This window comes from Streptomyces sp. NPDC005492 (assembly GCF_040605995.1).
In the GTDB taxonomy this organism is placed as follows: domain Bacteria; phylum Actinomycetota; class Actinomycetes; order Streptomycetales; family Streptomycetaceae; genus Streptomyces.
Genome location: NZ_JBEXDX010000062.1, coordinates 1 through 44,769, shown reverse-complemented (window position 1 = coordinate 44,769; position 44,769 = coordinate 1). Strand labels below are relative to the sequence as shown.

General features: G+C 71.4%; 36 protein-coding genes, 1 tRNA gene, 1 pseudogene and 1 riboswitch. Of the genes and pseudogenes, 24 read left to right on the top strand and 14 right to left on the bottom strand.

What is annotated here, in order from left to right:
• A pseudogene (locus ABZT04_RS42065) lies at positions 1-183 on the top strand (MerR family transcriptional regulator); the annotation flags it as partial.
• A 97-nt stretch (positions 184-280) separates the two neighbouring features.
• On the opposite strand, the gene ABZT04_RS42060 reads toward ABZT04_RS42065, so the two are convergent.
• Positions 281-1,231 (bottom strand): LysR family transcriptional regulator, encoded by a 951-nt coding sequence (locus ABZT04_RS42060; RefSeq protein ID WP_356064872.1) that lies wholly within the window; start codon positions 1,229-1,231, stop codon positions 281-283.
• 82 nt (positions 1,232-1,313) lie between these two features.
• Here ABZT04_RS42060 and ABZT04_RS42055 point away from each other — a divergent pair, with 82 nt between their 5' ends.
• The 5 genes from ABZT04_RS42055 to ABZT04_RS42035 all read left to right on the top strand — a co-directional run bounded on the left by ABZT04_RS42055 (position 1,314) and on the right by ABZT04_RS42035 (position 5,343).
• On the top strand, positions 1,314-2,060 hold the full coding sequence (locus tag ABZT04_RS42055) for an amino acid ABC transporter ATP-binding protein (protein ID WP_356064869.1): 747 nt from the start codon (positions 1,314-1,316) through the stop codon (positions 2,058-2,060).
• A gap of 81 nt (positions 2,061-2,141) precedes the next feature.
• Positions 2,142-3,086, top strand: a complete 945-nt coding sequence (locus tag ABZT04_RS42050; protein WP_356064866.1) for a glutamate ABC transporter substrate-binding protein — start codon at positions 2,142-2,144, stop codon at positions 3,084-3,086.
• Positions 3,087-3,094: 8 nt separating this feature from the next.
• Positions 3,095-3,742: an amino acid ABC transporter permease gene (locus ABZT04_RS42045; protein WP_356064863.1), complete on the top strand. Its 648-nt coding sequence runs from the start codon at positions 3,095-3,097 to the stop codon at positions 3,740-3,742.
• A complete protein-coding gene (locus ABZT04_RS42040) occupies positions 3,739-4,545 on the top strand; it encodes an amino acid ABC transporter permease (RefSeq protein ID WP_356064860.1) in 807 nt (268 codons plus the stop codon). The genes ABZT04_RS42045 and ABZT04_RS42040 overlap by 4 nt, the downstream gene beginning before the upstream one ends.
• A 21-nt stretch (positions 4,546-4,566) precedes the next feature.
• Complete coding sequence (locus tag ABZT04_RS42035; RefSeq protein WP_356064858.1) at positions 4,567-5,343, top strand: class II glutamine amidotransferase; 777 nt, start codon at positions 4,567-4,569, stop codon at positions 5,341-5,343.
• Positions 5,344-5,347: 4 nt separating this feature from the next.
• Here ABZT04_RS42035 and arsM read toward each other — a convergent pair whose 3' ends face one another.
• Positions 5,348-6,109, bottom strand: a complete 762-nt coding sequence (gene arsM / locus ABZT04_RS42030; RefSeq protein WP_356064855.1) for an arsenite methyltransferase — start codon at positions 6,107-6,109, stop codon at positions 5,348-5,350.
• Positions 6,110-6,198: 89 nt separating this feature from the next.
• Between arsM and ABZT04_RS42025 the strand changes: the two genes are divergently transcribed.
• From ABZT04_RS42025 to ABZT04_RS42000, 6 genes are all read left to right on the top strand, one after another.
• Entirely contained in the window at positions 6,199-6,501 is a 303-nt protein-coding gene (locus tag ABZT04_RS42025; RefSeq protein WP_356064853.1) for a metalloregulator ArsR/SmtB family transcription factor, read from the top strand.
• Entirely contained in the window at positions 6,498-7,265 is a 768-nt protein-coding gene (locus ABZT04_RS42020) for an MIP/aquaporin family protein (protein ID WP_356064851.1), read from the top strand. Before ABZT04_RS42025 ends, ABZT04_RS42020 begins: the two co-directional genes overlap by 4 nt.
• The gene (locus ABZT04_RS42015) at positions 7,262-7,684 is read left to right on the top strand and encodes an arsenate reductase ArsC (protein WP_356064849.1); all 423 of its coding nucleotides are present in this window, start codon (positions 7,262-7,264) and stop codon (positions 7,682-7,684) included. Before ABZT04_RS42020 ends, ABZT04_RS42015 begins: the two co-directional genes overlap by 4 nt.
• A gap of 96 nt (positions 7,685-7,780) precedes the next feature.
• Positions 7,781-8,230 (top strand): NUDIX domain-containing protein, encoded by a 450-nt coding sequence (locus ABZT04_RS42010; protein ID WP_356064847.1) that lies wholly within the window; start codon positions 7,781-7,783, stop codon positions 8,228-8,230.
• Positions 8,231-8,285: 55 nt separating this feature from the next.
• On the top strand, positions 8,286-8,978 hold the full coding sequence (locus ABZT04_RS42005; RefSeq protein ID WP_356064845.1) for a maleylpyruvate isomerase family mycothiol-dependent enzyme: 693 nt from the start codon (positions 8,286-8,288) through the stop codon (positions 8,976-8,978).
• A 19-nt stretch (positions 8,979-8,997) separates the two neighbouring features.
• On the top strand, positions 8,998-9,546 hold the full coding sequence (locus tag ABZT04_RS42000) for an NADPH-dependent FMN reductase (RefSeq protein WP_356064842.1): 549 nt from the start codon (positions 8,998-9,000) through the stop codon (positions 9,544-9,546).
• A 31-nt stretch (positions 9,547-9,577) separates the two neighbouring features.
• On the opposite strand, the gene ABZT04_RS41995 is transcribed toward ABZT04_RS42000, so the two are convergent.
• The 5 genes from ABZT04_RS41995 to ABZT04_RS41975 form a co-directional block, all read right to left on the bottom strand.
• On the bottom strand, positions 9,578-11,251 hold the full coding sequence (locus ABZT04_RS41995) for a carboxylesterase family protein (protein ID WP_356064840.1): 1,674 nt from the start codon (positions 11,249-11,251) through the stop codon (positions 9,578-9,580).
• 157 nt (positions 11,252-11,408) lie between these two features.
• Positions 11,409-12,374, bottom strand: coding sequence for an SGNH/GDSL hydrolase family protein (locus ABZT04_RS41990; protein WP_356064838.1), 966 nt, complete (start codon positions 12,372-12,374; stop codon positions 11,409-11,411).
• A gap of 161 nt (positions 12,375-12,535) precedes the next feature.
• Positions 12,536-14,761, bottom strand: a complete 2,226-nt coding sequence (locus tag ABZT04_RS41985; protein WP_356064836.1) for an MMPL family transporter — start codon at positions 14,759-14,761, stop codon at positions 12,536-12,538.
• 145 nt (positions 14,762-14,906) lie between these two features.
• Entirely contained in the window at positions 14,907-15,548 is a 642-nt protein-coding gene (gene ribA / locus ABZT04_RS41980) for a GTP cyclohydrolase II (RefSeq protein ID WP_356064833.1), read from the bottom strand.
• 219 nt (positions 15,549-15,767) lie between these two features.
• Complete coding sequence (locus ABZT04_RS41975; protein WP_356064831.1) at positions 15,768-16,265, bottom strand: MarR family transcriptional regulator; 498 nt, start codon at positions 16,263-16,265, stop codon at positions 15,768-15,770.
• Between the two features lie 92 nt (positions 16,266-16,357).
• On the opposite strand from ABZT04_RS41975, the gene ABZT04_RS41970 reads away from it, so the two are divergent.
• The 7 genes from ABZT04_RS41970 (at position 16,358) to ABZT04_RS41940 (ending at position 23,540) form a co-directional block, all read left to right on the top strand.
• A complete protein-coding gene (locus tag ABZT04_RS41970; RefSeq protein ID WP_356064829.1) occupies positions 16,358-17,488 on the top strand; it encodes a dihydrofolate reductase family protein in 1,131 nt (376 codons plus the stop codon).
• 198 nt (positions 17,489-17,686) lie between these two features.
• On the top strand, positions 17,687-18,592 hold the full coding sequence (locus tag ABZT04_RS41965) for an alpha/beta hydrolase (RefSeq protein WP_356064878.1): 906 nt from the start codon (positions 17,687-17,689) through the stop codon (positions 18,590-18,592).
• Between the two features lie 101 nt (positions 18,593-18,693).
• On the top strand, positions 18,694-19,665 hold the full coding sequence (locus tag ABZT04_RS41960; protein WP_356064827.1) for an SDR family NAD(P)-dependent oxidoreductase: 972 nt from the start codon (positions 18,694-18,696) through the stop codon (positions 19,663-19,665).
• 117 nt (positions 19,666-19,782) lie between these two features.
• Positions 19,783-19,856, top strand: a tRNA-Met gene (locus ABZT04_RS41955).
• Positions 19,857-19,975: 119 nt separating this feature from the next.
• Positions 19,976-21,130 (top strand): PP2C family protein-serine/threonine phosphatase, encoded by a 1,155-nt coding sequence (locus tag ABZT04_RS41950; protein ID WP_356064825.1) that lies wholly within the window; start codon positions 19,976-19,978, stop codon positions 21,128-21,130.
• 233 nt (positions 21,131-21,363) lie between these two features.
• Positions 21,364-21,520: riboswitch (cyclic di-AMP (ydaO/yuaA leader) on the top strand.
• 11 nt (positions 21,521-21,531) lie between these two features.
• Positions 21,532-22,539, top strand: a complete 1,008-nt coding sequence (locus ABZT04_RS41945; RefSeq protein WP_356064823.1) for a M23 family metallopeptidase — start codon at positions 21,532-21,534, stop codon at positions 22,537-22,539.
• A 56-nt stretch (positions 22,540-22,595) separates the two neighbouring features.
• Positions 22,596-23,540, top strand: coding sequence for an aldo/keto reductase (locus tag ABZT04_RS41940; RefSeq protein WP_356064820.1), 945 nt, complete (start codon positions 22,596-22,598; stop codon positions 23,538-23,540).
• 762 nt (positions 23,541-24,302) lie between these two features.
• Here ABZT04_RS41940 and ABZT04_RS41935 read toward each other — a convergent pair.
• The 4 genes from ABZT04_RS41935 to ABZT04_RS41920 all read right to left on the bottom strand — a co-directional run bounded on the left by ABZT04_RS41935 (position 24,303) and on the right by ABZT04_RS41920 (position 29,310).
• On the bottom strand, positions 24,303-25,622 hold the full coding sequence (locus ABZT04_RS41935) for a PrsW family intramembrane metalloprotease (protein WP_356064818.1): 1,320 nt from the start codon (positions 25,620-25,622) through the stop codon (positions 24,303-24,305).
• A 62-nt stretch (positions 25,623-25,684) separates the two neighbouring features.
• Positions 25,685-26,506 carry a tRNA (guanosine(46)-N7)-methyltransferase TrmB gene (gene trmB, locus ABZT04_RS41930; protein ID WP_356064816.1) on the bottom strand — a complete coding sequence of 274 codons (822 nt, stop codon included), beginning with the start codon at positions 26,504-26,506 and terminating at the stop codon, positions 25,685-25,687.
• 52 nt (positions 26,507-26,558) lie between these two features.
• On the bottom strand, positions 26,559-27,818 hold the full coding sequence (gene lhgO, locus ABZT04_RS41925; RefSeq protein WP_356064814.1) for an L-2-hydroxyglutarate oxidase: 1,260 nt from the start codon (positions 27,816-27,818) through the stop codon (positions 26,559-26,561).
• Between the two features lie 67 nt (positions 27,819-27,885).
• Positions 27,886-29,310: an MFS transporter gene (locus ABZT04_RS41920; protein WP_355923652.1), complete on the bottom strand. Its 1,425-nt coding sequence runs from the start codon at positions 29,308-29,310 to the stop codon at positions 27,886-27,888.
• Positions 29,311-29,981: 671 nt separating this feature from the next.
• Between ABZT04_RS41920 and ABZT04_RS41915 the strand changes: the two genes are divergently transcribed.
• Complete coding sequence (locus ABZT04_RS41915) at positions 29,982-32,063, top strand: asparagine synthase-related protein (protein ID WP_356064811.1); 2,082 nt, start codon at positions 29,982-29,984, stop codon at positions 32,061-32,063.
• Positions 32,064-32,639: 576 nt separating this feature from the next.
• Positions 32,640-35,867, top strand: a complete 3,228-nt coding sequence (locus ABZT04_RS41910; protein ID WP_356064809.1) for a BTAD domain-containing putative transcriptional regulator — start codon at positions 32,640-32,642, stop codon at positions 35,865-35,867.
• A gap of 4 nt (positions 35,868-35,871) precedes the next feature.
• On the opposite strand, the gene ABZT04_RS41905 is transcribed toward ABZT04_RS41910, so the two are convergent.
• Positions 35,872-37,761, bottom strand: a complete 1,890-nt coding sequence (locus ABZT04_RS41905; protein ID WP_356064807.1) for a sigma-70 family RNA polymerase sigma factor — start codon at positions 37,759-37,761, stop codon at positions 35,872-35,874.
• A 296-nt stretch (positions 37,762-38,057) separates the two neighbouring features.
• Positions 38,058-38,828, bottom strand: a complete 771-nt coding sequence (locus tag ABZT04_RS41900) for a helix-turn-helix domain-containing protein (RefSeq protein WP_356064805.1) — start codon at positions 38,826-38,828, stop codon at positions 38,058-38,060.
• Between the two features lie 377 nt (positions 38,829-39,205).
• Here ABZT04_RS41900 and ABZT04_RS41895 point away from each other — a divergent pair, with 377 nt between their 5' ends.
• Together ABZT04_RS41895 and ABZT04_RS41890 are read left to right on the top strand one after the other, a co-directional pair.
• The gene (locus ABZT04_RS41895; protein ID WP_356064876.1) at positions 39,206-40,573 is read left to right on the top strand and encodes an NAD(P)/FAD-dependent oxidoreductase; all 1,368 of its coding nucleotides are present in this window, start codon (positions 39,206-39,208) and stop codon (positions 40,571-40,573) included.
• 214 nt (positions 40,574-40,787) lie between these two features.
• Positions 40,788-42,446, top strand: coding sequence for a SpoIIE family protein phosphatase (locus ABZT04_RS41890; RefSeq protein ID WP_356064802.1), 1,659 nt, complete (start codon positions 40,788-40,790; stop codon positions 42,444-42,446).
• A 7-nt stretch (positions 42,447-42,453) separates the two neighbouring features.
• Here the strand turns inward: ABZT04_RS41890 and ABZT04_RS41885 are convergent, their stop codons facing one another.
• Positions 42,454-43,713 carry an MFS transporter gene (locus ABZT04_RS41885; protein WP_356064874.1) on the bottom strand — a complete coding sequence of 420 codons (1,260 nt, stop codon included), beginning with the start codon at positions 43,711-43,713 and terminating at the stop codon, positions 42,454-42,456.
• A gap of 156 nt (positions 43,714-43,869) precedes the next feature.
• On the opposite strand from ABZT04_RS41885, the gene ABZT04_RS41880 reads away from it, so the two are divergent.
• On the top strand, positions 43,870-44,400 hold the full coding sequence (locus ABZT04_RS41880; protein ID WP_356064799.1) for a MarR family transcriptional regulator: 531 nt from the start codon (positions 43,870-43,872) through the stop codon (positions 44,398-44,400).
• Positions 44,401-44,769: the final 369 nt, after the last annotated feature.

Below are 44,769 nucleotides of genomic sequence, written 5' to 3'. Positions count from 1 at the left end.
CGCCGCTACTCCCGCTACCAGTTGCGCATCGCCGCCCGCGCCCGGGAACTCGTCGACCACGGGACCCCCATCGAGGCCGCCTGCCGCATCATCGTTCTCGAGGACCAGCTCGAAGAAGCCCAGCGCATCAACGCCGAACACCACCGCACCGCGGAATCGGCGAAGCCGACGAACACGGCCTGAGACGGGGGCCTGTCGATATTGGCGGGCATCGCCATTGGCGGGCATCGCCGGACAACCCAGTCCCAGTCCCGGTGCCGTTGACCCACCTTCGTGATCCTCAGCCGACCCGTAGCTCGGTCGTCGGCCCGGCCGTCTCGCGCAGAGCCCGCAGAAGTGCCGCCGCCGCGGTGATGCCCAGCGTGTCCGGCCACAGCAGGGCGAAGACGTCGCGGGTGGGCCAGTCGGTGAGGGGGCGGGCCACCACGCGGGGGTCGGTGTGGGCGGTGACGGCCAGTTCGTTCAGGACTGTGAGGCCGATGCGGTGGGCCACCAGGTGGTGCAGGGTGAGTTGGTCGTCGGCGGTGGCGGCGACGCGGGGGGTGAAACCGGCGTCGCGGCAGGCGGCGAGGAAGCGGGTACGGCCCGACTCCAGTACCCAGCGCTCGTCCGCCAGGTCGGCGAGGCGGACGCCGGCCCGGGCCGCGGCCGGATGGTCGGCGGGAAGCAGTACGCAGCGCCGGTCGGTGAGAAGGGGGATGCGGCGCAGGCGGGGGTCCAGGACGAGGGAGCCTTCTTCGGCCGCCGGTGCCCGTGGTGTCTCCGTCGGCTCCGTCCCCGCCACCTCGCACATCACCGCCAGTTCCACCTCCCCCTCCAGCAGCAGGCTGTGCGAGACGTGGCACTCGGACTGGGTGACCGTGACCTCCAGTTCCGGGTGGGTGCGGCGGAGGGCGCCGAGGGCGCGGGGGACCAGGGTGACGCAACTGCTCTGCATCGCCGCGAGGCGGATGCGGCCGCCCGCCGGGGAGGTCAGGACGGACAGTTCGGCCTCCGCCGTGCGCAGCGCGTCCAGGACGGTGGCCGCGTGCCGGGCCAGGGCGTGACCTGCCGGGGTGAGGCGGACGCCGCGGCCGCGGCGGGTGACCAGCGGGGCGCCGACGGTGCGTTCCAGCATGCGCATCTGGTAGCTGATCGCGGGCTGGGTGTATCCGAGGGACTCGGCGGCGGCCGTGTAGGTGCCGGTGCGGGCGACCTCGGCGAGGACCTGCAACTGTCGGGGGTCGTACATCCGGCAAGCATAAAGACCCTTTATTAATTCCCGGTGACATTCGAATTGGACCGCCGGGAGCGACGCCGACGATGCTTGTCGCGTGCCTACGGACAGCGTTCTCGTACGTCTCGAAAAAGTTAACAAGTACTTCGGGGACCACCATGTTCTACGTGATGTCGATCTCGATGTACGGAGCGGTGAGACCGTCGTCCTGATCGGGGCGTCGGGGTCGGGGAAGTCCACGCTGTGCCGTTGTGTGAACCGGCTGGAGGCGGTCGACTCCGGGCGGATCACGCTGGCAGGAGAGCCGCTGCCCGAGGAGGGGCGGGAGTTGGCCCGGCTGCGGGCGCGGGTCGGCATGGTCTTCCAGTCGTTCAATCTGTTCTCGCATCTCAGCGTGGTCGAGAACATCGCCCTCGCTCCGGTGAAGGTGCGCGGACAGTCGCGCTACGACGCCGCCGAGCGGGCCCGCGAACTGCTGGCCAGGGTCGGGCTCGCCGACAAGGCGGACGCGTACCCGGGGCAGTTGTCCGGCGGCCAGCAGCAACGCGTCGCTATCGCACGGGCGTTGGCCATGGATCCCGAGGTGCTGTTGTTCGACGAGCCCACGTCGGCGCTGGACCCCGAGATGGTCGGCGAGGTGCTGGACGTCATGACCTCGCTCGCGGCCGACGGGATGACCATGCTCGTCGTCACGCACGAGATGGGCTTCGCCCGTCGGGCGGCAGACCGCGTCGTCTTCCTCGACAACGGGAGGGTCGAGGAGACCGCGGCGCCCGACGAATTCTTCGACGGCCCGCGTTCCCCGAGGGCGCGTGAATTCCTGTCGAAGGTTCTCGCTCACTGAATCAGCACAACGATTCCCGAAAAAGCTTCTCGCAAAGAGCTTCCCGCAAGACTGAAAGAGCTTCCCGAAAGGCCATCCCCTATGAGAACGCGCCGTATTCTCACCGCCGCCTGCGCCCCCGCCGCGCTCGCCCTCACCCTGACCGCGTGCGGGGGCGGTTCCGCGGCCCTGCCGGCCGCCGCGTCGGGATCCGCGGCGGCCTCCGTCGACTCCTACCAACAGGTCCTCGACGCCGCCCCCGTCGCCTCCGCCGCCCAGATACCGGCCGGCAGCCTCATGGCCGCCATCAAGAAGCGCGGCACGCTCGTCGTCGGCGGCACCGACACCGCGGCGCTGTTCTCGCTCAAGGACCCGATCACCGGCAAGCTCACCGGCTTCGACGCCGGGCTCGCGGCGATGCTCGCGAAGTACATCACCGGCAGCGCGAGCAAGACCAAGCTCGTGCAGGTCGACGTCTCCACCCGTGAGCAACTGCTGCGGAACGGCGCCGTGGACACCGTCTTCGCGACGTACTCCATCACGCCCGAGCGGGCGAAGAAGGTGGACTTCGCGGGGCCGTACTACTCCTCCGGCAACGCGATCCTCGTCAAGAAGGGCGACACCGCCATCACGTCCGTCAAGGACCTGAACGGCAGACACGTCTGCGCGCAGAGCGGTTCCACGGCTGTCAGCAAACTCAAGGAGTTCGCCCCGAAGGCGACCGTCCTGCAGTTCGAGGGCAACAGCCAGTGCGTCGAGGCCGTCAAGCAGGGGCGCGCGGACGCCTACGTCAACGACCAGGCGCTGCTCGTCGGCGTCCAGTACCGCGACTCGTCCGTGCAGGTGGTCGGCAAGCCCTTCACCACCGACCCGTACGGCATCGGCGTACCGAAGCAGTCCCCGGAGATGAAGAAGTTCGTCGACGCCTGGCTGGAGAAGATCGAGGCGTCCGGGTTGTGGGCGAAGCTGTGGAAGGCGACGCTGGGCACCGCCGTGACCGGTGACGCCCCGAAGCCGCCGGTGATCGGCTCGGCCGAGGGCAGCTGATCCCCGCCATGACCGACCATCTCCCGGACATAGCACGGCAGTTGGGGCACGGTTTGCTGCTCACGCTCGCCATGACCGCGCTCGTCTTCGCGGGCGCGGTCGTGGGCGGCGTCGTAGTGGCCGTGCTGCGGATCTGCCCAATAAAACCGCTTCGGGCAGTCGGCGCCGCGTACGTCGCCGTGTTCCGCAACGTCCCCCTCCTCGTGCTGCTCGTACTGTTCGTGTTCGGGCTGCCCGATCTCGGCCTGCTGTACCCGCTGTTCGCCACCGCGGCCACGGCGATGGCCCTGTACTGGGCGGCGTTCGTGTGCGAGGTCGTCCGCTCCGGGGTCCGGGCCGTGCCGCCGGGGCAGGTGGAGGCGGCACGCGCGCTGGGCCTCGGCTTCGGGGCCTGCCTGCGGTACGTGATCCTGCCGCAGGCGATCCGGCCCATGGTGCAACCGCTCGGCAGCATCTTCATCGGCTGCGCCCTCAGTACGTCGCTGGCGGCGGCGGTCGGCGTCGCCGAACTCACCGGCCAGGCCCAGTTCCTCACCCTCCAGTACGACCAGCCGCTGACCAGCTTCGCCCTCACCACGGTCGTGTACGTCGCGATCACCCTCACCTCCGGCCTGTTCACCGGGCGGATCGAACGGCGACTGGCGGTGGCCCGATGACGAAGCCCGGTGGCGAGATCCACCTGCTCTTCGACCCGCCGGGCCCCCGCGCCCGCCGCCGTATCCGCATCGCCACGGCCGTCTCCCTCGTCGCCCTCGCCGCGCTACTCGCCCTCGCTGTACGGCAGTTCGCCGCGCACGGTCAGCTCGATCGCGGTCAGTGGTGGATGTTCGGGCAGTGGCCGGTCCTCCGCTTCCTCCTCGACGGACTCGGCGAGACCCTGCTCGCCACGGCGGTCGCCGCCGCGCTCGCCTTCCCGCTGGGCGGCCTGCTCGCGCTGGGCCGGCTGTCCCGGCACCGGTGGACGCGCGCGGTGGCACGGACGTACGTCGAACTCTTCCGTTCCGTACCGCTGTTGCTGCTCCTCTACGTCTTCCTGTTCGCGCTGCCCGGCATCGGCCTGACCTTCCCGGTGTTCTGGCAGTTGGTGATCCCCATCGTGCTGGGCAACGCCGCCGTCGTCGCCGAGATCGTCCGGGCCGGGGTGCTGAACCTGCCGCGCGGGCAGACGGAGGCCGCGTACAGCCTCGGCATGACGCACCGTCAGACAATGTGGCACGTGGTCGCCCCGCAGGCGCTACGGGCGCTGGTCCCGGCCCTGGTCAGCCAGTTGGTCCGGCTGCTTAAGGACTCGACGCTCGGGTACGTCGTCAGTTATCTCGAACTCCTGCACCAGGCAAAGGTGTTGGGCGAGTACTACCACGCGGTGCTGTCCACGTATCTGGTCGCGGCGGCCTGCTTCATCGCCGTCAACGCGGCCCTGTCCAGGACGGCGGCCTGGCTCGAAGCCCGCCGCCCCTGAAACCCGTAAGGAAGATCAAGCATGTGCCGCCTGCTGGGCGTGGTCACCCGCGTTCCCGTGCCCCTCGCCACCGCCCTGGACGAACTCGCCGTCCCCTTCACCGAGTTGAGCCACGAACACCACGACGGCTGGGGCATCGCCGCCTGGACCGGACAGGCCGCGGGCCCCCGGATCGTCAAGGACACCGCCCCGGCGGCCGGCAGCGGTCTCTGGGACGAGACCCTCACCGGCCCGCCCGCCGACGCCGCGCTGCTGCACCTGCGCCTGGCCAGCCCCGGGCTGCCCGTCGTCCCCGGCAACACCCACCCCTTCACCGCGGGCACCTTCGCCTTCGCGCACAACGGGTTCTTCGCGCCGTACGACGCCCTCGACGACCTCATCGACGCGGATCTGCTGGCCGGGGCGGCGGGCGACACCGACTCCGAGCGGTACTTCCTGCGCGTCCTGACCCTGCTGCGGGACACGGACCCGGTCGACGCCCTCGCCCGCACCGCGGCTGACGTCCGGGCCCGCGCCTCCTACGCCAGCCTCAACTGCCTGCTGCTGACGGAGCAGGCGCTGTACGCATACGCCGACGAGGACCCGGCCTCCGAGCCCAGCCGCCGCCGCGGGCCCGACTTCTTCCGGCTGCGGTACCGGATCGACGGCGACCGGGTCGTGGTCGCCTCCAGTGGCCTCCCGCAGCCTGAAGGGGAGTGGAGTGTGCTGCCGTACCGGCAGATCCTGGAGATCCGCCGCTCCAGCCTGCGGGTCTCGGTCCACCGGGTCGCGTACGACTCGGAGGTCGCGGAAGCGTGAGGGCTCAGCCGAGTGGACGGACGGGCTTGGTCGCGCGGACGACGGCCGAGTGCATGCCGTCCGCGACGGAGTGCGTCGGGGTGATGGTGATGTCGGTGAAGCCGGCGGCTTCGAGGCCGGACCGGTACTCGGCGAAGGAGAGCGCGCCGGCGATACAGCCGACGTAGTCACCGCGCTCGCCGCGCTGTCCGGGGGTGAGCGTGTCCTCGGCGACGACGTCCGAGACGCCGATACGGCCGCCGGGCCTGAGGACGCGGAAGGTCTCGGTGAAGACGGCGGGCTTGTCGACGGACAGGTTGATCACGCAGTTCGAGATGACCACGTCGACGGTGTTGGCCGGCAGCGGGATCGCCTCGATGGTGCCCTTGAGGAACTCGACGTTCGTCGCGCCCGCCCTCTCGGCGTTGGCCAGCGCGAGGGCGAGCATCTCCTCGGTCATGTCCAGCCCGTACGCCTTGCCGGTCGGGCCCACGCGGCGGGCGGACAGCAGGACGTCGATGCCGCCGCCGGAGCCGAGGTCCAGGACGCGTTCGCCCTCGCGGAGTTCGGCGACGGCGGTGGGGTTGCCGCAGCCGAGGGAGGTGGCGAGCGCTTCGGTGGGTACGGCGTCGCGTTCGTCGGTGGCGTAGAGGGTGGAGCCGAAGTTGTCGTCTGTCTCGACCGGCTGCGGCCCGCAGCAGCCGGACCCGCCCCCGGTGACCTGAAGGGCTGCGGCCGCGTACCGCCGACGGACGGTTTCGCGCAGGTCGGTGGACTGTTCGCTCATTGCGTCACTCCTAGGGCTTCCTGCCTGGTTGTATTGATGTCTGCCGATGCAAGCTTGCGCCTTGTATCGAGAGGCGTCAATATAGATAGGTGTCGAAACATGAGCCTGAGGAACTGGCCAAGGCCTTCAAGGCGCTGGGCGATCCCGTGCGCCTGCGCCTGCTGTCGATGATCGCCTCGCGGGAGGGCGGCGAGGTCTGTGTGTGCGAGATGACGCCCGCCTTCGACCTGTCCCAGCCGACGATCTCCCACCACCTCAAGCTGCTGCGGCAGGCCGGCCTGATCGACTGCGAACGCCGTGGGACCTGGGTGTACTACTGGGCGCTGCCCGACGCCCTGGAGCAACTCGCCGCGTTTCTTACGACGCCCCGGACCGCCGGGGCGACGGCGTGACCGCTTCCCTCGGTCGCCGTGCCGCCGCCGAGGCGCTCGGAACGGGACTGCTGGTGGCGGTGGTCGTGGGCTCCGGTATCCAGGCGAGCGAACTGTCGCACGACGTCGGCGTGCAGTTGCTGGCCAACTCGCTGGCCACCGTTTTCGGTCTGGGTGTGCTGATCGCCCTGCTCGGGCCGGTCTCCGGCGCGCACTTCAACCCCGCCGTCACCCTGGCCGCCTGGGTCGCCGGCCGCCGTACGGGTGGCGGGCCGGGGCTGCGGGAAGTCGCCGCGTATGTGCCGGCGCAGGTCGCGGGGGCGATCTGCGGCGCGGTGCTCGCCGACGCCATGTTCGCCGAGCCCCTGGTGCGGTTCTCCCGCCACGAGCGGTCCGTCGGGCATCTGTGGCTGGGGGAGGTCGTCGCCACGGCCGGGCTGATCCTGCTCGTCCTCGGTCTGGAGCGCGTCGGCCGCGCCTCACTGGCCCCGGCCGCCGTGGCCTCCTACATCGGGGCCGCCTACTGGTTCACCTCCTCGACCTCCTTCGCGAACCCCGCCGTCACCATCGGCCGCGCTTTCACCGACACCTTCGCCGGGATCGCCCCCGGCTCCGTCGTCCCGTTCATCGGTGCGCAACTGCTGGGCGCCGTAGCCGGGTTGGCGGCCGTGGCGGTGGTGTACGGACGCGTCGCCCGTCCCGCGGACGTCGTAGCTCCGCACGGCGAACAACCCGAACTCGACCCCTCCCTACCGGCCCTTCGCCCGCAAGGACAGCTCCCATGAGTGCCAACTCCCCGCGCCCGTCCGTGTTGTTCGTCTGCGTCCACAACGCCGGCCGCTCCCAGATGGGCGCCGCCTTCCTCACCCACCTCGCCGGTGACCGGGTCGAGGTCCGGTCGGCGGGCTCGGCCCCCGCCGACGCGGTCAACCCGGCGGTGGTCGAGGCGATGGCGGAGGTGGGGATCGATGTCTCCGCCGAGACGCCGAAGGTGCTCACCGTCGAGGCCGTAAGGTCCTCGGACGTCGTGATCACGATGGGCTGCGGGGACGCGTGCCCCGTCTTTCCCGGCAAGCGGTACCTGGACTGGCGGCTCGACGATCCCGCCGGTCAGGGGGTGGACGCCGTACGGCCGATCCGGGAGGAGATCGAGGGGCGGGTGCGGGGGCTGCTGGCCGAGCTCGGAGTTGCCGTCAGGGGGTGAGGCCTCCTACATTCCCGAGGTGAGCATGGGCTACGACCGATACGCGGCCGGGGTGTGGAGCGGCCGGACCTACGGCACCGTCCCGCCCGGAACTTCATGACCACCCCGCTGGTCGCCGCCGTCATCGTCCACGACAGGGATGCCGGGCGCGTTCTTGTCCTCCAGCGCGGCGAGCACGCCAAGTTCTGCCCCGGCATGTGGGACCTCCCCGGAGGCAAGCACGAACCCGGCGAGCCCATCACCGAGACCGCCGCACGCGAGCTGTACGAGGAGACCGGGATCGTCGTGGCGGCGGACTCCCTGAAGGTCGTGCACCTCGTCCATGCCGCCTCCGGGGTCGGGGCCCCGATCGGCTACCTCACCGTCGTCTTCGTCGCCGACAAGTGGTCCGGCGACCCCGAGAACCGCGAGCCCCTCAAGCACGCGCAGGTGCGGTGGGTCCAGGTCGACTCCGTACCGGAGGAGTTCGTACGAGGAAACCGGCAGGCCCTACGGCAGTACCTGGGCGGCGTCGAACCTCAAGTGACCCCCTACGGATGGGAATAGGCGGCGCACGCCCGTGGCCCTGCGCACTGTCAGTGGGGCCCACTAGATTCGGGACATGGACTCAGCCGCTCATCTCCTGCACCTTCGCCGTGAGTTGGACGCTTTCCGCGACTGTCTGCTCGGTGATCTGTCCGCCCCCGTCGAACACTGCGGCGACTGGACCCTGCGTGAACTGGCCGTGCACCTGGGCGGCGGGAACCTCTGGGCCGCCGCCGCCGTGACCGAGGGGCACGGGGACTACCGGGAACCGACGGTGCCCCTGGACCGGGACGGGCTGGTGCGGTGGTTCGAGGAGACCGGAGCGACTCTGCTCAAGACGCTGGACCGCGAACCCGCCACCCCCGCCTGGACGTTCCACCCGCCGCACACCGTCGGCTTCTGGCAGCGACGCCGGTGTCAGGAGACGCTGATCCACCGGTGGGACGCGGAGCACGCGCTAGGCGTGCCGAGACCGATCGACCCCGAACTCGCGGGCGACGGCGTCGCCGAGGTCTTCGACACGATGGCGCCCCGGCAGATCGTCGCGGGGCGGGCCCGGCCACCCGAGCGGGCGTTACGGCTGGAAGCGACCGACACCGGTGCCTCGTGGACGTTCGGCCCCGGCGAGCCCGTGGCCAGGCTCGCGGGCTCGGCGGAGGATCTGCTGCTCGGGCTGTGGGGCCGTAGGCCGGTGGACGGCGGAGCCTTTGTCTGGGACGGCGACCGGCGGGCCGGACTGCGGGTCCTGGCAGGGCCGTTGACGGCATGATCGACGGTAGGTTGAGCCGGTGTCCACGCCACCCGTGATCCTGCTGCTGTCGGGGAGCCTGCGGGCCGGCTCCTCCAACGAGGCCGTCCTGCGCACCGCGCACGCCGTGGCGCCCGAGGCGCTGGTGGAGGCCGTACGGTACGACGGCCTCGCGGAGCTTCCGCACTTCAACCCCGATGACGACCAGGACCCGTTGCCGCCGCCGGTGGCGGAGTTGCGGGCGGCGATCGACCGGGCGGCCGGGATCCTGATCTGCACCCCGGAGTACGCGGGCACCCTGCCGGGCTCGTTCAAGAACCTGCTGGACTGGACGGTCGGCGGCACCGAGATCGGCGACAAGCCGGTGGCCTGGGTCAACGCGGCCGCCCCGGGACGCGGCGGAGGCGCCGAGGCCACACTGCGGACGGTTCTCGGCTACACCGGCGCCGCCGTCGTCGAACCGGCCTGCGTACGGATCCCGGTGGACCGGGGGATGCTCGACGCGGACGGCCTCATCGCGGACGCGGGTGTACGTCGTCAACTCGGCGAGGTGCTGCGGTTGTTGGCGCACGGCGGCAGCACCTGCTGAACTCCGGGCGCCAACAACTCGCCGCCCACTCTCAGTACTCGGTCACCTGCGACTCCAAGTACCCCTTCAAAAAGGCGTACTTGGCATCACTGTCCGCCGCCGGGAGCGGGGCGAAATGGTCGCCCAGTTCCATCGACCTCGGCTGCGAGGTGCGGAGGGCCGGCCAGGGTGGCAGGCCGTGGCCGTTCGGGTTGCCCGTCGCCACGAAGTTCGCGACGTAGGAGGACGTGGTGTCGGCTATCGCGTGGTCCGCGGCCGTCCAGGGGCGGTCCGTGCCGTACAGGTTGCCGAAGAAGTAGTACTTCTCGGCGCCGTGATAGGCGCCCGCGCCGTCCGCCGGCTCGATCGGGTTGGTGGTGTCGTGGCCCGGGGGGACGTGGGTCCACCAGTAGGCGTACACCGGGCTGCGGTTGCCGGCCGTCGACCTGAACTGCGTGCCCCAGAGGAAGGTGGAGACCCGCTCCTCGTCGCGGGCGTAGGCGTTGTACTGCGCCGCCGCCTCCGCGTCGGTCGTAGCGGGGTAGAGGGAAAGGAAGTCGGCTGCCCTGTCGCCGAACGTCGTCGTCGCGTACGTCTCGTACGCCGCGACCGTCATCGTCAGCGTCGGCGAAGCGCCGTTCTCGTCCTTGTTGTTGCCGGTGAGCACCGGGATGTCGTACTCGGTACGGGACTTCATCGCGGCCGTGTACGACTTCGGCAGGACATAGCCGTCGAGTACGTTGCCGAAGCTCGTGCCCGCCGCCGGGGCGCCCGGCGCGTACACCTTGGTCACGATCTCGTCGGCCGACAGGGCGCGCAGGTCCGACAGCGAGGTCGCGCCCATGTAGCTCGCGAACGCCGTGCCGTTGGCCTCCGCCGCCGCCAACCGCGAGTATCCGCCCGCCACATGGCCCAGCGCCGGGTCCTTGGTGTACTGCACGCCCGCCGAGAGAAGCCCTCGGTGGAACAGGCCACGGGCCAGCTTCGAGATCATCAGGATGTTCACGAACGACGAGCCGTGCGACCAGCCCGCCAGCGTCACCCGCTCCGGATCGCCCCCGAACGCGGCGATGTTGCGCCGGATCCACTTCAGCGCCGCGACCGTGTCCTGCACACCCCAGTTCCCTGAACCCCCGTGCCCGCCCTCCGAACTCAACTCCGGATGCGCGAGGTTGCCGAAGGCGCCCACACGGTGGTTGTACGTCACCACGACCGCGCCCTTGGCCGCCAGGTTCGCCCCGTCGTACACCGGCTGCGAGGCCCACATGGCGCTGTTGCGGCCGCCGTAGATCCAGACGAAGACCGGGCGGAGGTCGTGCCCATTGGCTGAACTCGCCGCGCCCGTCCAGATGTTGAGGTTGAGGCAGTCCTCGCTCAGCGGGGGGACCTTGTCGGCGGCGATGCCCGTGACCGGCTGGGGGCAGGCCGCGCCCCAGGTGTCGGCCTTGCGGACGCCCTGCCAGGAGGGGGGTGGCTGCGGGGCGCGCCAACGGTTCTCGCCGGCCGTCGAGGCGGCGTAGGGGAGGCCCTTGTAGACGGTGACTCCGGGCAGGGCGGCGGGGACGCCCGTCACCAGGCCGGACTGGGTTCTGATCGGGTGGCTCGGGTCGGTGTGCGGGGTGGCCGATGCCGGGGTGGAGGGCAGGGTGCCCAGCAGGGTCGCGCCGGCCGCGACACCTGCCGTACGGCCGAGGAAGCCGCGGCGGTCGAAGTCTCTTGGGTCCACTGGGTCTCCCGGTCGCTTGGGGACGAGTCATGTCAGTCGCCCATGCTGTGCCGGGTCCGCGGTGACGGCCTAGGGCGTTGCCGTGACTCACAGTGCTCCCAGGTGCAACTTAGGTTGCGGTACAGCGGGTTGACACCTCGGGTCGTGAACGTGGGCCCTACAGCGATGACTTGATCGTGCGCAGGACCGCGCCCGCCATGCCCCGCTCCCCGCGCGCGTTCGGATGCACCGGGGCCGCCGGGTTCTCCGGTGCGAGCGGCTCGATCCAGCGGGTGCTCTTCGCCGAGCAGGCGGTGTGGTCGGCGGACGGGGTGTACGTGTCGACGTAGCCCGCGCCCGCCTCCGAAGCCCGTTGCCGCAGCATCGAGTTGAGCTGCTGCTCCTTGGTGCGCAGGAAGGTCACGTCGCCCGGTGCGAGGGACATCTCCCGGCCGCAGCCGGCGCTGTCGGAGGGCAGGATCGCCGGGTAGGAGACGACGTAGACCCGGGCCTCGGGGGCGCGGCGCCTGACCTCGGTCAGGACGCGGGTGAGGCGCTCGCCCGCCGTGGCGATCTTCTTGCGCACGGCGTCGGAGGCATCGGAGGCGTCGGAGCCGTCGTTGACGTAGTGGCGTTCGCAGGGCGCCTTCTCGGTGAAGTACTTCCCGCTGCCGGTGAGTTGGTACAGCGCGCCCATCGCGACGCAGCGTTTGATCATCGCGCTGAAGCCGATGTCGTTGCCGCCGATGCCGATGGTGACCAGTCGGGTGTCGGACGAAAGCGCCCTGAGCTGGGGTGGGTTGGTGCCGTTCTCCGTGTCCTGTGACCCGGTGAGGTCGGCGGTGGTAGCCCCGCTGCAGCTCATGTCGCGGAACTTGGCTCCCTTCAGGCCGAGTTCGGCCGCCACGAGAGACGGGTAGTTGCCGGCGGAGCGGTCGCAGCCCTTGGGGGTTCCGGTGGGGTCGGTGATTCCGGGTCCGGCGGTGTAGGAGTCGCCGAGGGCCACGTACGGGCCCTTCGACGGGGCCGAGTAGGCGACACCGGTGTGGTCGCTGTCGCCGTCGTCGCGGGTGACCAGCACGACGGTGAGCAGCGTGCCGCAGGCGAGGAGCCCGGCCACTGCGACCTGTGTCGAGGTCTTCATCAATTGCCCTCTCTGGCTGGTGGGTTGGACGTCCGCGGGCCCGGCTACGGGCGGGGGGAGTGCCCGTCGCCGGGCCCGGGACTTGCGCCGGAGCCCCGTCCCCACGGGAACCGGCGCCGCGGGGCCGCCTCCGCTCTTGGCGGCCCCGGTCTGCGGGGTCCCTACGGGACCGGTGTGAGGTGGGGGGCCGGGGTCTCGGTGACGGGGGCCGGGACCTTGCGGCTCAGGGCCTCGCCCTCGACGTCCACGCCGGGCAGGATCCGGTCGAGCCAGCGGGGCAGGTACCAGGCCTTGTGGCCGAGCAGGGAGAGGACGGCCGGCACGATCGCCATCCGGACGACGAAGGCGTCGAACAGGACCGCGATGGCCAGCCCGAAGCCGATCATCTTGATCATCGACTCACCCGCGCCGATGAAGCCGGAGAACACCGCCATCATGATCAGCGCGGCGGCCACGACCACCCGGGCGCTGTGCTGGAACCCGGAGACGATCGCCTGCCCGGGTCCGTCCCCGTGGACGTAGGCCTCGCGCATCCGGGAGACGAGGAACACCTCGTAGTCCATGGCCAGTCCGAAGACGATGCCCACCAGGAAGATCGGCATCAGGCTCATGATCGGGCCGGTCTGGTCGACGCCCAGCCAGGAGGCGAGGTGGCCCTCCTGGAAGACCGCGACGACCGCGCCGAGCGCCGCGAGCACGGAGAGCAGGAAACCGAGGGCCGCCTTCAGCGGGACCAGGAGCGAGCGGAAGACGAGGAGCAGCAGGACGATCGCCAGGCCCACCACCAGGGCCAGGTACGGGATCAGCGCGCTCTGGACCTTCTGCGCCACGTCGATGTTGAGCGCGGTGGTGCCCGTGACCTCGAAGCTCGCGCCGGACGTGCCGGACTCGATGCCGGGCCGTTCGTCGCGGATCTTCTGGACGAGGTCCTTGGTCTTCTCGTCGGTCGGGCTGGTGGCGGGGGTCGCGGCGAACACCGCGGTGTCCCCGGCCTGGTTGAAGCGGGCCGGTGAGACGGAGACCACTCCGTCCGTGGCCGCTATCTCCTTCGCGATGGTCGCTACGGCGGCCTTCGCGTCGGTGGCTCCCTTGGCGTCGACCACGATGGTCAGCGGTCCGTTGAAGCCGGGGCCGAACCCCTCGGCGAGGTCGTCGTAGGCGCGGCGTTCGGTGGTGGAGGTGGCCTTGGCCTCGTCGCCGGGCATGCCGAGCTGGAGGTCGAGGGCGGGGGTGGCCATCGCGCCGAGGCCGACGACGCCGAGCATCAGCACGGGGACCGGGTGGCGTACGACGACCCGGGCCCAACGGCTGCCGGCGTTCTCGCCGTTGCCCCGCTTGGCGTTGCTCTTGGGGTTCTTCTGGTTCCTGCGTTCGCGGCGGGAGAGGACCGCGTTCGGCCAGAAGCCGAGGACCGCGGGGACCAGGGTGAGGCAGATCAGGACGGCCAGCAGGACCGCGCCGGCCGCCGCCAGGCCCATCTTCGTCAGCATCGGGATGCCGACCACGGAGAGTCCGGCGAGCGCGATGACGACGGTGAGGCCGGCGAAGACGACCGCGGAGCCCGCCGTACCGGCCGCGAGTCCGGCCGCCTCCCTCGGCGCGTGGCCCTTCGCGCGTTCCTCGCGGTAGCGGGAGACGACGAACAGGGCGTAGTCGATGCCGCAGGCCAGGCCGAGCATCGTGGCGAGGGTGCCGGTGGTCTCGGAGAGGCCGAAGGTGGTGCCCAGGGCGAGGATCGCGGACATGCTGATGCCGACGCCGAGGATCGCGGTGAGGAGGGGCAGTCCGGCGGCGGCCAGGGAACCGAAGGTGATGAGCAGGACGAGGGCCGCGATGGCGATGCCGATCGCCTCGGCGCTGCCACCGGCCGCGGGCTTCTCGGCGAGCGCGTCACCGCCGACCTCGACGGTCAGACCCGCGTCCCGGGCCGTGTCGATGGCCCGCTCCAGGTGCGTCTTCGCGGTGTCGGTCAGGTCGTCGGCCTTCACCTTGAAGGTGACGGTGGAGTACGCCGTGGAGGCGTCCTTGCTCACCGCCCGCGCGGTGAACGGGTCGACGGCGGAGGCGACTTGGGAACCGTCGCCCGCCTCCGTCACCAGGTGCTCGATCGCCGCCCTGTTCTCGGTCGCGGTGACCTTCTCGCCGTTCGGGGCGACGAAGACGATCCGGGCGCTCGCGCCGTCCGCCGCTGTGCCGGGGAAACGCTGCTCCAGCAGGTCGAACGCCTTCTGCGACTCGATGCCCGGCATCGTGAAGCCGTCGTCGGGGGCGGCGGGGGCCTTGGCGGCGGCGAATCCGACGGCGCCGAGGACCACCACCCACAAGAGGGTGACGAACCAGCGCCACCGGAAGGCCACGCGGCCCAAGTGATAAAGGAGAGTAGCCATGGCTGAGGGAGGCCTCCACGTCGGCATCGGTCAGTCGGACGGTCGGTCGAGATCGTGGTCTCAACCCTTCCGCCGACGGCCTTCCGCCACGAGGGAGCGCCCTCCCGAATGGATGGTGTAGCCCGCTACACCATCCCCGCGGAGCTCAGCCCGCGTGCAGCTCCGTCAACTGGCCCAGCGGCAGCGTGTGCTGGGTCTGGAGGACCTTCGCGCGTAGATACCGGACATTGTGGGGCGTGGTGAAGACGCCGGTCGGGACCCGGTCGTGGACGTCGATGCCGAGACCGCGCAACTGGTCGGCCTTGTCGGGGTTGTTGGAGAGCAGGTCCAGCGAGGTGACCCCGAGGGCGGTGAGCATCTGGGCGGCGGCCGTGTAGTCGCGGGCGTCCTCGGGCAGGCCCAGCGCGGCGTTGGCGGCGTAGGTGTCGAGGCCCTGGTCCTGGAGGGCGTACGCGTCGAGCTTGTTGTAGAGGCCGATGCCCCGGCCCTCCTGGCGCAGATAGAGCAGGACACCGCCGCGGTCGGCGATGCGCTCCACCGCCTCGCGCAGTTGGGGCCCGCAGTCGCAGCGGGCGGAGCCGAAGACATCGCCCGTCAGGCACTCGGAGTGCAGCCGGACCAGCGGGGTGGTGCCGGGGGCGGGGTCGCCGAGGACGACCGCGACATGTTCCTGACCGTCGGTCAGACCGTGGAAGGTGACGAGCTCGGCGTCGACGGTGTAGCCGTCCTGGAAGCGCAGCGGTACCCGGACGCGGGCACGCGGGGTGGCGGCGGGGAAGTCGGGCATGCGGGTCTCCGAGTCCGATGGGTGATGGAGCGATGTGCTTCAAAACTGAAGCACATCCACGATCACGGACCCTACCGCATGCTTGAAATTTGAAGCAACAGAATTGAGGGACGACTTACGGAGACGACTTACGGAGACGTCTTACGGAGACGTCTTACGGAGACGTCTTACGGAGACGTCTTACGGAGACGTCTTACGGAGACGGCTCACGGAGACGGCTCACGAACACGGCGGGGTGGAGCGACGGCGCCACGGGACGTCCTCCGGTGTCTCCAGCGCCCGCGCGATCCCGGCACTGATCTCCTCCAGCTGGCCCACCTGTTCCGGGGTGAGATGGTCGAAGATCGCGGCGCGCACGGTCTCGACATGGCCCGGCGCCGCCTGCTCCAGCACGGCCATCCCCGCGTCGGTCAGGACCGCCGTACTGCCCCGCTTGTCGGACGGGCACCCCTCCCGCCGCACCAGACCGTCCTTCTCCAGCCGGGTCACGGCGTACGTCAGCCGGCTCCGGGTGATCTTCGACTGCTCGGCGAGGTCGGTCATGCGCAGCCGGTGGTCCGGTACGTCGGAGAGGTTGGCGAGGATGGAGTAGTACAGGTGGGGCATGCCGGCCTCCTGCTGGAGCTGCCGGTCGATCGCGTCCTCCAGGAGGTGCGTCGCGGCGATGTACGCGCGCCAGGCGCGCTGCTCCTCGGCGGTCAGCCAGCGGGTCGTCATACCCCCAGTGTAGGTTTGTTTCAAACTTGAACCAAGCCCGCGGTTCCCTTCGGACCCGGGTCCGCCGTCCCACCGAGCCGGGAGCGCGTCCGATGCCTCACCCGTACGTCCTCCTCTCCGCCGCCGTCTCCCTCGACGGCTACCTCGACGACACCGGCCCCGACCGGCTGCTCCTCTCCAGCCCGGCCGACTTCGACCGGGTCGACGAGGTCCGGGCGTCCGTGGACGCGATCCTCATCGGCGCCGGCACGATCCGCGCCGACAACCCGCGCCTGCTCGTCAACTCCGCGGAGCGCCGCGCGGCCCGCATCGCCGCCGGTAAGCCGGAGTACCCCCTCAAGGTCACGGTCAGCGGCTCCGGTGATCTCGACCCCACGGCCAACTTCTGGCACACGGGCGGGGAGAAGCTGGTCTTCACAACGGACAAGGGCGCAGAGCGGGCCGGGCGGCTCGGCCTCGCCGCCGAGATCGTCTCCCTCGGCCCGGACCTCGACTGGCGCCGCCTGCTGGAGCACCTGCACGAGGTCCGTGATGTGCGCCGCCTGATGGTCGAGGGCGGCGGCACCATCCACACCCAGCTCCTCCAGCAGGGCCTGGCCGACGAACTCCAGCTCGTCGTGTCCCCCCTCTTCGTCGGCACCCCGGACGCGCCCCGCCTCTTCGGCCCCGGCGACTACCAGGCCGGCCGCCTCCGCCTGGTCGAGACCCGCCCCATCGAGGACGTGGTCCTCATCCGCTACGAACCCACCGCCCCCGGCACCGGTGACCTCCCCTCCGCCGCCGACCACCACTGGCTCGCCCTCGCCTGCGACCTGGCCGCCGACTGCCCGCCCTCGCAGACGGCGTTCAGTGTCGGCGCGGTGGTGGTCGCGGAGGACGGCACGGAACTGGCCCGTGGCCACTCCCGCGAGGCCGGCGACCCGGTGGTCCACGCGGAGGAGGCGGCCCTGGCGAAACTGGCCCCGGGAGACCCGCGTCTCGCGACCGCCACGGTCTACACGAGCCTCGAACCCTGCACCCACCGCGCCTCCCGCCCCAAGCCCTGCGCCCGGCTGATCCTCGACGCGGGCGTACGGCGGGTGGTGACGGCGTGGAGAGAACCGGACACGTTCGTGACGGGGGCCGACGGGAGTGGGGTGCTGGTGGCCAGGGGTGTGTCGGTGGTCGTACTGCCGGAGTACGAGGAGCGGGCGACGGCACCGAATCGGCATGTGCTGGGCTGAGGCGTCCGGCTCACCGGCACATGAGCAACTCCTGTGCTGTCAAGTGGTGTTGGGCCCACCCCCATGGTGCTGCTGGACCGCTGGTGGGCCGAACGGGCCGTTCCTAGCCTCGTGACCATGACGAATCCCACGAACGAACAACGAACGGGCACCACCAGGCGGACGGCACTGCGTGGGCTGGGACTGTCGGCGGCGGGCATGGCACTGGCGACCGGGTTCGGAACCTCGCCGGCCGCGGCGGACCCGCGTCGCGGGCTCACCACCTATGTGCTGGTGCACGGCACCCACAGCGCGGGCGCGTTCTGGATGCCGATCGCCCGGGAGCTGACGCTGCGCGGTCACCGCGTCGTCATGGTGGACCAGCCGCGGCACGGCGCGGAGGCCTTCGTGCCGGAGTCGTACCAGCGACAGGACCTCGAAGCGATGGCCGTCGAGCCTTCCCCGTTGGGGGGCCTCGGACTGGAGGACTACGAGGCACGCGTCACGGGCATCGTGCGGCGGGCGGCACGGAACGGCCCGGTGGTCCTGGTCGGGCACAGTCTGGGTGGAGTATCGGTCAGCCGGGTCGGCAACGCCGTCCCGCATCTGCTGCACCACATCTGCTACATGGCGGCCTTCTGCCCCAGCCGTGTCCTGCCCTCGGCGGACGCCTGCACGGCGGCCCCCGAGAACGCGAACGCCGTCAGCCCGGTCGAGTTGACGGTGGGTGACCCGGACCGGCTCGGTGTATTACGGCTGAACTTCCGGACGGGCGACAGCCATGCGCTGTCCCTCCTGAAGGAGATGATCTGCGCGGACTATCCCGATGCCGAATTCCGCCGGACGCTGGCCGGAATGCAGACCGACGAACCCATAGCCGCTTATGCGGGCCGAGCGGTCGGCCGGGCTGGTGCCTGGGGACGTGTTCCCCGCACCTACCTGCGTTTCGGCAAGGACCGGACGATCGCCACCGCGCTCCAGGACAGGATGATCGCGGAAGCCGACGCGCTCACGCCCGACAACAGGTTCCACGTGCACAATTTCGCAGCGGCGTCACACGTCGGCCCTCTCGATCCCGTCCCGGTCGCCGAAGCCCTGGACACGCTCGCGGGGCAGGGAGGGTAAGGCACTCGCGGGGGCTCGCCGGAGGTTCCCGACGGCGTTCGCGCCGGCACCGGCGACGGCCCTTGCGATAGAGCGCCCTCGAAGTCGTAGCGTCCGAAGACATGACGTACACGACCACACCACAGCACAAGATCGGATCCGGTTTCGGTGCCAGGAGCACCACGGACGAGGTCCTGCGGGGTACGGATCTGACGGGCAAGCTCGCCGTCGTCACCGGGGGCTATGTGGGCCTCGGCCTGGAGACGACCCGGGCGCTCGTCCGCGCCGGCGCCCGGGTCGTCGTCCCGGCCCGGCGCCGGGAGGTCGCGGAGCGGGCGGTCGGCGGGCTCGACGGGGTCGAGGTGGACGAGATGGATCTCGCCGACCTGGACAGCGTGCGGGAGTTCACCGACCGGTTCCTCGCCTCGGGGCGGGACATCGACATAGTCGTCGACAACGCCGGGATCATGGCCTGCCCGGAGACACGGGTCGGCCCGGCGGCCTGGGAGGCCCAGTTCGCCACCAACCACCTGGGCCACTTCGCCCTCGTCAACCGACTCTGGGCGCCCATCGCGCGCGGCGGCGCCCGTGTCGTGGCCGTGTCGTCCCGGGGGCACCACCTGTCGGACATCCGGTGGGACGACATCCACTTCGAGCACGGTCCCTACGACAAGTGGGCGGCCTACGGCCAGGCGAAGACCGCGAACATGCTGTTCGCCGTCCACCTGGATCGGCTGGGCCACGAGTCCGGAGTGCGGGCGTTCTCCCTCCATCCCGGGGAGATCCTCACCGAGTTGGTGCGCCACACGTCCCGTGAAGAAATGATCGAACGCGGCTGGATCGACGAACACGGCAATCCCAGCGGCAGCTTCAAGACCCCCGAGCAGGGCGCCGCCACCCAGGTATGGGCCGCGACCTCCCCGCAACTCGACGGCATGGGTGGCGTCTACTGCGAGGACTGCGACATCGCCGAGCCCGCCCTCCCCGACGACGACTCCTGGGCAGGCGCCCGCGCCTACGCGACCGACCCGTCCCAGGCCGCCCGCCTGTGGACCCTCTCCGCCGAACTGACGGGCGTCGACCTGACCTCGTGAGCCCCGCGTCGACACGGCCTGGCCCTGGCGGCGCTCCTCGAACCCCAGGAAACCCGGACGGCTGACACTCGTGTGACTTCGGACCCCGCGAATGGCGTATAGTTGGGAACACAACGGCGCGGGGTGGAGCAGCTCGGTAGCTCGCTGGGCTCATAACCCAGAGGTCGCAGGTTCAAATCCTGTCCCCGCTACTCAAGGCCAAGGGCCGGAATCCAGATTTCTTCTGGATTCCGGCCCTTGGTGTTTCCGCCCCTTCCCCTATCGGGTCACCCCGCTCGCCGCCCTCCCCCCACCACGAAAAACTGGACGCGTGGAGGAGGGTCCGTATGTGCGAGCCGGCGGGCGCCTGCCCGGCGACCCCGTGCCCGACCCCGGCCTCGGCCCCGACGAGGGACGGCGGATCCCGTACACCCTCGCCTTCGTCCGCCGACTGCCCGCGCTGCTGCTGGTCGTCGGCGCGTTCTACGACTACTTCACCCCGCAGGACTTCACCGCGGCCCCGTTCTTCACCGCCGCCCCGCTCGTCGCCGCCCCGCTCTACTCGCGGCGCGGGACTGTACTCACCGGCCTGACCGCGGTCGCCGTCGTCCTCGCCATCCACCTGAAACTCGGCATCGTCCTGCGGATCGACGCGGTCACCGAGGTGGTCACCGTGGTGACGGTCGCCGGTCTCGCCGTCCTCATCAACCTCCTCGTCCGCCGCAGCAGCGAGCAGCTCGCCTCCGTACGCGAGATCGCCGAGGCCGCCCAGCGCGCGGTACTGCCCGAACCGGCCGAGCGGATCCGCGGGTTCGAGATCGCGGCACGGTACGAGGCCGCCCAGGAGGGCGCGTCCATCGGCGGCGACCTGTACGCGGTGCAGGACACCCCGCACGGCGTACGGCTGATCGTCGGCGACGTGCGCGGCAAGGGCATGGGCGCGGTCGCCGCCGTCGCCGTGGTGATCGGGGCGTTCCGGGAGGCGGCCCAGCAGGAGACCACCCTGGAGGAGGTCGCCGAGCGGCTGGAGCGGGCGCTGGCCCGCGAGGGCAGCCGGCGCGACGGGCTCGACGCGTTCGAGGGGTTCACCACGGCCGTCCTCGCCGAGATCCCGCACGGCGACGGCGTCGTACGGATCGTCGACCGGGGCCATCCGCCGCCGCTGCTCCTGGAGGCGGACGGCGCTGTGCACACCCTGCTCGTCAAAGAGCCCGCACTGCCGCTCGGCATGGGCGAGTTGGGGTACTGGCCCGACCGTGCCCAGGAGTTCGCCTTCCCGGACGGAGCCACGCTGCTGGTGTACACCGACGGGCTGTCCGAGGCCCGCGATCGCCACGGTGTCTTCTTCGATCCCGGGGAGCGGCTGGCCGGGCGGACCTTCCGCAGCCCCGAGGCGTTGCTCGGGATCCTTGCCAAGGAGGTGCGCCGGTACTCCGGGGGCGGGATGTCGGACGACATGGCGATGATCGCCGTACGGCATCCATGAACGGTGTCACCAGGTGTGATCGGGTGAGCGCCCTCCGCATAACAACTGACATACCGTCAATAGCTGTGTGAATTCTGAGACTTGGTCAACTCGCCCGTTTTTCGCCGGTCGTGGGCCCTTCGTCCAGCAAGGAAAGGTTAATGATCAAGCCGAACAGCTTGGAATCGGGTGCCCGGGTCTATTAACGTTCGATAACGCAGCGCGGTCGTCCCAGCCGTCACAAGAGACGGCTCCGTGCGCACGCGCCGAATCCCGCAAGGGAACCGGGGAACCACCACTTGGGGTGAATCGCTCGTCGACCGCCGTGGGAACACGGCGGGTTTACGCGCGTAGGAGACCTTCCTGCTCCGAACCCGTCAGCTAACCCGGTAGGCGAGAAGGAAGGAAAGGAGCACGCCCACGTGGCGTCCAACCAGGCTGCCCCAGAAGCCCCGTTCGTGTATGGCGGTTACCGCCCCGACGAGGGCCCCTGGGAGGAGTGGAACCCCAGCGCGGAGTCCGTTCCCCCCAACCGCGGCAAGCACCGTGTCGCCAAGCAGCGTGGTGGCGGGGGATTCGCCCGCAGCTCCACCGTCCTGGGCGTCGGTGTCATAGCCGCCGTGAGCGCCGGCGGGATGGCCAGCGCCAACACCGGCAAGCCGCCCGTCTCGATCTCCCTGCCGGACCTGCCCTCCGTGGGCCATCTGCTGGACGACTCCTCCAGCACCCCCAAGGGTTCCGCGACCGCGCTCAGCAGCGTCGGCGTGACCTCCACCGAGACCGCCAAGGGCACCTCGGACGCGGGCGAGTTGCTGCGCAACCGGATCATGGAGCAGGCCGAGCTCCAGCAGCTCCAGGTCGACGGCAAGTCGCAGGCGGCCGCCGAGGCCGCCGTCGCCAAGCAGGTCGACGACGCCGCGGCCAAGGCCGAGAAGGACGCCGCCGCCAAGGCCGCCGACGCGAAGAAGGCCGCCGAGGACGCCGCCAAGAAGAAGGCCGAGGCCGCGAAGCTCGCCGCGCTGGCCAAGCAGTACACCCTGCCGGTCGGGTCGTACACGATCACCGGCACCTTCGGTCAGGCCGGCACCATGTGGTCCTCCGGCTACCACACCGGACTCGACTTCGCCGCGCCCACCGGCACGCTGATCAAGGCCATTCACAGCGGCACGGTCACCGAGGCGGGCTGGGCCGGGTCGTACGGCTACCGCACCATCATCACCCTCGACGACGGCACCGAGCTGTGGTTCTGCCACCAGTCCTCGATCAACGTCAGCGTCGGGCAGAAGGTCGCCACGGGTGATGTCATCGGCCGCGTCGGCGCCACCGGCAACGTGACCGGGCCGCACCTGCACCTCGAGGTCCACATCAACGGCGCCGCGACCGCCAGCGACCCGGCGCCTTGGCTGCGCAGCAAGGGGCTCAACCCCTGAGGCACCCGGCGATCTCGCTGGAATATCCGGTTCCGGTCCGGCTGTTGACGTAGAGCATGACTTCTCTTCGCAAGCTGGGCCGGTCCGACCTCGACATCTTCCCGCTCGTCCTCGGCGGCAACGTCTTCGGCTGGACCGCGGACGAGGCCGCCTCCTTCGCCGTGCTCGACGCGTACACGGCCGCCGGAGGCAACTTCGTCGACACCGCCGACTCGTACACGGCGTGGATCGAGGGCCACAAGGGCGGTGAGTCCGAGACCGTCATCGGCAGGTGGCTGGCGGCCCGCGGCAACCGCGCCGACGTCGTCATCGCCACCAAGGTCAGCCAACACCCCGACTACCAGGGCCTGTCCGCCGCCAACATCAAGGCCGCGGCCGACGCCTCCCTGCGCCGCCTGGGCACCGACTACATCGACCTGTACTACCCGCACTTCGACAAGGAGGACGTGCCGGTCGAGGAGATCGTCGGCACGCTCGACGAGCTGGTGCGGGCGGGCAAGGTACGGCACATCGCCGCCTCCAACATCTCACCGGCGCGCCTCCAGGCCTCCCTCGACCTCTCCGACCGCGAGGGCCTGGCGCGCTATGTCGCCATCCAGCCCCACTACAACCTCGTCTCCCGCGACACCTACGAGGGCGAGCTGCGCGACGTCGCCGAACGCGGCGGCCTCTCGGCCCTCCCGTACTTCGCCCTGGCGGCCGGCTTCCTCACCGGCAAGTACCGCCCCGGCACGACAGTGGAGAGCGCACGGGCGGGGCGCGCGGCCCAGTACCTCGAATCGGAGCGCGGGCAGAATGTGCTGACCACCCTGGACGAGATCGCGCAGGCCCACGAGGCCCCCGTCGCGACGGTCGCCCTGGCCTGGCTCACCGCCCAGCCGACGGTCGCCGCACCGATCGCGTCCGCCCGGACGGTGGAGCAACTGCCGGCGCTGTTGGCGGTGGCGGAACTGGAGCTGACGGAGGGGGAGTTGGGGTTGTTGACGGAGGCGTCGGCGTAGGTCGCGGCCGGGAAGTCCTGCTTCTCACGCGCGCTGCTGGTGTCGCCGGTCGGTGCGACGGGTGGGGGCACCAGCAGCGGGGGAGCGTGCCAGGCGTCGTAAGGCAGGCGGGCCTTGCGGACGCTGTCTGGGGTTTTGGGCGGGCCGGGGCGCGGGACAGCGGCGGTGATTGGTCGGCGTCGGTGGGCAGAACTGGAGCTCACGGACCGGGAGTTGGGGAAGCTGACGGAGTCGTCGGCCTAGGTCGGGGCCGTGAAGTCCCGTTGTTCGCCCGCAGGGTGAGTCTGGAGTGCGGCTGGTGTCGCCGGTCGGGGCGGCGGGTGGGGGCGCCTCCCACGCCCTCATGGCAGTGGGCGTGTGCCGGGGGCGGCGTGAGGCAGGCGGGGCCTTTCGACGCGGCGGCCTGGGGTCTCCGGCGGGTCGGGGCGCGGGGCTGCGACGGCGGCTGGTCGGCGCCGGCGGTCGGAACTGGGGCTGACGGACGCGGAGTTGGAGAAGCTGACGGGGCGTCGGCCTCGGTCTCCAGCGGGTCGAGGCGCTGGAAAGTGGCGGTGACCGGTCGGCGTCCTGTGCTTGCGATGGCACGGTGGAGGAGGCGCCGGATCCCGGCGGCCGCTGCCGCGGGCGATGCGGAGCGATGGGCCCCCGGTCGAGCCGCGCCGGGAGCGGGGGAGCGCGATGTCAACGCCTCCAGGGTTCCCACGCCGTCGAGGCCCTGGCAGCGCGGCCCACGTCCAGCCTCTGCGGCAGGCCCGGAAGACCTCAGGACCGGTACGGGTTGTACACCGAGTAAGGCGCCCCCGCGTTCCCGTACACCCCGTACACCGGCCACGGCGGCACAACCACCGGCACCGGTGGTGCCGTGCGCCTCGCCGCGTAGTCCAGGGCCGGGCGGGCCACCTCTCGGCGGAGCCACAGTTCGTGCAGCAACTGCCTTTCCCGTACGGGGAATTCGGGGCCGACGTGGCCTCGGCCCGCGCGGTGGCGGAGGAACGCCAGGGTGGTTGCGTGGGCCTCGTACTCGGCGACCGTGCGGGAACCGGGTCTGCCCAGGTGGTGGCGGGCGTACTCGCGGGCCAGGCGGCGGGCCTTCATCGAGCCGAGTACGAAGGGTTCGGCCGGGGGCAGCCAGCCCGCGTGGACGTATACCGGCAACTCCTCGCGTACGGTGCGCAGTTCGCGTTGGCGGGTCCAGACCGCGAGCCAGGTCAGCAGGCCGAACGCGGGCACCATCAGCATGCCGTAGACCTCGAAGAAGCCGTACTGGCCGAACGTGGAGGAGCCGTTCCAGATCGCGTGCATGCCCATCGCGAGGAGCAGGCCGGTCAGTGGTACCAGGATGCGTCTGATGTGGTGCCGGTCGGGGGAGAGGGCCGCGATGCCGAAGCCTATGCCCGTCAGGACGGTGAACAGGGGGTGCGCGAACGGGGACATGACGATGCGGACGAAGAAGGTCGCCGCGGTGACCGAGGTGAAGCCGCGGTCGCCGGTGAGCTGGTCGGTGCCGAAGGCGGTGCCGAGGTAGAGGATGTTCTCGGTGAAGGCGAAGCCGGTCGCGGTGACCCCGGCTATCACCACCCCGTCGACGATCCCGGTGAAGTCCCGTCTGCGGAACAGGAAGACGAGGAGTACGGCCGCCGCCTTCGCCGACTCCTCGACGATCGGCGCTATGACGGTCGCGCCCAGGGTGTCCGCGCTGGTCGGGTCGGCGGTCGTGGTCGCTATCCACCGGGTCGCGAAGCTGTTGGCGACGATCGCTATGAGGGCCGCGGCGCAGGCGCCCCAGGCGAAGGAGAAGAAGAGGTTCCGCCAGGGGCCGGGGTCGACCCGGTCGAGCCAGCGGAACGCGGCGACGAGCAGCGGCACGGGCAGCACCGCGAGCCCGAGACCCACCAAGAACCCTTCTGTGCCGGTCTGTTGGCGGACGAGCGCGAGGATGACCAGCCCGGAGAGCGCGAGCAGGGTGATCAGCGCGCAGTGCCGGACCCAGTTCCGCCGCCACCAGCGTTCGCGCGGCCCGTGCCCGGGCACACCACCGGCGGGGTGGCCGGGGTGTGGGGGGTACGGCGAAAACGTGGCCACGGCATCGACCCTAACGAGGTAAGGGCACGGCCCGCGAGGGAGCCTGGCGTCAGCTCTGGTCGTCAGTGTTGGTTTTCCTGGGGTACGCGACGGAAGAGCAGATCGTTCACGACATGTCCCTTGTCCAGTCCCTGGCCCTCGAAACGGGTCAGCGGCCGGAAGTCCGGACGGGGCGCGAAACCGCCGTCGGGTTGGCTGTTCTCGAAGTCCGGGTGCGCGCTGAGGACTTCGAGCATCTGTTCCGCGTACGGCTCCCAGTCCGTCGCGCAGTGCAGGATCGCGCCGGGCTTGAGCCGGGTCGCGGCGAGGGTGAGGAACTCCGGCTGGATCAGCCGCCGTTTGTGGTGCCGCTTCTTGGGCCAGGGGTCGGGGAAGTAGACGCGCAGCCCGTCCAGCGAGTCCGGGGCGAGCATCTCGCGCAGCAGGATGATGGCGTCCCCGTTGGCGACGCGGACGGTGGACAGGCCGTGCTGGTCGGCGAGGGCCAGCAGATTGCCCTGGCCCGGGGTGTGCACGTCGACGGCGAGGATGTTCGTCGCCGGGTCCGCGGCGGCCATCTGCGCGGTGGCCTCGCCCATCCCGAAGCCGATCTCCAGCACGACCGGGTTGTCGTTCCCGAACAGCTCGGCGAGATCGACGATCCGCTGTCCGTCGATGTCCAGCCCCCACTTGGGCCACAGCCGCTCCAGCGCGTCCGCCTGTGCCGTGGTGACCCGGCTCCGGCGCGGCTGGAAGCTCCGGATCCGCCGCTCGAAGTGCGACCCGGCGGGATCGGGCTTCGGACCGTCCGGGAAACGGGGCTCGCCCTTGGCACGGGGGCGCCGCGCGGGCTCGGCGGGGGTGGAGCCGGCGGGGGCGTCGGGGGCGTTGAGGGAGTCAGACACAGTGCGTCGATTTTACGGGGAGCGGGCGGATGGTGGCTTGCGGGGGAGTCCGCTACGGCGAACCGGCCGGCGTCGGCCTCGCCGTCTGTTGCCGCAGGACGGCCAGGGCCCGCCGGGCGACCTCTCTGCCGATGGGCAGGGACGCGGTCGCCGCCGGGCTCGGGGCGTTGAGCACATGGACGGTGCGCGGTCCCTCCTTGATCAGGAAGTCGTCGACGAGGGTGCCGTCGCGCAGCACGGCCTGCGCGCGGACTCCGGCCGCCGAGGGCACCAGGTCGTCGGGGGTCACGGCCGGGAGCAGCCGCTGTACGGCCGTGGTGAACGCGCTCTTGGAGATCGAGCGGCGCAGCTCTCCCGCGCCGTACCGCCAGTGCTGCCGGGCCATGTGCCACACCCCGGGCCAGGCGGCCGTCGTCGCTATCTCCCGGGGGTGTACGACACCCCAGCCGTAGCCCTCGCGGGCCAGGGCCGGTACCGCGTTCGGTCCGAGGTGGACGCCGCCGTCGATGCCGCGGGTGAGGTGCACGCCGAGGAACGGGAAGGCCGGGTCCGGTACCGGATACACCAGGCCCCGCACCAGCTCGGGGCGGGCGAGTGAGTAGTACTCGCCGCGGAACGGCACGATCCGCATCTCCGGGTCGTCGCCGGTGAGACGGGCCACCTCGTCGCAGTGCAGGCCCGCGCAGTTCACCAGCACCCGGGCGCGCACGATGTCGCCGCCGGTCGCGGTCACCGTGCGGACGGCGACCCCGCGCTCGGGGCGCCGGTCGATGTGGGCGACGCGGGCGCCGTAGCGGATCTCCGCGCCGGAGGCCTCGGCCAGGTGGCGGGCGACCTCCGTGTAGTCGCAGATGCCGGTCGTGGCGACCTGTATGGCCGCCAGGCCGCGCACCTCCGGTTCGTACTCGGCGATCTGGGCGGCGCCCAGCTCCCGCACCGGAATGCCGTTCTCCCGGCCGCGCTGCACGAGGGCGTGCAGGCGGGGCAGCTCGGCGCGCTCGGTGGCGACGATCAGCTTGCCGGTGACGGCGTGCGGGATGCCGTACTCCGCGCAGAACTTGACCATCTCGGCGGCGCCGCGCACCGCGTACCGCGCCTTGAGGGAGCCTGGGCGGTAGTAGATCCCGCTGTGGATCACCCCGCTGTTGCGCCCGGTCTGGTGCCGGGCGGGGCCCGTCTCCTTCTCCAGCACGGTCACCCGCGTGCCCGGTGCGGCACGGGTGATCGCATACGCGGTCGACAGCCCGACGATCCCACCACCCACCACGAGCACGTCACAGTCGTAGCCGACCACGCGCACCACCTCCCGCATCCGATAGTGCACTGCACCACTGACAGTCACTTCAAACGCCGGAAAGTGGCGGGATGTGCGGTACCGCTCAGGCCGGGGCCATCAGCAGGGGCCGGGCCCGCTCCCGCAGCTCGACCACCCGCGGCTCGTCGCCGTACGGCTCCAGCCGGTGCAGGAGATCCTTCACGTACTCGGTGGTGCGGGCCGAGGAGATGCGCCCCGCGACCTCCACCGCCCGTACGCCCTGCTCGCATGCCGCGTCGAGGTTGCCCGACTCCAGCTCGGCGACCGCCGAGACGACGAGCCTGAGGCCGTGCGAGCGCACGAACTCCTCCGTCGGCTTCGACAGTGCCTGCTCCGTGAAGCGGCGGACCTGGCGCGGTGCCTTCAGGTCGCGGTAGCACTCGGCGGCGTCGGCGGCGAAGCGGTCGTAGGAGTAGAAGCCGAGCCAGGACGGGTCGTTGTCCCCGTCGCGGGACCGCTCCAGCCAGCCCTCGGCCGCCTTCAGGGCCGCGCCGGCCGCCTGGGCGTCCCCCGCGCGCGCGTGGGAGCGTGCCTCGACGAGCCGGAAGAAGCTCATCGTGCGGGCCGTGGCCAGGCCGCGGTTGCGCTCCAGGGCGGCCTGCGCGAGGTCGACGCCCTCGTCGCCGAAGCCGCGGTAGGTCGCCTGCAACGACATCGACGCCAGTACGTATCCCCCCAGGGGCACGTCCGCCGCCGCGCGGGCCAGGCGCAGCGCCTGGATGTAGTACCGCTGCGCCGCCTCCTGTTGGCCGGTGTCGAAGGCCATCCACCCTGCCAGGCGGGTGAGTTCGGCGCTGGCCCCGAAGAGGGCTCTGCCGACCTCGTCGGAGTACGAGCCGAGCAGCAGCGGTGCCGCTTCTACCCGCAGGCACTCCGGCACCATGGACGAACGCCAGTCGCCGCCCCCGTACTTGGAGTCCCAGCGCCTGGCGTCCTCCGCGGCCTCCCGCAGCTTCTGCACATCGCTGTGGCCGACTTTGAGCGGTGCGCTCGCGCCCTCCGAGGAGTTCGCCTCCCGCGCCACCGAACTGTCGGCCGGGGTTATCAGCCAGCGTGAGGCGGGCGTTGCGTATGCGCTGACTGCGAACGACCCGGCGAGGGACTGCCAGATGCCGCCGGAGCCGGCCCGGCGGCCGGCGAGGTCGAGGCGGTACAACTCCGTTGCGGAACGCACGGCTTGACCGACGTCCCTGGGGAAGGCGAGGCCCACTTCCGGCGCGGGATCCGCGTCCGCCAGGCCGATCTCGTGGAGCGGCACCGGGCGGCCGAGCTTCTGGCCGATGGCGGCCGCGATGAGGTGCGGGGCGGCGCCCTGGGGCACCATTCCCTTCGACACCCAGCGCGCCACCGACGTCTTGTCGTAGCGAAGTGTCAACCCGCGTTGAGCGCCAAGATCGTTGACGCGACGCGCGAGTCCTGCGTTGCTGATTCCCGCGAGGGCGAGAACGGTGCCGAGTTTTTCGTTCGGCCCGCGTTGCTCCCTGGACATGCGCCACCCCTCGACACAGACGGCTGCCGCGCTGGCATAACCATGCGGCATTCGTAAACCCAGCGTAGTTCGCCGCATCCCAAGCGTTAAGGGGCATTGTTCCGGTTGGCGGGATTGTGGTCCGTACGCGAGTGCGGGGTTTGCACGGAGGGTTGCGACGTGCCCCCGCCGTGTGGCCGTGCGCCCGTGTGTGCGCTCTTCTCCGGCCATCGCGGGAGCGCTTCGATAGCGAGTGCGTGGGTCGGCCCGCTGTACTGGATCCAGTGGGCTGGGGGACACCGCCGCCTACATCCCCGCGGGCGGCGGACCGGTCCGGGAGGCGTACTCCGCCTCCCGGGCTGTGCGCGGTGCGAAGCGGTGCGCAAGGCATGTACGGAGCGTGCGCGAACCCGTGCCCGCAAAGCCGATTTGGCTGAAAATCATCCCCGCCCCTCGGTGCCGAATACCGCTCCTACCACGGGAGTTGAGGGCGCGTTAGGTGTTCTGGGGGAGCGTATCGGGGGCGCATTCGCGTCGCGGACGTAGGGTCGTCGTTGTCCGGTTGTCCCTTGTCCTGGGCGTACTTGCGCGATCTCGAGCGGCTTCCGCCGCTCTCCGGAAGGCGTCCTTCATGGCAGCATGGTGCCCAGTTCGTGCGGTGCACTGGTTGTCCACAGCCTGTGGAGGCGTCGATGCGGTGGTTGGTGGGATGGAGCAGCACCGCCGCTGGAGCCGCCGCGATCGGTTCCGCGGGGGCGACCGGGCTCGACGGTGAGACGGTGCACCCGGTGGGATCCCAACTCCTGTGGGGCGACCCGGATCCGCTGTGGGCGGTCGGCGACTGGCGGCCCGACGAGGTGCGGGTCGTGATGGTCGACGCGGAGACCCGGATCGCCGTCCTCGGCACCTGCGGCGCCTCCGACGAGGAACTGCGGCTGAGCCTGTTCTCCGCGCGCGGAGGGGCACTTCGGCATCTGACCGCCTGGTCCGGCAGTTACACCGCGGTCGTCAAGATCGGCCGCCGCACCATGGTCTGCGGTGATCTCGCGGGCGCCAAGCCGGTGTTCTACACCCCCTGGGCCGGCGGTACGGCCTACTCCACGGCCGCGCTCCCGCTCGCCGACCTCATCGAGGCCAACCTCGACTTCGGTCACCTCGCCGCGCTGCTCGCCGCCCCGGACGTGCCGGCCGCGCTGCACGACTCGACGCCGTACGAGGGGGTGCGTCGCATTCCGCCGGGGCATGCGCTCATCCTGCGCGCGGGGGCGCGCGAGATCGCCGGGTACGAGCCGGTCGCCTCCCTCGCCGTCGCGGCCGCGCCCGTCGACCCCGACAGTGCGGTGGACGCCGTACGAGACGCACTCGTCGACGCGGTGCGCGCGCGCCTGTCCGCGCCCCGGCACGTTCCCGACATCGACCCGGGCCCGGTGCCCGGCATGGGACCCGCCGAGCGGCGTGCCGCGCGCGGGATGCCCGTCCCCGGGATCGGCGCCGACCTCTCCGGGGGGCCCGCCTCCGGGACGCTGGCCCTGCTCGCCGCCGGGCTGCCGGGGGCCCCGGGCACGGTCCTCGGGCACGGTACCGGCGCGGGCGAACGCCTCCTGGCCGTCACCTTCAACGACCTCGCCGTGCGCGGCCGCGAGTCCGAGGTCGAGCGGGCCGGCACCCTCGCGGCCAACCCCCGCCTGCACCACGTGGTCGTGACCGGCGGCGAGGACGTCCTGCCGTACGCCGAACTCGACGGCCCCCTCACCGACGAACCCGGGCCTTCCCTGATCATCGCCGCCCGCCACCGCGCGCGGCTCGCGGCGGGCAGCGCCGACCACTTCACGGGGTACGGCGCCCGGCAGGTCCTGGACGCCCACCCGGCGCGCCTCGCGGACCTCCTGATGGACCGCAAACGGCGCCATCTGGTGCGCCCCGTGGCCGCGTTGGCGAAGGCGGACGGTTCGGTGATGGTCCCCGCGCGCGTGTACGGCGCGGCCCGCCGCCTCGCCCGTACGCCCTACGGCACGGGGCTCGAAGTCCTCGCCGACCGCCTCCTGCACCAGCGCTTCGAGGAGCCCGGCGGCGCGGTCGGCGCGTCCCTCGCCGCGCTCACCTGGGCCAGACCCGGTCCCGCCGCCCGCTGGCTGACCGGCGAAGCCCTCGCTGAAGTATCGGTTCGTCTTCAAGGCGCGCCCAGCCGCCAGGGCGTCGGCCCGGGCCAACGCCCCGGCGACTTCCGCGCCCGCGCCGCCCTCGCCCGCCACGCCTCCGACCTCCGCATCCTCGAACAGGCCGCGGAGATCCGCTCCCAACGCCTCCACACCCCCTTCCTCGACAACCAGGTGGTCCGCGCCTGCCGCACCCTCCCCGAAGCCCTACGGGTCCAGCCCGGCGCCCGGGCGGCCATCCTCCGTACGGTCCTGGAAGGCGCCGGCGTAGGAGACCTCCCACCCGGCTGGGGCGCCCCCACCCACGCGTCGACAGCGGCCGCGTCCCGCACGGGCCTCCGGGTGGCCGCGGACTCCCTGATGGCCCTCTTCGACACACCCCTCCTGGCACAGGCGGGCCTGGTGGAGGCCCGAGTAGTCCGCAAGGCGCTCCGCGCGGCAGCCCAGGGCGAGCCCCTGCCCCTGGACGGCCTCGCGGACCTGGTGTCCCTGGAGCTGTGGCTGGGCCGCCTTCTGGCCCGCCGGGGCACTTGCTGGACGGGGACGCCCGCACGCGCGCGTGCGGTTCCGGCGGGGATCAGGCCGCAGCGGGGGGCGTTGGCTGCGGGTGGGGCTTGAGGTGGTGGGAGGCGGAGGTCGTCTTGAGTGGGCGGGTTAGGCCCTGGCATGCTCGCGGCCCGCATCGGCGGGGGCAGGCTTGCAGCGGGGGCTGAACTTCGGGTGGGCTCAGGGCGGTTGGGGCGGGATGGTCCTGAACGTGTAGGTGTGATCAGAACCGTTGGGGCGGTTGCCTGCCCGCCCGGCTGACCCGCTGCACGGGGACCCGCCACGCGCGCGTGCCGTACGGGCGGGGTAGCGGGCGTCGACCGACCCGCCGAGCGGCCGCAAGCCGGGAGTCGCCGGGCGGCGGGCGCAAGTCGGCAGGCACTGCCAGCGGGCCTCTGCCGAGCGGCGCAGCACGCGAGTGGACGTCGATCTGCACGGCCCAGCACTGACGGTTGAACAAGCGGACGCCCGCCGTAGCTCCCGCCCCCGCAGGAGGGTGACACGGACCCGCCCCTCGACCGAGCCACCGACCGCAACCCCTGCCAGCCGACCCGGCCCCGCGCGGCACATCCCCACAAACCGCCCCAAGCGCGGGACCCGCCACCGAACGCCGTGACCTCGTGCCGCGCGCCCGGGGACAATGGCCCGGTGCGGTACAGAATCCTGGGCAGTACCCGGGCGGAGGACGACCAGGGCACCGCTGTGCCCCTCGGTGGTGCGCGGCTGCGTGCGCTGCTCACCGTCCTTGCCCTGCATCCCGGCCAAGTCGTCTCCGTCGGCACCCTGATCGACGAGGTGTGGGCGGACGAATCCCCGCAGGATGCCCCGGCCGCCCTGCAGGCTCTCGTCGGGCGCCTCCGCCGTACCGTCGGCAAGGACGCGGTCGGCTCCGAGCCCGGTGGCTACCGGCTCGCCGCCAGCCGCGACGACGTCGATCTGTTCGTCTTCGAGCGGCTGGTTCGGCAGGGGACGGCCGCCCTCGACCGGGGTGACGCGGCCGGCGCCGCCCGCGACCTCGACGAGGCCCTCGCCCTGTGGCGTGGTCCCGCCCTCGCCGACCTCCCCGACCGCTCCGCCGCCACCCGCCCGGATGCGCTGCGCAAGGAGGCGACGCGCGCCCGGGTCGAGGCCGGCCTGCTGCTCGGCCGCGCCGCCGACGCCGTACCGGAGCTGAAGGAACTGACCGCGGCGCATCCCTACGACGAACCGCTGCACGCCCTCCTCATCCGCGCCCTGCGCGACACGGGCCGGGGCGCCGACGCCCTCGCCGTGTACGAGACGGTCCGGCGGGCGCTGGCCGAAGGGCTGGGCACCGATCCCGGCCCTGAACTCCGGTCCCTGCACGCCGAGTTGTTGAATCCCGCAGAGCCGGCACCCGTCCCGGCCCGTCCCGCCCGCGACGGCAACCTGCGTCCACGGCTTACCTCTTTCGTGGGCCGGGAACCCGAGATCGCCGCCATCCGTTCCGAAATGCACAGGGTCCGCCTCGTCACCCTCACCGGACCGGGCGGCTCCGGAAAAACCCGTCTCGCCGAGGAAGCCGCCGCCGGGCTCCCGCAGGCGTGGCTGGTCGAGCTGGCCCGGCTCGACCGGCCGGAGGCGGTGCCGGGCGCGGTGGTCAGTGCCCTCGGTCTGCGCGAGACCCTGCTGATGACCACCGAGCTGACCGTCCAGCAGGACGACCCGGTCGCCCTGCTGGTGGAGTACTGCGCCTCGCGCAGCCCACTCCTGATCCTTGACAACTGCGAACATGTCATCGACGCGGTGGCCGACCTCGCCGAGACCCTCCTGACCCGCTGCCCGGAGCTCACGATCCTCGCCACCAGCCGTGAACCCCTGGGCGTCCCCGGCGAGTCCGTGCGCCCCGTCGAGCCCCTCGTCCCCGACCAGGCGCACCGCCTCTTCGCGGAGCGCGCCGCCGCCGTCCGGCCCGACGCGGAGACCGTGCTCCAGGACACGGAGGCCGTCGCGGAGATCTGCCGCCGCCTCGACGGCCTGCCGCTCGCCATCGAACTGGCCGCCGCCCGACTGCGGTTGCTCAGCCCACGCCAGATCGCCGACCGCCTCGACGACCGCTTCCGCCTCCTCACCTCCGGCAGCCGCACGGTCCTGCCCCGCCAGCAGACCCTGCGGGCCGTCGTCGACTGGTCCTGGGACCTCCTCGACGAGGACGAGCGCACCGTGCTGTGCGAGGCCTCCGTGTTCGCCGGCGGCTGGGACCTCGCGGCGGCGGAGACCGTGTGCACCGGGCCGGTGGCGGACCTGATCGGGGCGCTCGTCGACAAGTCCCTGATCGTGGCCACCCCGGGCGAGGCGCACGACGGCATGCGCTACCGCATGCTGGAGACCATCCACGAGTACGCCGTGGAGCGCGCCGCCGAGACCCCGGACCTGCGAAAGGCGGCCGAGCACCGGCACCGCGCGTGGGTGCGCGCCCTCGTCGAGCAGGCCGAGCCGCTACTCCGCTCGGGCGATCAACTCCCGTGGATCGCCCGCCTGGAGACCGAGCTGGACAACCTCCGCGCGGCCCTCGCCCGCTCCATCGCCGAGCGCGACGAGGCGGAGGCGGGCGCGGTGGCGCTCGCCGTCGGCTGGTTCTGGTGGCTGCGCAACTACCGCGCCGAGGCAGCCGAATGGGTGGAGCGCGTCCTCGCCCTGGCCGTGCCGGAGGGGTCCGCCGCCCCGGACCCGTTCGAAAGCTACATCGCCGACCCGGATGCGGACGCCCGCCACCCCCTGCACATCCAGCGGATGAACCTCCGGCTGCTGCATCTCTTCCTCAAGTCCGAGTTCGAGGCCCTGGAGCGGCTGTCGGACGGTGTGCGGGACGAGCACACGCGCCGCTACATGCGGCTGGTGCAGGACCACTTCGCCGCCGGCGGCCCGGAGGCGGCCCGGATGCCGGGACTCATCTGGCCGCTCACCGCCTACTTCCTCAACGAGGCGATGGACATCCGCCCGGCCATGGAGGCGGCGGTCGCCAATGTCCGTGTCCACGGCGGGGACTGGGAGAACACCGTCCTGCTGATGTTCCGCACGCACCTGCTCGTCGACTCCCCGGGCGGCATGGCGGGCATCGACGAGGACCTGGAGACCCTGAAGGTGCTCGGCCGACGCGTCGGCGACCGCTGGGTGCGCGCCCAGGTCTCCAGCGCGGTCGGCGAGGCCGCCATGGTCCGCGGCCGCTTCGAGGAGGCGAAGGCGGCCTACGAGGAGGGACTGGCGCTCGCCTACGAGGTCGGCGCCAACACCGAGACCCCCTTCCTCATCGCCCGCCTCGCCGAACTCGCGTTCCGTGCCGGCGACCGCGACAGCGCGCTGGCCGGCCTGGACGCGGCGGCCGAGGAGTCCGAGCGGCACGGCGTACCGGACGCCCGCGCGTTCGTCCTGATGCTGCGTGCGCACATCGCCCTGGAGGACGGCGAGATCACCCGCGCGCGTGAGCTGAGCGACCAGGCCCGTGCGCAGAGCGAGAAGGGCACGCCCCCACCGCAGTTCAGAGCCGGCCTGAACGCGGTCGACGCCCTGGTCACCGCCGCCGAGTCCGGTCCGGAGCGCGGGCTGACGTCGATGTGCGCCACCTTGCGCGAGGCCGTCGAGCAGCGCTGCGCCGAAGCGCTGCTCGCGACCCTGCTGGACCAGACGGCGACGCTCTGCGCCGACCTCGGCGAACTGCCGCGCGCGGTACGGCTGTTCGCCCTCGGCGACCGCCTACGCGGTGGCCACCCGCGCTCCATGCCCGAGCGGGCCCACACCGAGCGCGCCGAGGCCACCGCCCGCGCCGAACTGGGCGCCGACCGCTACGCCGCCGAGCGCGCCCGCGGCGAGACCCTCACCATGGCCGAGGCGCTGGCCGAACTGCCTCCTTCGGCCTGACGTCCTACCGGCAGGTGAACTTCGACTCCGCCCAGTCCGCGAGCGCCAACTTGTCGAACGAGCTGTGCGGTTCGACCACCAGTTGTACGGTCTCGCGCCCGGCGAGGCCCACATGGACGGGCACCGCCGGGTCCCCGCCGTCGATCTCCCCGGACCGCCACAGCCGCACCCCGTCGGCGTACACCGAGAAGGAGAGCCTGCCGATCCCCAGCATCATGTCGTCGACGCCGACCGTCGCGTCGTAGGAGACGCACGGGCGGTTGAGGTCGATCGTGACGGAGGACCGGCCGTGCACCGTCACCCCGTGGGTGTACCGGGTGCCGCCGATCGAGACGCCGTAGCGCTGCCACACCCAACTGCTCCCGCCGAGCCGGATCTCCGGAGCGGTGCCGTCGCCGTTGACGTTGTACGACAGCTCGCTCACCTGGAAGACGGTCGGCGCCGGTGGGGGCGTCGGGGTCGGAGTCGGGGTCGGAGTCGGGGTGGGAGTGGGCCTGGGTGTGGGCGTGGGCGTGGGGGTCGGCGTGGCCCTTGGAGTCGGCGTCGGTTTCGGAGTGGGCCTGGGCGTCGGTGTCAAGCTCGGGGTGGGGGTCGGCGCGGGGGCCAACATGACCGGTTCCTGGGCGGGTTGCTTCTTCGGGGGCGTCGGTGTCGGCGACTCGGGCCTGGCGATGGGGGAGGACGAGGGCGCCGGTTTGGCCTCGGGCTTCTTCGCCGGGTGGTGGTTGCCGGTCAGCGCGAGGGCGATCGCCGCCGCTGTCGCCGCGGCGACCACACCGGCCGCGATGCCCGCCTTCACCGGTGCGCCGAGCCCTTCGGAGGCCGCCGCGCCACCGGCGCCGCCGCCGGACGAACTCCCGCCCGCCGCCGAGGCGGCGCCCGCGGCACCGGCCGCACCCGCTCCGGCACCGCCCGCGATCAGCGCGACCGCCTTGGCGTACCCGGCGGCGCCGAACCAGCCGATGACCGCGACCGGGACGACCGCCGGGATACCGCCGGCGACCTCCTCGATCTGCAGCGCGGCCAGCCGGCACTTGGCGCACTCGTCCAGGTGCTTGCGCAGCCCCCGCTCGGCACGGGTGCGCAGCCGGCGGCGGGCGTAGGTGCCGAGCTGGTCGGCGTAGCGGGAGCAGTCCTCGTCGTCGGTGAGGGTCGCGCTGACGTGGGCCTGGAGATAGGCCTGCTTGAGGCCCTCACGGGCCCGACTGGCCAGCACGCGCGTGCCGTTGGCGTCAAGCCCGAAGAGCGTGGCCACCTCGCTCGGCGACTCGTCCTCGACCTCGGTGTGCCACAGCACGGCCTGCCACCGCTCGGGCAGCGACCGGAAGGCCTGCATGGCCATCGACTGCTCGGCCTCGTGCATGGCCCGGACGTCGGCGCCCAGGTCCAGAGTGTCGTCGTCCGACACCTCGGACACCCGGGTGGACTGCGCGGCGAACACCGCGAAGTCGTCGACGAGCTGCTCCCGCTTCGCCGACTTCGTCCAGTTCGCGGCGACCCGCCGGACGGAGGTCAGCAGATAGGCGCGTACGGCGTACTCGGGCCCCGAACCGCCGCGCACCGCTTGGAGCATGCGGGCGAACACCTCTGCGGTCAGGTCGTCGGCGGTGTGGGCGTCCCGGCAGCAGGTGCGGGCGTAGCGGCGCACGGCGTCCGCGTGGCGCCGGTACAGCTCCTCGTACGCCGTGTCGTCACCGGCCCGCATCCGCTCGATCAGCGCGGCGTCGGCGGCCGGCATCTCCAGCGGCGGCGGCAGGGCACTGCCCTCGCGCTGGGCCGGAACACCGCCCGGAACACCGCCCGGCCCGCCCTGGCTCGGCACCTGTGGTGAGGTCAGCCCACCGGCCTCCGGGTCACCGTCACCCAGTGACTCGTCCCGCCCGTCAACACCCATCGCGGAAAGCCCCCGCCGCTGCCCAATCCGACCCGAACAACGGGTCAGCCTGCCATATCGACTTTTCGTCAGTAAGCGACCGGACGTGCCAACCACTCGTCCGTGGGGTCTTCCCGCAACGCAGTACTAGCTTTCACCCCTCCGGGGAAGGCTCAACTGCCGTGCCCTGAGAGGGAGTTGATCTACGGGCTCGAAATGTCCGACAATGTTCCCGGGCAGTGTTCGGTGCGTGGGCGGCGCACCACCCACGCACCACAGTCACCTGTACGAGTCACCCAGGACCGGGCCGCCGCCCCTCACAGGGGCCGCGACCGCAACCCCTCCAGCAGGATGTCCAGCAGCCTGGCCGAGGCCGCCGCCTGCTGCGCCGCGTCCGGCAGCGAGGGCGCCGCCGTGGCGATCACCAGCAGGACGTCCGACACCGACACGTCCGCCCGCAACTGGCCCGCCGCACGCGCCCGGTCCACGAGCTGGCCCACGACCTCCAGCAGCGCCGCCGCCCCGGCGTCGTAGTCCGCGGAGGTCAAGGACCCCGCCGACTCCTCCGGGACCAGCCGCAACTCGCCCGTGCCGGGCTGTGTCCGCTGCTGCGGCACCCGCGCCTCGTCGAGCAGGGAGCCCTCGCCCTCGTCGGCGACACCCACCCGCAGCACCTGCGGCGGCAGCAGCCGGCCGGCGCCCGAGGCCACCGACGTCCGCAGGAAGCGCGACAGCGCCGACCACGGCTCGTCCTCCTGGCCGAGCGCCGAACGCGCCTGGTCGGTCAGCCGGGAGGTCTCCTCCTCGGCTATCCGGCGCACCAGGACGTCCTTGCTCGGGAAGCGCCGGTACACCGTGCCGACACCGACCCGTGCGCGCCGCGCCACGTCCTCCATCGGCGCGCCGTATCCCAGCTCGCCGAAGACCTCACGCGCCGCACGCAGTACGTGCTCCAGATTGCGCTGTGCGTCCACCCGCAACGGCGCCGTACGCGAGCTGTCCCCGCGTCCGTTTCCCGCCGCCGCACCGACCGCGCCGCCGGATGTGACGGCAGACGCGGATGTCCAATGAGAGTCCTGAATATGCATACACGTTCCCCCGGTTAATGACGTCTCCCCCCGGAGACTCCCCGCCATCGGCAGCCGGAGCATCGTGAGACAAGCCCGGTCCGCGAGCCTCGCTCTGCGCGGCCTCGCTGAGCGCATCCCCCTACACCCCGTCGACACACGAACATAGTTGAGAGGGGGTCAATTCAGAAGGGGCAGGTTCCGCACGGAGCGCCCCCCGATCGGAGTACGGGTCGCATACCTCCCGATTGCGCCCCTCCACACCACCCCGATCACCCGCACTGACCTGCGCACCTGCGCCGCACTCCGGCAATTCCGGCTCCGACGCGCGGCCTCCGCCGCCGGTCACACAATTTGTCGAGCCTGTGGACAAACTCAAGCGCCGGGTGCGTCATGGGATGGTGAAGGAACGCGCGCGCATTCTCGTTGTCGGTGGCGGCTACGTCGGGATGTACACGGCCCTGCGCCTTCAGAAGAAGTTGAAACGTGAAATCAGGCGCGGGGAAGTCGAGATCACCGTTGTCTCCCCCGACCCCTACATGACGTATCAGCCGTTTCTCCCCGAGGCCGCCGCCGGTTCGATCTCCCCCCGACACGTCGTCGTACCGCTGCGCCGCGTCCTCCCGCTGTGCCGGATCGTCATCGGCGAGGCCACCGCCATCGACCACGGCAAGCGCACCGCGACCCTCAGCACCCTCGCCACCGAGGAGGAGGGCACGGGCACCCAGGAGCTGCCGTACGACGAACTCGTCCTGGCCCCCGGCTCGATCGCGCGCACCCTCCCGATCCCCGGCCTCGCCGACCACGGCATCGGCTTCAAGACCGTCGAGGAGGCCATCGGTCTGCGCAACCACGTCATCGAGCAGATGGACATCGCCTCCTCCACCCGCGACCCCGCGATCCGCGACGCGGCCCTGACCTTCGTCTTCGTAGGAGGCGGTTACGCCGGCGTCGAGGCGCTCGGTGAACTGGAGGACATGGCCCGCTACGCCGTGCGCTACTACCACAACGTCCAGGCCGACGACATGAAGTGGATCCTCGTGGAGGCCACCAACCGCATCCTCCCCGAGGTCGGCGAGGAGATGGGCACCTACACCGTCACCCAGCTCCGCCGGCGCAACATCCAGGTCCTCCTGGAGACCCGCCTCGAATCCTGCTCCGACCGCGTCGCCGTCCTCAGCGACGGCCAGCGCTTCCCCACCCGCACGCTCGTGTGGACGGCCGGCGTGAAACCCCACCCGGTCCTCGCCGCCACCGACCTCCCGCTCACTCCGCACGGCCGCCTCAGGTGCACCCCCGAGCTGACGGTCGAGGGCACCACGCACGCGTGGGCCGCGGGAGACGCCGCCGCCGTCCCCGACGTCACCGCCCCCGAACCCGGCACCGACACCGCCCCCAACGCCCAACACGCCGTACGCCAGGCGAAGGTCCTCGGCGACAACATCGCGCACGCCCTGCGCGAGGAGCCCCTGGAGACATACGCCCACAGGTACGTCGGTTCGGTCGCCTCCCTGGGACTGCACAAAGGCGTCGCGCAGGTCTACGGACGGAAGCTGAAGGGCTACCCTGCCTGGTTCATGCACCGCGTCTACCACCTCAGCAGGGTGCCCACCTTCAACCGCAAGGCCCGTGTGCTCGCCGAATGGACCCTGGCGGGGCTCTTCAAACGGGAGATCGTCTCCCTCGGTTCACTCGAACATCCCCGAGCGGAGTTCGAACTCGCGGCCGGTGGAAAGCCTCCAGAGGACCCGAAGGGGTCGAACTGATCGACCGAGGAACTCCACCGACCGCCCGCGCGTCTGACGAATGTCGGCCCGGTTCGGTCACACTGCCAGACTGGTCCACGACTTCGGGCGGGCCCACGCTCGCCCTTCTCACCCAAGAGGCTTTCCCCACTGTGCTGCATCTCCCGGGGGCAACCCCCGGACCCCCGGCAGGGTCCGGAGTGGGCCGACGACACCTGACACGAGGCAAGGATTCGTGAACTTCACGCGCTGGAGCGCCCGGCTCCCCGGAACACAGCGCCGCGCCGCAGCGCGGACCGACCACACGGTCACCCCGGACCGGCGGGGGGAAGGCTCCGTGCCCGCGGCCCGCGCCGAGCAGCTCACCGACGAGTCGCCGCCCGTCCCCGCCGTCGACGACCTGCCCGTCCGCGAGGTCCTCGACCGCGTCCCGGCCCTCGTCGCCCTCGTGCACGGCCCCGACCAGCGCATCGCGTACGTCAACGACGCCTATGTCACCGCCTTCGGCGCCCGCCCGCTCGGCGCACCGGCCCGCGAGGCCCTCCCTGAACTCGACGAACTGGGCCTGCTCCCGCTCCTCGACCAGGTCCTGCGCAGCGGCAAGCCCCGCACCCTGAAGTCCCGCAAGGCCCCCGGCGGCCGCTCGTACACCTTCACCTGCACCCCGGTCGCCGAGAGCGCCGGCAGCGGCGAGGGCGGCGTCCTGATCTTCGCCACCGACGTCACCGACCACGCCGAGGCCGCCGAGCGCCTGCGCGCCAGCGAACGCCGCCAGCGCGAGACCGCCGTGACGCTCCAGCGCTCCCTGCTCCCGCAGGAACTCGAAGAACCCGACGACCTGCGCATCGCCGCCACCTACCAGCCCGGCGGCACCGAGGCCGCGGTCGGCGGCGACTGGTACGACGTGATCACGCTCGGCGGCGGCCGCACCGCCCTGGTCATCGGCGACGTCATGGGCCGGGGGGTGCGGGCGGCGGCCGTCATGGGCCAACTCCGCACAGCGGTCCGCGCGTACGCCCGCCTCGACCTGCCCCCGCACGAGATCCTCCAGCTCCTGGACGGCCTCGCCACGGAGATCGACGCCAACCAGATCGCCACGTGCGTGTACGCCATCTTCGACCCGAACGAGGGCCGTCTGGTGTACGCCTCGGCCGGCCATCTCCCGATCCTCGTCCGCGACGAGAGCGGCGCGGTCCAGCGCGCCGACGAACCCACCGGCCCCCCGCTCGGCACCGGCGGCTGGATCCACTCCTCGGGCTCGATCCCGCTCAGCCCCGGCTCCACGGCGGTCCTCTACACCGACGGCCTGGTCGAGCGCCGGGACGAGGACCTGGACGAGGGCATCGCCTCCCTGGAGCGCGCCCTGGCCGGCGCCACCGGCACCCCCCAGGTGGTCTGCGACCGCCTGGTCCGCGCGCTCGGCGTCACCGCCGACCACGACGACGACGTGGCCGTCCTGGTCCTCCAGCACCCGGCCCGCACCGGCCACGACGGCGACCTCTTCCGCAACGCCGCCCTGGAGCTGCTCGGCGGAGTCGAAGCGGCCCCACGCGCGCGTGCGTTCGCCTCCGGAGTCCTCACCAGTTGGCGCTTCCCCACCGAACTGCACGACCTCGGCGTGCTGGCCGCCAGCGAACTGGTCGCCAACAGCCTCCAGCACGGCACCCCGCCCATGCGTCTGCGCCTGCGCCGCACCGACCGCCGCCTCATCGTCGAGGTCACGGACGGCGACGACCACCTCCCGCGCCGCCGCCGGGCCGAACCCGCGGACGAGTCCGGCCGGGGCATCGCGATCGTCGCGACCATCGCCTCCACCTGGGGCTCCCGCCGCACCCCGGGTGGCGGCAAGGCCGTCTGGTGCGAGTTCGTCCTCCCCAAGACGGCCCCGGTATGAGGGGGTTCTACGCCTCCACGCCCACGGGCTCCACGGCCCCCCGAGCGACGACCAGACTCCCCTTCGCCCGCCACGGCTGATCCTGCACGGCGGTGAGCCGCCGCCCCAGCCGCAGGGCGAGCACGCTGATCCCCAACGAGAACACCAGGAACATCACGACGTACGGCCCCGGCAGCGACGCCCCGAGCGGCCCGCCCACCGCGGGCCCGACGGCCAGCGCGAGCTGCTTCACCAGCGCGAAGGCCGAGTTGTACTGCCCCGCCATCCCCTCCGGCGCCAGATCGGCGACCAGCGGCGCGACGGTCGGCGACAGCATCGCCTCACCGAGCCCGAACAGCGCGTACGTCGACACGAAGGCGGCCGTGGCCATCTCCTGGCTCCCATGCCCGAGCCCCGCGAACCCGGCCGTGACCCAGGCCAGCGCCCAGATCAGCCCGACGGCCGCGATCACCCTGGACCGCCGACGCCGCTCGACGAACCTCAGCACCGCGAACTGCGCGACCACGATCATCGCGGTGTTCGCGGCCAGCGCCGTACCGAGCGCGGACGTCGAGATCCCGGCCGCTTCCACCCCGTAGGCGCTCAGCCCCGACTCGAACTGCCCGTAGCAGGCGAAGAACAGCACGAAGCCGAGCACACTGAGCTGGACCATGGCCTTGTTGTCGAGCAACTGCTTCCAGGCGCCCTTGGCCGACCGCGACGGGGCGTCCCCGATGCTCGGCGAGTGCGGCATCCGTACGGTCGCGACGACGCCGGCCAGCACCAGGAACATCGCCGACTCGATCCCGAACAGCAGCGTGAAGGATGCGGCGCTCGCCGTGTCGACCAGATGACCGCCGATGAGACCGCCGACGCCGAGCCCGAGGTTCTGCAGAAAGAACTGCATGGCAAAGGCACGCGACCGCGTCTCGGCGGTCGAACAGTCCACGATCATCGTGGCGAGCGCCGGTTGCATCACGGCCTGCCCGGCCCCGAGCGCGGCGGCCGACAGGAGCACCGCCGTCGCATCGCCCGCCAGCCCCAGGCTCATCGACCCGAGGGCGGCGAGGACCAGGGCGGCGATCAGGACCGGCCGGGGGCCGCGCCGGACGATGGCCCGCCCGGCGAACGGCAGCACGATCAGCGCGGCCACGGCGAAGACGGCGAGTACGAGACCCGCCGTCATGGCTCCCAGACCCCGCACCTGCGCCACATAGACATACAGGTACGGGACGGTGAAGCCGAGCCCGAACGCGCTGAGTGCGTTTCCCACGTGGATCCGGCGCATCGCTGCGCCCATCGCCCTGGTCACGTTCACCTCAATCAAGTAGTTGGTCGCCAGCGGCACTTCTTAGTACCGAAGACTTCGAAGCTAAAGTTAGAAGCTAAACAGTACATCCAGAAGGACTTCAACGCCAAGCGGGCCCGTGCGATACTGACGCCCATGGGCGAACCGACACTCGATGAGCAGATCGCCGCCTACCAGCGCGAGTTCCAGGACCTCGACGCCCAGGTCGAGAAGATCGTGTCGGCCCTGGGCCGCCTGAACCGCCGGATGAACGTCGCCTACGGCCGCCAGACCGCGAACCTCGGCCTCAGCAACGCCGAGTGGGAGGTCCTCAAGGCCCTCGTCCTCTCCGGCGCCCCCTACCGGATGGGCCCGAGCGACCTCGCCAAGCGCCTGGGCCTCACACCGGCCGCGATGACCCACCGGATCGACCGCATGGTCGCCGAGGGTCTGGTCACCAGGGAGCGGGACGAGTCCAACCGCGTCCGCGTGATCGTGGAGCTGACGCCGGAGGGGCGCGGCAAGTGGCTGGAGGCGATGCGCATGGCGACGGTCTTCGAGGGCGAGCTGCTCCAGGACCTGTCACCGGAGGAGCGCACGGCCCTCGGCGAGGTCCTCACCCGCCTGCTGCGTAGGGTGGAGCACGCGCAGCCGGACGCGGGCGGACGTCTCAGCGACCTCGACTGACCTCAACTAAAAGATCTTGACAGAGGGTGGTTGACACTGCCTGTCTCGATGCGTAGAGTTCTTCGGGTTGCCGCAGGGCCGTAACGGTTCTGCGACAGCACCTCCGCCGCATCAGCGGCAACCAAAACCATTAGCGCGACCTCCCAACGGGATTGATTTCGGCATGCCCGAATTCAATTCGATTTGGGTACGACAGCTCGATTAGGAACTGCCGAGTGGATCCGCTAAGGTTTGAAACGTCGGAACGGCCCAACGGCCGGGATGGCAACCCCCTCTGACTGGGAGTCAGGCCCGAAAGGATCTGATAGAGTCGGAACCGCCGGAAAGGGAAACGCGGAAGCGGAAACCTGGAAAGCACCGAGGAAATCA

Excerpts from the sequence above, each read along its gene's own strand:
- ABZT04_RS42060 (WP_356064872.1), bottom strand. The coding sequence starts at position 1,231 with ATGTACGACCCCCGACAGTTGCAGGTCCTCGCCGAGGTCGCCCGCACC.
- ABZT04_RS42050 (WP_356064866.1), top strand. The coding sequence starts at position 2,142 with ATGAGAACGCGCCGTATTCTCACCGCCGCCTGCGCCCCCGCCGCGCTC.
- ABZT04_RS42045 (WP_356064863.1), top strand. The coding sequence starts at position 3,095 with ATGACCGACCATCTCCCGGACATAGCACGGCAGTTGGGGCACGGTTTG.
- ABZT04_RS42040 (WP_356064860.1), top strand. The coding sequence starts at position 3,739 with ATGACGAAGCCCGGTGGCGAGATCCACCTGCTCTTCGACCCGCCGGGC.
- ABZT04_RS42035 (WP_356064858.1), top strand. The coding sequence starts at position 4,567 with ATGTGCCGCCTGCTGGGCGTGGTCACCCGCGTTCCCGTGCCCCTCGCC.
- arsM (WP_356064855.1), bottom strand. The coding sequence starts at position 6,109 with ATGAGCGAACAGTCCACCGACCTGCGCGAAACCGTCCGTCGGCGGTAC.
- ABZT04_RS42015 (WP_356064849.1), top strand. The coding sequence starts at position 7,262 with ATGAGTGCCAACTCCCCGCGCCCGTCCGTGTTGTTCGTCTGCGTCCAC.
- ABZT04_RS42010 (WP_356064847.1), top strand. The coding sequence starts at position 7,781 with ATGACCACCCCGCTGGTCGCCGCCGTCATCGTCCACGACAGGGATGCC.
- ABZT04_RS42005 (WP_356064845.1), top strand. The coding sequence starts at position 8,286 with ATGGACTCAGCCGCTCATCTCCTGCACCTTCGCCGTGAGTTGGACGCT.
- ABZT04_RS41990 (WP_356064838.1), bottom strand. The coding sequence starts at position 12,374 with ATGAAGACCTCGACACAGGTCGCAGTGGCCGGGCTCCTCGCCTGCGGC.
- ABZT04_RS41985 (WP_356064836.1), bottom strand. The coding sequence starts at position 14,761 with ATGGCTACTCTCCTTTATCACTTGGGCCGCGTGGCCTTCCGGTGGCGC.
- ribA (WP_356064833.1), bottom strand. The coding sequence starts at position 15,548 with ATGCCCGACTTCCCCGCCGCCACCCCGCGTGCCCGCGTCCGGGTACCG.
- ABZT04_RS41975 (WP_356064831.1), bottom strand. The coding sequence starts at position 16,265 with ATGACGACCCGCTGGCTGACCGCCGAGGAGCAGCGCGCCTGGCGCGCG.
- ABZT04_RS41970 (WP_356064829.1), top strand. The coding sequence starts at position 16,358 with ATGCCTCACCCGTACGTCCTCCTCTCCGCCGCCGTCTCCCTCGACGGC.
- ABZT04_RS41965 (WP_356064878.1), top strand. The coding sequence starts at position 17,687 with ATGGCACTGGCGACCGGGTTCGGAACCTCGCCGGCCGCGGCGGACCCG.
- ABZT04_RS41960 (WP_356064827.1), top strand. The coding sequence starts at position 18,694 with ATGACGTACACGACCACACCACAGCACAAGATCGGATCCGGTTTCGGT.
- ABZT04_RS41940 (WP_356064820.1), top strand. The coding sequence starts at position 22,596 with ATGACTTCTCTTCGCAAGCTGGGCCGGTCCGACCTCGACATCTTCCCG.
- lhgO (WP_356064814.1), bottom strand. The coding sequence starts at position 27,818 with ATGCGGGAGGTGGTGCGCGTGGTCGGCTACGACTGTGACGTGCTCGTG.
- ABZT04_RS41920 (WP_355923652.1), bottom strand. The coding sequence starts at position 29,310 with ATGTCCAGGGAGCAACGCGGGCCGAACGAAAAACTCGGCACCGTTCTC.
- ABZT04_RS41915 (WP_356064811.1), top strand. The coding sequence starts at position 29,982 with ATGCGGTGGTTGGTGGGATGGAGCAGCACCGCCGCTGGAGCCGCCGCG.
- ABZT04_RS41905 (WP_356064807.1), bottom strand. The coding sequence starts at position 37,761 with ATGGGTGTTGACGGGCGGGACGAGTCACTGGGTGACGGTGACCCGGAG.
- ABZT04_RS41900 (WP_356064805.1), bottom strand. The coding sequence starts at position 38,828 with ATGCATATTCAGGACTCTCATTGGACATCCGCGTCTGCCGTCACATCC.
- ABZT04_RS41895 (WP_356064876.1), top strand. The coding sequence starts at position 39,206 with ATGGTGAAGGAACGCGCGCGCATTCTCGTTGTCGGTGGCGGCTACGTC.
- ABZT04_RS41885 (WP_356064874.1), bottom strand. The coding sequence starts at position 43,713 with ATGCGCCGGATCCACGTGGGAAACGCACTCAGCGCGTTCGGGCTCGGC.
- ABZT04_RS41880 (WP_356064799.1), top strand. The coding sequence starts at position 43,870 with ATGGGCGAACCGACACTCGATGAGCAGATCGCCGCCTACCAGCGCGAG.